The organism is Stenotrophomonas sp. 278 (assembly GCF_003935715.1).
GTDB lineage: Bacteria > Pseudomonadota > Gammaproteobacteria > Xanthomonadales > Xanthomonadaceae > Stenotrophomonas > Stenotrophomonas maltophilia_AH.
This window is the reverse complement of sequence record NZ_RHPP01000017.1, coordinates 1-46,989: the sequence shown is the minus strand read 5'-3', so window position 1 is coordinate 46,989 and position 46,989 is coordinate 1. Positions and strand designations below refer to the sequence as shown.

General features: G+C 66.7%; 23 protein-coding genes and 1 pseudogene. 8 read left to right on the top strand and 16 right to left on the bottom strand.

Annotated elements, in window-relative coordinates:
* Positions 1-413: diguanylate cyclase (locus EGJ34_RS04905; protein WP_125359425.1), on the top strand; the 413-nt coding region annotated here is incomplete at its 5' end.
* Here EGJ34_RS04905 and EGJ34_RS04900 read toward each other — a convergent pair.
* The 5 genes from EGJ34_RS04900 to EGJ34_RS04885 form a co-directional block, all read right to left on the bottom strand.
* Positions 410-1,423, bottom strand: coding sequence for an OmpA family protein (locus EGJ34_RS04900; RefSeq protein ID WP_185750068.1), 1,014 nt, complete (start codon positions 1,421-1,423; stop codon positions 410-412). The two genes, EGJ34_RS04905 and EGJ34_RS04900, sit on opposite strands and share 4 nt — an antisense overlap.
* Before the next feature lie 10 nt (positions 1,424-1,433).
* Complete coding sequence (locus tag EGJ34_RS22110; RefSeq protein ID WP_185750067.1) at positions 1,434-4,787, bottom strand: Ig-like domain-containing protein; 3,354 nt, start codon at positions 4,785-4,787, stop codon at positions 1,434-1,436.
* Positions 4,784-14,329 (bottom strand): SdrD B-like domain-containing protein, encoded by a 9,546-nt coding sequence (locus EGJ34_RS04895; RefSeq protein WP_125359423.1) that lies wholly within the window; start codon positions 14,327-14,329, stop codon positions 4,784-4,786. Before EGJ34_RS04895 ends, EGJ34_RS22110 begins: the two co-directional genes overlap by 4 nt.
* A 262-nt stretch (positions 14,330-14,591) precedes the next feature.
* The gene (locus tag EGJ34_RS04890; protein WP_125359422.1) at positions 14,592-15,341 is read right to left on the bottom strand and encodes a response regulator transcription factor; all 750 of its coding nucleotides are present in this window, start codon (positions 15,339-15,341) and stop codon (positions 14,592-14,594) included.
* Positions 15,342-15,553: 212 nt separating this feature from the next.
* Positions 15,554-17,701 (bottom strand): S46 family peptidase, encoded by a 2,148-nt coding sequence (locus EGJ34_RS04885; protein WP_125359421.1) that lies wholly within the window; start codon positions 17,699-17,701, stop codon positions 15,554-15,556.
* Between the two features lie 123 nt (positions 17,702-17,824).
* Here EGJ34_RS04885 and EGJ34_RS04880 point away from each other — a divergent pair, with 123 nt between their 5' ends.
* The 4 genes from EGJ34_RS04880 (at position 17,825) to EGJ34_RS04865 (ending at position 23,982) form a co-directional block, all read left to right on the top strand.
* Positions 17,825-19,501, top strand: coding sequence for a molecular chaperone HscC (locus tag EGJ34_RS04880; protein WP_125359420.1), 1,677 nt, complete (start codon positions 17,825-17,827; stop codon positions 19,499-19,501).
* Between the two features lie 46 nt (positions 19,502-19,547).
* Positions 19,548-21,116, top strand: a complete 1,569-nt coding sequence (locus EGJ34_RS04875) for a J domain-containing protein (protein WP_125359419.1) — start codon at positions 19,548-19,550, stop codon at positions 21,114-21,116.
* A gap of 4 nt (positions 21,117-21,120) precedes the next feature.
* Complete coding sequence (locus EGJ34_RS04870) at positions 21,121-22,551, top strand: hypothetical protein (protein ID WP_125359418.1); 1,431 nt, start codon at positions 21,121-21,123, stop codon at positions 22,549-22,551.
* Between the two features lie 450 nt (positions 22,552-23,001).
* Positions 23,002-23,982, top strand: coding sequence for a hypothetical protein (locus tag EGJ34_RS04865; protein ID WP_185750066.1), 981 nt, complete (start codon positions 23,002-23,004; stop codon positions 23,980-23,982).
* A gap of 40 nt (positions 23,983-24,022) precedes the next feature.
* Here the strand turns inward: EGJ34_RS04865 and EGJ34_RS04860 are convergent, their stop codons facing one another.
* From EGJ34_RS04860 to glyQ, 7 genes are all read right to left on the bottom strand, one after another.
* Positions 24,023-24,316 (bottom strand): hypothetical protein, encoded by a 294-nt coding sequence (locus tag EGJ34_RS04860; RefSeq protein WP_125359416.1) that lies wholly within the window; start codon positions 24,314-24,316, stop codon positions 24,023-24,025.
* An 880-nt stretch (positions 24,317-25,196) separates the two neighbouring features.
* The gene (locus tag EGJ34_RS04855) at positions 25,197-29,042 is read right to left on the bottom strand and encodes a translocation/assembly module TamB domain-containing protein (protein ID WP_125359415.1); all 3,846 of its coding nucleotides are present in this window, start codon (positions 29,040-29,042) and stop codon (positions 25,197-25,199) included.
* Positions 29,039-30,823, bottom strand: a complete 1,785-nt coding sequence (locus tag EGJ34_RS04850; RefSeq protein ID WP_125359414.1) for an autotransporter assembly complex family protein — start codon at positions 30,821-30,823, stop codon at positions 29,039-29,041. The genes EGJ34_RS04855 and EGJ34_RS04850 overlap by 4 nt, the downstream gene beginning before the upstream one ends.
* A gap of 77 nt (positions 30,824-30,900) precedes the next feature.
* Positions 30,901-31,395: a hypothetical protein gene (locus EGJ34_RS04845; protein WP_125359413.1), complete on the bottom strand. Its 495-nt coding sequence runs from the start codon at positions 31,393-31,395 to the stop codon at positions 30,901-30,903.
* Between the two features lie 106 nt (positions 31,396-31,501).
* Complete coding sequence (locus EGJ34_RS04840) at positions 31,502-38,206, bottom strand: hypothetical protein (protein WP_125359412.1); 6,705 nt, start codon at positions 38,204-38,206, stop codon at positions 31,502-31,504.
* 329 nt (positions 38,207-38,535) lie between these two features.
* Positions 38,536-40,632 carry a glycine--tRNA ligase subunit beta gene (gene glyS / locus EGJ34_RS04835; protein ID WP_125359411.1) on the bottom strand — a complete coding sequence of 699 codons (2,097 nt, stop codon included), beginning with the start codon at positions 40,630-40,632 and terminating at the stop codon, positions 38,536-38,538.
* A complete protein-coding gene (glyQ, locus tag EGJ34_RS04830; RefSeq protein WP_125359410.1) occupies positions 40,629-41,540 on the bottom strand; it encodes a glycine--tRNA ligase subunit alpha in 912 nt (303 codons plus the stop codon). The genes glyS and glyQ overlap by 4 nt, the downstream gene beginning before the upstream one ends.
* A 45-nt stretch (positions 41,541-41,585) precedes the next feature.
* Between glyQ and EGJ34_RS04825 the strand changes: the two genes are divergently transcribed.
* The 3 genes from EGJ34_RS04825 (at position 41,586) to EGJ34_RS04815 (ending at position 45,152) form a co-directional block, all read left to right on the top strand.
* Positions 41,586-43,445 (top strand): GspE/PulE family protein, encoded by a 1,860-nt coding sequence (locus tag EGJ34_RS04825; RefSeq protein ID WP_125359409.1) that lies wholly within the window; start codon positions 41,586-41,588, stop codon positions 43,443-43,445.
* Positions 43,417-44,148 (top strand): glutamine amidotransferase, encoded by a 732-nt coding sequence (locus tag EGJ34_RS04820; RefSeq protein WP_125359408.1) that lies wholly within the window; start codon positions 43,417-43,419, stop codon positions 44,146-44,148. Before EGJ34_RS04825 ends, EGJ34_RS04820 begins: the two co-directional genes overlap by 29 nt.
* A 92-nt stretch (positions 44,149-44,240) precedes the next feature.
* Complete coding sequence (locus tag EGJ34_RS04815; protein ID WP_125359407.1) at positions 44,241-45,152, top strand: BPSS1780 family membrane protein; 912 nt, start codon at positions 44,241-44,243, stop codon at positions 45,150-45,152.
* A 112-nt stretch (positions 45,153-45,264) separates the two neighbouring features.
* Here the strand turns inward: EGJ34_RS04815 and tatC are convergent, their stop codons facing one another.
* The 4 genes and pseudogenes from tatC to EGJ34_RS22665 form a co-directional block, all read right to left on the bottom strand.
* Positions 45,265-46,008: a twin-arginine translocase subunit TatC gene (gene tatC / locus EGJ34_RS04810; protein WP_125359406.1), complete on the bottom strand. Its 744-nt coding sequence runs from the start codon at positions 46,006-46,008 to the stop codon at positions 45,265-45,267.
* Positions 46,005-46,508 carry a Sec-independent protein translocase protein TatB gene (tatB, locus tag EGJ34_RS04805; protein WP_125359405.1) on the bottom strand — a complete coding sequence of 168 codons (504 nt, stop codon included), beginning with the start codon at positions 46,506-46,508 and terminating at the stop codon, positions 46,005-46,007. The genes tatC and tatB overlap by 4 nt, the downstream gene beginning before the upstream one ends.
* A 14-nt stretch (positions 46,509-46,522) precedes the next feature.
* Positions 46,523-46,750: a Sec-independent protein translocase subunit TatA gene (tatA, locus tag EGJ34_RS04800; RefSeq protein WP_125359404.1), complete on the bottom strand. Its 228-nt coding sequence runs from the start codon at positions 46,748-46,750 to the stop codon at positions 46,523-46,525.
* 74 nt (positions 46,751-46,824) lie between these two features.
* Positions 46,825-46,989, bottom strand: a pseudogene (locus EGJ34_RS22665) (ligand-binding protein SH3); the annotation flags it as partial.

Here is a 46,989-nt window from a genome sequence, read left to right as displayed (position 1 = left end):
GCCACGACGTGGTGGCACGCTGGGGTGGCGCGGGTTTCCTGGTCGCCCGCCACGACACCCAGGCACAGGCCGCACAGGCGCTGGCCAGCCACCTGTGCCTGCAGATGGAGCGCCTGGTGATCGAACTGGCCCCTGGCCAGCACCTGACCGTCACGGCCAGCATCGGCCTCGCCCCATTGCCGCTGTTTGCTGATACATCTGCGGCACTGGAGGACAGCCTGCGCGCCGCCGACCGCGCCCTGCAGAGTGCGCGACGCAGTGGCCAGAACGCGTGGGCCAGCCTGTGGGGCGAACGCGCCGGGCAGGACGTGGACCTCTATGCCCTGCTGCACGACCCGGCTGATGCGATGGCGCGCGGCTGGCTGTCGTTGTCCGGCAGCCGGCCGATGCCGTGGACGCCGGCCCGCTACTAGCGGGCCACCTCGAAGCGCACTTCCACCCGGCGGTTGGGCAGCAGGCATTCCAGCAGCGCCGCACGCGGGGTGACGCCCGCGCACTGCTGCACCTGCTGGGTGTCGCCGCGGTACTCGTAACGCACCTTCGCCGGGTCGATGCCGCGACCGATCAGCAGGTCGCGCACGGTCTTCGCACGCCGTTCGGACAGCGCCTGGTTGGCATCGAAGCCGCGTCCCTGCATGCGGTCGGCATGACCGACCAGAGCCACCGATTGCAGTTGCAGCTTTTCACTGGCGATGCTGGCCAGGGCACGGTCGATGCTTTCCAGCGAGTAAGTCCGGATGTCGCGGTAGCCGTCACGATCAAACTCGAACAGCACGTTGGCAACCAGCGGGCCCGGCGCGGCGCTCACGGCCGCCGGTGCTGCGGCGCACTGGCGTGCCGCCGCCTCGGCATCGTTGACCAGTTCCTCGGCAATCTGGATGTACGGCTTGGAATGCCGCCACTGCTGCTGGTTGAACTCGTTGCCGGCATGCACCAGCTCGACTTCACCGCAGGCGACCTGCTGCTGCGCGCACATGAAACCCGGGCTGCCCTGCACAACCCGCAGGCGCTGCCACAGGTCATCACGCAGGTACCTGGCATTGTTCACCAGCGGCGTATCGACAGGCATCGGCTGCACGCCCTGCTCCATGCCGTTGATCAGCTTTTCCGATTCGGTCAGCGCCAGCTGCGGGAAGTCGCTGCGGTCGTTGCGGCTGTACTCGTGGAACGACACATCCAGCCAGCACTGGGCCTTGGCCAGGTGGTAATCGCGGATCGGGCGACCACCATCGTTCAGCGCCTGGATGCGGCCCTGGGTGGCCTCATATGCGGCGTGGTCAGCATGGATCGCCTGGTCGGTGATGCGCTGCTGCTCGGGGGCCAGCTGGGTCTGCTGCGCCGACGCGGAAGCAGCGACGCCGGCCAGCAGGGCGACAGCGAGGGCGGTGTGTGCGCAGCGGGTCATGCGGGTGGAGTCTTTCATCAGGGCATCCTCAGCGGGCCGGGTCGCGGTAGCGGACGGGGTCCGGCCGGAACACGTCTTCGTCGAACTTGAAGCGCAGGCGCAGGAACACGCCCTGCTGGGTGTATTCGTAACCGTTGAGGTCACGGTCGCCGGCAAAGCCGGTCCAGTTGTAGCCGGCTGACAGCCACAGGTTCTGGCGCAGCAGGCGGCCCACTTCCAGGCCATAGGCGTACTGGTTGGCACCGGACTGGCCACGGAAGGTGGAGCCGAGCACGCCGATGTCCCAGTTCTCGGTGATGTCGTACACCACGCGCGCGGAGAACAGCATGGCACGGAAGCGGCTGTTGACGCGTGCGCCGTCGCTGTAGGCGAACTGGTCCTGCTGCCATTTGCCGGCCACGCGCCCGGTCAGCCACCACGCCCGCGAGGGATGCCAGTCGGCATGGGTGGAAACGATGTGCGCGCGCGTGCGTACGTCCTGGCTGCTGCCGTCGACAATGCCGCCGTCCATCAGGGTCAGCCCGCTCTCGTCGCGCTCCAGCTTGTACTCGTAGCGGGCGAGAGCGTTGATCCGGTTGCGGTCGGTATCGCGGTAGGCCACGCCCAGCTGGAAACGATCCTGCAGCACATCGCCACGCGCGTCGTAGCGCGTGCTCAACAGATAGTTGCGGCCGAGCAGGGTCCAGTCGCGGCTGAGCTTTCGCGCCAGCATGAACTGCACCAGGGTGGTATCGAACGCCTCATTGGTCTCCGTTTCGGCCACATCGTCGGAGATCCGGTGCTCGACCCGGAACGCGCCACGCCACAACGGATTGGCGCTGTAGTCCAGGCCCAGCGCCAGACCGGTGCTGTCACCGGTGCTCCCGTCGATCACCTTGACGTGCTCGGCCGAACTGCTCAGGCGCAGGCCCTGGGCAATATCCCAGGTGTTGCGGATGCCGGACGCGGTCTGCACATCACGTCCGCTGATCGCATCACGCAGGCGGTACTCGCTGAAGGTCTGGGTGTCGCGCAGATAGCTGCTGTCGATACCGAACACCAGCGCGTCCGCCTCACGGTCGGTGGTGGTGATGCCATAGGCGCTGGTCAACCCGGTCTGCTTCTCGTAGCGGCCATACAGGCGGCTGCGCTCGAACACCTGGTAGTCCAGGCCGGCCGCCAGGCGGCGACGGTCCTCGCCGCTGACGCTGTTTTCCACCTCGGCACCCGCGCTGAAGCGGTCGGTAAGGCGATAGCCCAGGCCGATACGGGCACTGTCTGATTCGAGTTCGGTGCCCACCGGCAGATCGCTGGTAAGCGGGCTGCCACTGCTGCCCGCGTTGATCACCATCAAGCCCGTGGCCGGATCCAGCGCCTGCTGGCCGTAGCCCAGTGCACCGCCGCCCGAACCGGTGGCGAAGCCACCGGTCAGCCCACTGGCATTGCCAAACGGTACGCCCGAGGACCACGGCGAGGTGACGCCGATGGTTTCGCGGATGCTGCGCACGCCCAGGTCGACGGTCAGGCGCTCGGTGGCGGCCACGCGCACACCGGCACCGCCGGCATCGCGCTCGCCACCATCCGGATTGCGGTCCTCGCTGCGCAGGCCTTCCAGGTACAGCTCCAGGCGCGGACCGACGCGATAGCTCAGCTGCGCGTTGTACTCGCCACGGCCGCCGTACAGCGGTGACGCAGGATTGTTGAAGGCCGGGTCGGTCCGGGCCGCGAACAGGCGTGCGTCGAGGCGGTCCGTGTCATGCGCGAACTCGAGCCGCCAGGCGTTGCCTTCCACTTCACCGGTTACGTCCTTCAGGCCCTGCGAAGTGACCTGGTTGAGGGTGTTGGTGTTGACTTCGCTGCTCGTGCGCGCGAACTCGGCCACCAGCAGGGTGTTGTCGCCGAACCGGTAGCTGGCGTTTGCGCTGCCCATCCGGAAGGCGGCGTAGGGGTTGCGGTCCTCCACTGCCGCTGCACCGACCTCCATGCGCTCGGTCAGCTTGACCTGCGCATCGGCCCCGCCGACCCAGAACTTCTCGGTGTCCTGGTCCAGTTCATAGGTGATGCGCAGCGATACCGGGTTGAGGTCGCTGTCGAACGCCGGCAGGAACTGGTTGAGCAGGATGCGGCCGGAGAACGGCTCGAAGCTGTAATCCACCAGCCGCGCCAGCGCGCGCACTGCGACGATGCGGGTCGGCTGGTTGCGGTCGCGGGTGATCACTTCCACACGCTCGCTGCCTTCCAGCACCGCATTGTTGCGCAGCGCATAGGGGCCGCTGCCCTGGCTGCGGAACTCCTCGATCACCTGGCGCAGCGAGTCCTGCATGGCGAACACATTGCTGCGCACGCGCTCGCTTTCGAAGTGCCAGCCCAGGCCGGTCGCAGTGCGGTTGTAAGTGCCCAGGCTGCGCTGCGGGATCGGGCCGCTGCCACCGATGCCGGTCGCCGTGGCCAGGCTGTCGCCGGTCTGGAAGTCGCCGTACAGGAGGTAGCTGCGTTTGTTGTCGATGCGCACGTACAGCCGCTCGGCCGAGCGCGCATCAAAGCCGCGCAGCGAGCTGTCGCCGTACACCGGGTAGAACTCCTCCGGCTGGATGTCACGCAGCAGGCGGCCCCGGGTGTCCTTGTCCGAATCGTACGCGGCGGTGAGCAGGTACTCACCCTTGATCCGGCCCTTGACGAAGAAGGCGGTACGCGCGGCAGCATTGGCCTTGCCGTTGTTGAACTGGCGTTCCCAGCGTCGGATGTCACGGTCGAAGGCATCGTGGTTTTCCACCGGTGCGATCGCACTGGCGTTGCCACGGCGACGGAAATTGATGATGCCTTCCACCAGGCCGGTGGCCAGCAGCTCGCGCATTTCCGGCAGGAAGCCGATGCTGCCCTGTGCGGTCTGGTCGCCGGCGGTCACCCGCAGCAGCACGTCCTGCGGATCATGCGGCGCGATCAGTTCGAATTCGGCCGCGCCATCGACCACCTGCAGCTGCACGCCCGGGGTGACCTTGTCGGCGTCCAGCGCGCCCGGGCCGAACTCGTCGGTGCGAGATCCCGGCAGACGGATGCGACCGCCGCTGTTCTCGATGGTGATGTAGTGGGTGCCGGACAATGGACGCGCGTTACCATCCAGCAACTGCACGCGCACCTGCACGGCGCTCTGTCCGTCGGCGGGCACGCCGTCGCGGTCCAGTTCGACCACGATGCGGTCGAGCACGTCGCTGCGCGCGGCCAGCGCGCGCGGCGCAGTGTCCACGCTGACCGGGCTGCGCGGGTACAGGGTGCTGGCATCCCCCAGCACCGGGGTGAAGCGACCGGGGGTGCCGGTGCTCTGGGCGAAGGCCGGCATGGCCGCCAGGGCACAGGCAAGCAGGCTCAGGCGCGGCAGGCCGCGCGTCAGGAGTGCGTGGCTCATGGCTGGCCCTCCGTCGCCGCGTCCTTGGCGGGCGGTAGTTCTCGCGGATGCACGATCGGTCTCTGGTTGGCCGTGTCTGTGGCCTGCTGCGGGGCCCGCGCCGGCTTGCTTTCGAAGCGCAGCGCACCCTGGCCGGGTTCGGTTTCCGGCGCGCTCACTTCACCCTGGGTACGGCGTGCCTTGACCTGCTCCAGCACCGGGTTGGCACAGCTGCCTTCAATGAAGTCGGCGCGGTGCAGCTCGCCGTTCTTCAGGTCCAGGAACAGGCTGTCAGCGTCGCCGAGGTTGCGGTTGCTGCTGGTGGTCAGGCGCGCACCACGCGGCAGCGTGCTGGCGTCGACCTTCAGGGTGTGGCTCTGCGCCGGCAGTCCGCAGTAGCTGTACTTGCCCTCCGAGTCGCTGATGACCCAGGTGCCGTCGGAGAAGTACATGCGCACGCCCGGAATGCCCAGTTCTTCGCGGTCCTGCACGTGGTTGTTGTTGCAGTCCACGAACACCTTGCCGAGCACACAGGCCTGGTCGGTGAACACAGCACCGGTGACCCGCACGCGATACTCGGCGCGGTTGGAAGCCAGTGCGCCGGGCAGCGGAGCGATACCAACCGGATCGATGCAGCCGCCGGCGATGGAACAGCCATGGGCCTGCGCGCGGTTGACACCGTCGCCCTGCTGCGCGCCCACGCCGACCCGTACGCGGTAGGTCAGCACGATCTGTCCGCCCACGCTGATCGGACCGACGCCGAAGCCCAGCAGCGGACCCGGCTTGCCGGCCGGATCGGCCACCGCGCGACCGTCAGCGCGTGCGGTGCCGTCGATGTAGGTGAAGCCGCGCGGCAGGCGGTCGATCACGTTCACCGACTGCAGCGCGCTGCCTGCGGTCTGGCGGACGGTGATGGTGTACTGCACGGTGTCACCGATTTCCGCGGTCTGGCGATCACCGCTCTTGCTGATCACCAGACCCGTGGCCACTGCGGTATCCAGCGGCAGATGGTTGTGCACCACCGAGGCCGTGGCCGAACCGGCGAACAGGGTCAGGTAGTACTGCGTCGCCGTACCGACCGCACCGGTCGGGGCGTCGCTGTTGGGCTGCACCACGTGGTTGGCCCCGGCCGAACCGGCCGGCGACAGCGCACCGCTCTGCGGCGGAATCAGCGTCGACACGAACTGGTAGCCACCCGGCGGGGTCACCACCAGCTGGAACTCGCAGCGGGCAGGCGCAGCCGGACCGAAGGCGAACTGATAGAAGCCTTCGCTGCCTACGGTCATGGCGATGCTGCTGCCTTCAATGCGATAGCCACCGCCGCTGCCGTTGAGAATGCTGGTGGCAGGATCGAAGCCGCTGCACAGTCCCACCGGACTCAGCGTCACCACTGCGCCCGGCACCACGTCACGGGTGGTGGCGTCGTACACCACGCCCGACGGGTCGACCGGCAGGCTCTGCTGGGCCAGGTGCTGGCCGGCGGCCAAAACCACTTCCAGCTGGCTCACACCGGTGTCGCTGGTGCGGCAGGCGCTGACGCCACTGCGCGCGATCGCGCCTTCGGTATCGCAGGCGGTCTGAACGCCGTTGGCGGTTTCGCGGGTGACCGGGAACGGCCACAGCACGCTCGAACGGGGGTCGCGGAAGCGGATGTTCCACTTCACCCCCGGCAGCACATCCGCAAAACGGTAGCTGCCGTCGGCCGCGGTGACCGTGCTGGCCGCGAGCTGGCCGCTGGCCGGGTCGACCAGCTCGACGATCCACGCCGGCAGTCGCTGGTCGGCACCGTCGAGCAGCTGGTCGTCGTTGCCGACGTCGTACCACACGGTGCCACCGACCGAGGCGCTGAGCTGCACGGCATTGGGCACGCGGCAGGCGTTCTGGGTGATGGCCACATCACACAGCGGCAGCTCGCTGACCTCGCCTTCAAATGCAGCGCGTTCGGCCGGGGTCGGCGCGCGGAACGGGTTCTCACCACCGCCTTCCACCAGCACCGCGTTGTTGACGGTGCCGGCTTCGGCCGCTGCCGCGCTCACGCGCACCTGCACGGCGATGCTGTCCGGCGAGATCTCACCGGCACCGAGCACGCGCTGACTGACGCAGCTGAAGCGCACCGCGCCCGGCTCACCGGTACAGGTCCATCCGGTGCCGACCGGCACGCTGTCCAGGCTCAGCCCGGCCGGCAGGCGGTCGTGAACGGTGTACTCGCCACGGCTGGGCTGCTGCCCGCTGTTGCGCACCTGCACGGTGTAACCGGCCATGTTGTTGACGGTGAAGCGGGTGACGGTCGAAGCCTTGGTGACCATCAGGTCCGGCGAGTCGCCGATTTCACCGAAGTCGTTGTCGATCGAATCCGCGCCCAGCGGCAGCACGATCTGGCTGATCATCGAGGGCACGGTGGCGCGGTCGGTGACCACGCCCACCGGGGTGCCGTCGATGGTGCCGGCACGGGTGATGCCATTGAGCGTCTGCGGCGGCTGGGTCGGCTCGGTCACCTGATAGGTACCCGGGCGCAGGTCGTCGAAGCGGTAGCGGCCCTCGGCATCGGTGGTCTGGCTGAGCGACACCGGCTGGCCGAGGTCGTCGCTGCCGTCCAGCACCACGCTGACGCCGGCAATGCCACCCTCGCCCGTGTCCACGCGGCCGTTGTCGTTGCTGTCGTTGTAGACGCGACCGCTGATCCGGCTGACCGGAATCTCGCCAAAGTTGTTGTGGATCGACTGCTGGTTCACGCCCAGCGGCACCGCGCTGATCTGCGATACCTGCGTACCGGGTGCGGTCACTGTGCCGCCGGTGCTGCCGGCGACGGTGCGGCCATCCCGGGTGCCGGTGGGCTGGTCGGGCTCGCTGACCACATAGGTACCCGGCGGCAGCTCGGCGAAGCTGTAGCTGCCGTCGGCATCGGTCACGGTGCTGCGGGTGATGGTGTTGCTGGTGACGTCGGTGCCACTCAGCAGTACGCGCACGCCGGCCAGACCGGTTTCGGCCGGATCAACCACGCCATCATTGTTGTGGTCCAGCCACACCCTGCCGCTGATGCCGCTGTTGAGTGGCAGCTCGCCGAACAGGTTGTCGATCGAGACGACACCGGGCACGCGCAGATCGATGTTGCTGATCCGGCTCGGCACGGTGCTGACCGGCGTTGCGGTGCCCTGCGGCGCGCCGTCCACGGTGCCGGCAGTGGTGATGCCATTGCTGGTGCCGGCCGGTTGCTGCGGTTCGGTCAGCGTGTACAGGCCCGGCCGCAATCCCACGAAGGCGAATGCGCCGTCGGCATTGGTGCGGGTCTGCAGGTCGATGCTGGCACCGGTATCGTCGGTTCCGGTGAGCTGGATCAGCACGTCTTCGATGCCGGTTTCAGCTGCACCATTGCGGGCACCGTCATTGTCCACGTCGAAGAACACGCTGCCGCTCACCGAGACCGGCAGGATCTCGGCGAAGTTCATGGCAACGGCGTCCTTGCCGGCCGGCAGCAGGATCGCGCCGATCGCGCTGGGCAGCATTGCCACGGTGGTGGGCGTGCCTGCGGGTGAAGCGTCGATCGTGCCGGCGCGCGTCTCACCGTTGAGGGTGGTCACGCCGTTGACCTGGGGCTGGGTCGCCTGCTCAGTCACGCTGTAGGTGCCGGCCAGCAGGTCGTTAAAGCGGTAGTGGCCGTCAGCGTCGGTGACCGCAGCGGTAACCGCGGCACCCAGAGCGTTCAGCGTGCCCGCCGGCAGCTGCAGCTGCACGCCGGCCAGGCCGGGCTCGCCAGCTTCCTGGGTACCGTTGTTGTTGCGATCCAGGAACACGGTGCCGCCCAGCGAGGCCGCGCGTTCGCCGAAGTTGTTGCCGGCTGAGCCGGCCGCCGGCAGGTTGCTGACATCGATGCGGTTGGTCGGCTGCTCGCGGCCGTCCGCCAGCCCGGTCGGCTGGGTCTCGGTGATGCGGTAGTCCTGACCGGCAATCGCGCCGGGGTAGCTGTACTGTCCGTCGGCGTTTGTGACCAGGTCAACCGTGGTGTCGTCGGGCGTGCCGAAGATTCCATCCGCACCCGTGCCCACGATGCGCACCTGCACATCGGGAATGCCGACGTCGCCGGCGTTGAGGGTGCCGTCGTCGTTGCGGTCCAGGTACACGGTACCGGTGATCGGTGCATTGGCCAGCTCGCCGAACAGATAGCCGGTGGCATCCTGGCCGGCCGCAATGGCGACGCCGGAGAACACGTTGGCGACCGCGTTGCTGCCGCGGGTGTCGGCATTGCCGATCGTGTGCTTGCCGTCGAGGTAACCGGCCGGCTGGGTCTGGGTCAGCGTGTAGGTGGTGCCCGCCTGCGGTGGCAATAGGTCGGTGAAGCGGTAGGTACCGGTCGCGTCGGTGACCACCGCCACATTGAGCGCGTTGCCGAGCAGGTCGATGCCGGTCAGGGTCACGGTCACGTTGGCGATGGGATTTTCACCCGCGTCGCGCAGACCGTTGTTGTTGCCGGCCGCCGTGTTGGAGAAATCCTCGAACACCTGGCCGGCGATCGAGCCCAGCTTTTCGCCGAAGTCATTGCCGCTGGAGCCGGTCAACGCCAGTGCGTTCACCGTAATGGTGTTGCTGGCGTTCTCGGCCGCGTTCGCATAGCCCTGCGGCTGGGCCTCGACGATCCGGTAGTTCTGGCCAACCACCAGTTCGTCGAACTCATAGCGACCCTGTGCGTCGGTCTGCGCGGTAACGGCCGCCAGGTCATCGGCGCTGCCGAACGCGCCATCTGCACCGGCACCGGTCAGGGTGACGGTGACCCCCTGCAGCCCACCGTTGGGCTGCGAGTTGCGGGTACCGGCGTCGCCGGCATCGAAATCGCCGTTGCTGTTGCGGTCCAGGTAGACATGGCCGCTGATCGCGGTAATGGCGTCCTCGCCGAAGTTGAACGCGGTGCCATCCTGGCCGCTGGACAGGTCGATGCCGCTGATCCGGTCGGTGGTCGGCGCGTCGCCGGACGTACCGGTGCTGACCGTGCAGCCAGTGCACGCGACGCCGCCGATCAGGCCCGGATTGATCGCGCTGGGCCGGTTGCGGTAGCTGCCGGCAGGCAGCACTTCGCGCAGCGTGTACACCTGCAGCGGATCCAGGGCGTTGAAGGTGTAGCCGCCACTGCTGTCCGTGGTCGCACTGGCCACCGGTGAGCCGCTGGCGTCGAGAAGTTCGACCGTCGCATTGGCAATGGGCGCATCACCTGCGTTGCGGGTGTTGCTGTAGTTGCTGTCCACGTACACGAAACCGGACAACGCGGGACGGCGCACTTCCGGGAAGTTGTAGCGCACCGCATCCACGCCGGCGGTCAGCCCGATGCCGGTGTAGACCGAATCGGCGGAGGCCACCGGAGTGACGGCGGCAAAGGTGCCGCCCGCGGACGGGGCCTGGCCGCCCGTGGTCGGCGGGGCCACCGGCCCGTTGACGTACGTCGCCGGCTGGGTCTGGGTCAGGGTGTAACCGGCTGCATTGGCCGGGGCCAGGTCCTGGAAGCGGTAGGCACCGTTGGCGTCGGTGGTGGCGGTCAGCGATACGGGGTTGCCGTAGGCGTCCTCGCCGGTCAGGTGCACTTCCACGCCGGAGATCAGCGGTTCGCCGGCCTGCACGGTGCCGCCGTTGGCTCCTGCACGGTCACGGTCCTGGAACACCACGCCGGCCAGCGACGAACGTACGACCGTGTGGGTGGTCGTGCCTTCGTCATTACCGGACACCGGGTCGACCTGGTCGCTGGTGGCACGGGCCGTATTGGTACCGGTAGCGTTGGCCGGCAGCGTGGTCCAGCGCGCGGGAATCAGCACGCGGGTGCGACCGTCCAGGGCGAGATCGCCCATCCGGCAGGTGACGTCGCGACCGCTCAGGGTGCAGTTGCCGGTACCGTTGCTCTGCACACCCGGGTCGGCGGTGCTGCCGGCCTTCTGCCAGGTGATCGCAGCAGCGCCGCCGAGCACTTCCAGCCCGGTCGGCAGGGTGTCGGTGACCACGACGCCATCGCCGCGCATCGGCGCATCACCGGCACGGTCACGCGACAGGCTGTGGCCGGGACCGTTATTGACCACGTCCAGCACGAACCAGAACGGCTGGCGCAGACTGATGGTGGTGGCCGCTGCCGGCAAGGCCTGCGTCGGGTCGGGATTCGGGGCGAGTACCACGCTGTACTTGCTGGTGGCCAGGTCAGCGCGGGTACGGATGCTGGTTTCCTGCACCGCGTTGTTGTTGCTGGTGTCGGTCTCGGTTTCGGCCGAACGTGCACTTACCGCGTTGAGCAGGGTTGCCCCGGTGGCCGGCGGCGAGCTCAGGTACTGGTAGACCAGATACAGATAGCTGATCTGGTTGGCAGCAATCACGCCCTGCTCGGTGGTGGACACGCCGATGCTGGGCATGCTGCAAGACAGCGTCTGCGGCGCGGTGGTGGGATTGGTGCTGCCTGCGGCCACCGTGCAGCGCTCGCCCGGTGCTTCCAGAGCACCCTGCGGCGTGGTCGAGGTGCCGGTGCGGCTGCCGACGAACGCGACGTTCGCGCCAGCGGCCGGGGTGATGGTGTCTTCGATGACGGTACGCGTGGCCAGCGACGGGCCTACATTGCGCACGTTTACCTGATACAGGATGTAGTTGTTGGCTTCTTGCCCGGGACGCGAGTCGAAGCCCAGCGGATCGACGCCACCATCAAAGTTCGTGTCGATCTTGTTGACGATCAGGTCGACTTCACCGGCTTCGAAGACCAGTACTGCATTGCGCACGTCGTCGGTGGTGTTGCTGTTGTAGTTGTAGCTGCGGCCGCTGCTGTCGGTCCCATTGGCGGGAATGGCAGTGCCGGTGTTGTCGGGGTCGAAGTGGAAGGTGCCGACGTTGGTGAACTGGCGGCCGGTATTGCCGCTGTTGACGTTCGGGCGGATCACCACGTTCATGGTCTGGGTGGCGTTGTTGGCCATGTCCAGCGGCGCACAGGTCAGGCGCAGCGTGGCCGGGGCACCGCCGGTGTTGAACCAGGACGTTCCGCCCGGCGCGGTGGCCGAGCTGATGGACGCGTCGAACGACGTCACCGCACAGGCGGTGCTGCCGCCGCCGGTGCGCGATGCCGACACCAGCACGAAGCCGGCATCGTTGGCCGGCAAGGTGAAGGTGTCACTGAACACCACGCCGCGTGCCGTGGACGGACCCCGGTTCTGGTAGGTGATGCGGTAGGTGGTGTTGACGCCGGCGCGGCCCGGGCTGCCAGACGTGATGTCCTTGGCGGTGGTGGCGACGTTTGCGACCGGGTCGATCTGTACCCAGTCCGAGGCCGAGTTGTTGCCCGGGTTGGCCTCGCCAATGGCACCGCTGACGGCCGGGTCCACGCTGACCCCGGCGGTGTTGCAGAAGCGGCCTGCCGGCTGTGCCTGCCCGGCACAGGTGGTGGCACCCTGGCTCTGGCTGTCAAACAGCGCGCGGTTGACCCGGAAGGCAATGGTCGCGGTGGCGTTGTTGGCCAGCGGGGTAGTGCCCGAACGGCAGATCCAGCTGCTGCCGGTAAGACCGCAGCTCCAGTTCGCCGGCGTGGTCACCGCGGTCACGCTGGTGGCACCGCTGACAAAGCCCGGAATCGGATCGTTGACCACCACGCCGGTGGTGGCCGCACCGGTGTTGGTGACCTGCAGGGTGTAGGTCACCGACGCATCGGTGTCGCGCAGGATGTTGTCGGCGTCGCCGACTTCATTGGTGCGCTTGGTGATGGACAGGTCGGCGCGTGCATCCGTGGAGCGGCTGGAGGCCCCCGTGCAGTCGTTGCTGGTGTTCGGGTCGAGATTGATGCCACCGCCGGTGGTCGGCTCGGCCGAACCACCGCTGCCGCCGGTACAGGCGGTATTGGTCAGCGTGCCCTGCAGGCGCGCCAGGGTGCGCAGCGTCAGCGTCTGCGAGTACGCGTTGACCGCCACCGGGTAGTTGGTGGTCTGCGTACAGGTCACCACCTGGGCGGTGCTGCCGTTCCAGGCGCGGTCCACGCTGCAGCTGAAGTTGCCTACGGTGATCGGCGTATTGGCGGCGTAGGGATTGCCGTTGGCATCGACCCACTCCTCGCCCAGCGCCAGCGTATCCACAAGCTGCAGATTGCCGGTGACCGTGCGCGGCCCCATGTTCTGCGCCCGTACCGAGGAGGTCATCACGCTGTCGGTGCGCAGGCCGGTGTTGTTCCACACCGGCACCAGCTGCGGTGTCTTGCTTTTGGTCATGCGCAGGTCGGCACCGTCCGGGATGACCGTCAAGCCCACGCTGCCGGTGTTGTTGGCCGCCACCGGGTCCGGCGTGGCCGCGCTGATCACTGCGGTATTGGTCACAGTGCCGCTGCTGTTGGTGCCGGTGGACGGCACCTGCGCCTGGATGTTGATCTGCGCCTGCGTATTCGCTGCGAAGCTGGCCGAGGTGCAGGTCAGCCGGGTGCGCTCGGCATTGTTGGTGCACGACCAGCCGCCGGGGCCGGATATGCCGTTGATGACGAAACCTTCGGGCAACGGGTCGTCAATGACCACGGTGCTGGCTGCGCTGGGGCCGTCATTGCGCGCGGTCAACGTGTAGGTCACCACCGAGCCGGCGGCCGCTGGAGCCGGTGACACCGACTTGGAAAGCAGCAGGTCGGCACCGGCGGTCACCGCCGTGGTGACACTGGCCGAGTTGTTGTTGGGAACCGCGTCCGGCACCGACCCGGCGTTGACCACCGCCGAGTTGACGATGTTGCCGGTGCCGACGTTGACCTTGCCGCGGAAGGTATAGCTGGTGCTCGCTCCGACCGCCAGGGTGCCGTTGTAGGTGCCGTTCTGCTGGTTGAACGCCCAGTCCGCGCCGCTCGGCGCGCCGACCAGGGTGACGTTCGGCGGCAGCGAGTCGACCACGGTGAAACCGGTGGTGATGCTCGGGCCGTTGTTGGTCACGGTCAGGCGATAGGTTACCTCGCCGCCGCCGATCACCTCGGGCTGCGCGGCGGTCTTGCTCAGCTGCAGGTCCGCAGCGGCCTGGATGGTGGTGTTCTGGCTGGTGCGGTTGTTGGCGACGTTGGTGTCGCTGCCGAAGAAGGGGTCGTTGTTCTGCAGGCTGCTGATCGGGGTGTTTGCCGGCGGCAGCGCCGAGGCAAAGCCAATCGCCGCGCGCAGGGTGATGGTGGCCGGCTGCGATGCCAGGGTGGTCACCGGCAGCTTGAATTCGTAAGGGGTGCCGCTGGCGGCCAGGGTCGGGTTGGTGCAGACCACGCGGGTGGTCCCGTTGGCACCGGCCGAGCTGCTGCAACCCGCCGGAGCAGTGCTGCCCAGGGCGGTGCCGGCCGGCAGGTCGAAAATGGTGACGCTGCCGGTGGCGGTGTCATTGGCACCGTTCTCGACCTTGACGTTGTAGATCACCGTGGTGCCCGCCGGCACCGGGTCGTAGCCGGTGTCGGAGAAGTCGGTGATCTGCAGGTCGATGGCCAGCGCCGGCAGCGGCAACAGCAGCAGGGCGGTCAGCGCGCGTCGCAGCCAGGCGTGACGCACGCGCGATGCGCGCGCGCGCTCGAACAACGACACCGCCGCGCAGGTGACTGCGCGATCGCTCTGGCTGGACATGCGTGTTTTCCCCTGTTGCGGTTGCGGCCTGACAGGGGCTGTCGATCAGCGCGTGGCGTACGCGGCCGGTCCAGACGCTCCCTGTCGGGTGGATTGCCGGCGTACAGGCGACCGGCGTCGCCGGCAGGACCGGGCGGCGCGCATTGTGTTGTGAATAATTCGTGAAGTCAGTGCCGCGGCGCTAACGTTTGCTCACCGAAGCTCACAGCAGCTGGGCCACCAAGAGCAGCCGGGCAAGCCCGGCTCTACGGATCGGCGGCAATCAGGCCGCGCCGTCCGTCCACAAATAACCGGCACCCCGCAGCGCGCGCACCGGAAGTACCAGCCCGGTGGCGTTCTGGACGCGGCCACGCAGGCGGTGGACCAGCACGTCCAGCCGGTGCGGATCGAAGTCCCAGGGGGTATCTGTCAATGCGGCAATCAGCGCTTCGCGCTCGACCGGCGCGCTGGGCACGGCCAGCAAGGCGCGCAGGAAACCGCGCTCGGCCCCGGTCAGGGCCAGATTCTTGCCGTTGGGAGCCTGCAGGTTCCAGCCGTCGCTCTGCAGCTGCCAGCTGGGCACGGCCGGTGCGGACCCTGCCGCCGACGCGGGCCGGTCACGGTGAAGGCGCCGGCGGAGGCTGACCAGTGCAGCCGCCAGCAGGTCGCCGGCCACCGGTTTGACCAGATAGACGTCTGCGCCCAAGGCCAGGCCATGGGTCATGTCGTGGGTGCTGCCGCGTCCGGTGAGCATGACGATGCCGATGTCGGCCATGCCGCGCAGGTGGCGGGCCACCGCGTAGCCGTCTTCGCCCGGCAGGCCGATGTCGAGCACCACGATGTCGCAGCGCTCAACGGCCAGGTGCCGATACAACGCCTCGGCGCTGTCCAGTCCGCGCGCGTGCGCGCCACGCCAGCGCAGCTCGTCCACGCTCAGCGCCAGCAGCTCCGGGTCGTCCTCGACCACCCAGACGTGCAGGCCTTCCAATGTCGTCTGCGGGGCCGCGGGATCACCGCGACCGTCTTCCTTCACTGCCACCCGATACCCGTCACATCTACTTGATTCCGGGCCAGTCTGCCCCGGTTTTGCGTCAAATGCGACCCAGGGGGTCCCCCGACCATGGTCGGGGGGCTTCAAAACACCCGGCGCGGTGGGCCGCCACCCGACCAACGGTCGGGTGCTACCGGGTTTGGGGGTCCGGCAGCGCACGACCGTTGGTCGTGCGGTGGCCGCAGGCCAGGCCGTTATTCGGCGGGCACGCCCATTTCCTTCAACAGCTCGGGAGCCGGATAGACCTTGGCCAGCAACCAGCGCAGGTAGCGCATGTCCACGTGCACGGCACGCTTGAAGCGCGGGTCGAACCACCAGCTGGCGCTGACCGACTCCCAGTTGCTGTCAAAATTCAGCCCGATCAGCTCACCGCGCGCATTCAGCACCGGCGAACCCGAGTTGCCACCGGTGGTATCCAGGTTGGTCAGGAAGTTGACCGTCTGGGTCTTCAGCACCGGGTCGGCGGTACTGCCGAAATCACCCTTGGCAATCGCCGCCAGCAGCGGCTTGGGCGCGTCGAACGGATAAGCGTTGGTGTTCTTCTCGACGATGCCGGCCACGGTGGTGACCGGGTCGAAATGCACCGCGTCACGCGGCGACAGCGCTTCCACCTTGCCGTAGCTGATCCGCAGGGTGCGGTTCGCGTCCGGGTACACCGCCCGGCCCTGCTTGGCACGCCAGGCAAACAGCGCCTGCATGTAGGCCGGACGCAGGCGCAGCTGCTCGCCCTCGCGCTGCTTGCGCTGGTCTTCCAGGCGCAGCTGCGCGGCCACCAGCGGGCCGGCGAGGTCAATCAGCGGGTCCCGGGCCAAGGCCTTGCCTTCCTTCGCGGCGGCGAAGCGGCTCAGGCGCTGGGCTTCGTCGCCCAGCGTGGTCGCGGCGTACAGCGTGTCCAACGCCTTGGCGAGGGCGGCCGGGGTACGGCCGAAGGCAGCATCGAACTCGGGCACGCGCTGCGCGTCGGGCAACTGCTGGTAGCGCGTCAGCAGGTTGGTCAGCAGCGCCTTTTCCACCGCCGGCGCGTAACGGCGCTGGACCTGCTTGAGGGTGCCTTCAATCAGCGCCTGGTCGCGCTGCTGGTAGCCGGTTTCACGTTCGGCATCCGGCTTGGCCGACTCGATGCGCAGGCGTTCCAGCATCAGCGCCGAGCGCAGCAGCTGGCTCTGGCTGGCGGCCAGGTCCAGCAGCAGGTCGCGTTCGCCGACCGACGCACCCTGCGACAGCGAAGCGAACAGGGCCTGGATGTCGCCCTGGTACTTTGCGTCGGTGGCCTGCAGCATGGCCGCTTCATCGCTGGCGCGCTGGGCCTTGGCATCGCTGCGCAGCAGGCCTTCCAGCTCGCCGGCGGCGCGCTTGCGGTTGTTCTTCAGCGACTGCAGCTGCGAGGCGTAGCGGGTGCGCGCCTGCGCGTCCTTGGCCGTTGCCGCTTCGATGGTGTCGATCATCTGCTGGAACACATCCACCCGGCGCGGCAGCACCGCGTCGATCTGGCCGGCAAACTCGGCGGCGGTGCGGTGCCGGTAGGTGATGCCCGGGTAGCCGGCCAGCATCGCGTAGTCGCCGGTCTTCGGGCCATCCAGCGCCATCTTCAGGTGCGCCGGCGGCTGGTACGGCACGTTGTCCGGGCTGTAGGCGGCGGGCTTGCCGTCCTTGCCCACATAGGCGCGCAGCAGGGTGAAGTCGCCGGTGTGGCGCGGCCACATGAAGTTGTCGATCTCATCGCCGTAGTTGCCGATCGCCCGCGGCGGCGCGTACACCAGGCGCACGTCGCTCAGTTCAAGCTGGCGGATGCGGTAGAAATCGGTGCCGTAGTACATGTCGGCGATGCTGCAGCGTACGTTGCCGGCGCTTTCGCACTCGGCCACCAGGCGCTTGCTGGCCTTGTCCACCGCGTCGAAATAGGCACGGCCGGTCTTGCCCCGGGCGTCGCGCAGCACTTCGTCGGTGACCTTGTCGAAGCCGGTGGTGACCAGCACGCGGAAGTCCGGGTTGGCCGGGCGCTCGTCGCTGCGGCCGCTGGCGATGAAGCCGTTGTCGATCAGGTTGTGCTCGGGCGAGCTGTTGTACTGGATCACGCCCATCGCCACGTGGTGGTTGGTCAGCAGCAGGCCATCGCCGGAAACGAACGAGCCGGTGCCACCGCCGGCCCGGACCACGGCGCTCAGCGGTGGCGCGGTCACATTGGCCAGATCGGCCGGATTGCCCTTGAAGCCGGCCGCCTTCAGCGGCTTGGCCAGTTCGGGCAGCTGGGTCGGCATCCACATGCCTTCATCGGCGTGGGCGCTGGCGGCCAGGGTCAGCCCAAGGGCCAGGGCGGTGGAGAGAGCGGTGCGTGCGGACATCGGCATTTCCGGCAGTACAGAACAGCCCGGGACCATAGCCGCTGGGGGGTGCGGGGGCAACGGCCAATGGTCAGGTACGACACCGGATGGCTAGAATCACCTCCTTGGCAAGGGGGATTGCAGATGATCGTAGGGATAGATCTCGGTACCACGCATTCGCTGATCGGCGTGCACCGGGCCCAGGGAGGGGAGCTGTTCCCCAATGCACATGGCGACCTGCTGACCCCGTCGGTGGTCAGCCTGGACGGTGACACCGTGCTGGTTGGCAAGCCGGCACAGGACCGGTTGGTCACCCACCCGGAACTGAGCGTGGCCGCCTTCAAGCGGTTGATGGGGACCTCGCACGAGACGAAGCTGGGTGTGCGTCGTTTCCGCCCCGAAGAATTATCCGCGCTGGTGCTGCGTTCCTTGCTGGCCGACGCGGAAGCCGCGCTGGGCGAACGGGTGACCGAAGCGGTGATCAGCGTGCCGGCCTATTTCACCGATGCGCAGCGCAAGGCGACACGCGCCGCCGGCGAGCTGGCCGGCATCAAAGTGGAGCGGCTGATCAACGAGCCCACCGCAGCCGCCCTCGCCTATGGCCTGCGCGACCGCGCGGGCGAAGGCCGGGTGCTGGTGCTGGACCTGGGCGGCGGCACCTTCGACGTTTCCATCCTGGAGCTGTTTGATGGCGTGGTCGAGGTCAATGCCACGGCTGGCGACAACTACCTGGGCGGCGAGGACTTCCTGGAGCTGTTGATCAAGACCTTCTGCCAGCGCAACCGGATCGACCTGGCCCGGCTCAAGCCGGTGGATCTGGCCGTGCTGCGCCAGCGCATGGAGCAGTTCAAGCGTGGCTTGACCGACGAGCGCAGCATCGACCTGGAGCTGAAGCTGGAAGGCACCACTTACACCTGGTCGCTGGACGAGGCCGGTTTTGCGCAGCTGGCCGAACCCCTGCTGCAGCGGATGCGTGCACCGATCGAGCGCGCCATGCGCGATGCCAAGCTGAAGCCGTCCGACCTGGATGACATCGTGCTGGTGGGCGGCGCGGTGCGCATGCCGATGGTGGCGCGCCTGGTCACCCGCATGTTCGGCCGCCTGCCGCTGCGTCATATCCACCCCGACCAGGCCATTGCGCTGGGCGCGACTGTCGCCGCCGGCCTGAAGAGCCGTGACGAGTCGCTGGAGGAAGTGGTACTCACCGACGTGTGCCCCTACACCCTCGGCACCCAGGTCGCGCATCGCGTCGGCAACCAGGTGCAGACCGGCTACTTCCACCCGATCATTCCGCGCAACAGCGTGGTGCCGGTCAGCCGCGAAGACAGCTTCTATCCCATGCACGACGGGCAGAAGCAGGTCCGCATTGATGTATTCCAGGGCGAAAGCCCGATGGTGGAAAAGAACATCAAGCTGGGCGAGATCAACGTGCCGCTGACCGCTGGCCAGGGCGAGAGCGGCGTGGCGGTGCGATTCACCTATGACATCAACGGGCTGTTGCAGGTCGAGGTCACCGAAACCGGCACCGGCAAGCGGCATGAGCTGTTGATCGAGCAGAACCCGGGCCTGATGGACGCCGATGAGATCCGCGAGCGGCTTGAACGCCTGCAGTCGCTGAAGATCCATCCGCGCGAACAGCAGCAGAACCTGGCGCTGATCACCCGTGCCGAGCGCGTCTACGAAGAGTACGTCGCGATGCGAACCAGCGTGCAGGAATGGATCGCGCATTTCCGCAACACACTGGAAACGCAGGATCTGAACCAGATCGAACAGGATCGGAAGCGCTTCGCCAAGGCATTGGACGAACTGGAAACGCTCTGATGTGGCAACGCTCGCGTTGTTGTCCCGCTGATGCGATGAGGAACAGATGAGCTGGGCAATGGAGTGGTTGGGGCTGGAGCCCGACGCAGACGAGCGCGCGATCAAACGTGCGTATGCGAAGCGCCTGAAGCACACGCGGCCGGACGAGGACGCCGCCGGGTTCCAGCAGCTGCACGAGGCCTACCAGGCCGCGCTGGCGTACGCGCAGTATCGTGCCCAGTGGGGCGACGAGGACGAGTACGAGCCGGAGGAAGACGACCAAGCCACATACGCGGAACCGACCGCGCCTGCCTACCCGGTGCTGGACGTTCACGACCCGGTGGTGGCGGTGAGCAGCGGTATCGCACCACCGCAGGAGCGGCAGGAGCGAACAGAGCCGCCCGCCTCTGCCGACCCGGTGCTGGATGCTCACGACCCGGTGGTGCCGGTGAACAGCGGTATCGCACCGCCGCGCGAGCCAAGGGAGCCAAGGGAGCCAAGGGAGCCGCCGCGACGGTCGGTCGTACCGGTCGAGGTGGAACTGCCCGCACCGCTGGACGTGCCGGCGTTCGCACAACGGCTGGTGACCGCCGCGTCGAAGGGACCGCCGCTGGAGTTCGAGCCGTGGCTGCAGCAGCGCCCGGAACTGTGGTCGCTGCGCGACAAGCCGCTGGTGGGATCCCACGTGCTGGACCTGCTGCTGCACACCGGTGCCCCCATCCGCCAGGAAAACTTCGATGCCTTGAGTCGATACTTCGGCTGGGATGAGATCGACAGCCCGCTGGACCCGGATGTCGCCGCCCAGACCCGGCAGCGCCTGCATCGGCATTGGCTGGTACAACCCGGCCACCACGCGTGGCTGGCGTATTACCTGCAAGGCCCGGACGCGCCGTTCAGTGCGGCGCAGGCACAGGTGAACCAGGCCCGGCTCAGCCGTCCCTGGCACCGCCTGCGTGCCGTGCTGACCGCTGCGGTCCCCGGGCGCGCGGGGCTGATCGGACGCATGCTGGCCGGGCTCGGCATCCACACCGCCGAACAGGCTCCCTCACCGCTGCAGCCGGAACAGGTGCGGTTCTGGATGGCGCTCAACCAGTCCGGCCAGCTCAATGCGGCCAAGTGGCAGGTGGCGGCTGCGCGCACCTTGGTGTTCACGCTGGGCTGGCTGCTGCTGATGGGGCTGATGACCCTCGCGGTACCGCCTGAAGGACCGACCCAGGTCGGACACGTGATGGAAATGGTCGTGTTCGGCACCTTGGCGGTGTTCGTCGGCGGCATGCTGATGCTGCCGTTCGGTCAGCTGCTGCACTGGCAATCGACGGATCCAGCCCCCGCGCAGCGCGGCCGACTGCTGCGCCTGCTGCTGGTGCCGATCCTGGCGATCACCTCGGTGCTGATCATTCATGTGCTCGATCAGCGCGTGGCCGGTACGCTGCTGGCCCTGGCCACCCTGGTGATCGCGCTGGTGCGCTGGTGGCGGCGCGGCGACTATGAGTTCCAGTTCAGCGGTTGGACGCTGTTGGCCTTGGTGCCGATCCTGAAGGTGGGTGGCGTGGCGCTGTTGTTCGGCGAGGTTCCGGCCGCGCTCGCGTTGATGGCGTGGGCGCATGATGCGGTGAAGCACAGGGGACGGCGCTGACAGCATGAACGAAGGACTGGAATGGTTGGGTCTGGAGGCCGACGCGGACGAGCGCGCGGTCAAGCGCGCTTATGCACAGCGCCTGCGGGTGACCCGTCCGGACGAGGATCCGGCCGGGTTCCAGCAGTTGCACGAGGCCTATCAGTCGGCGCTGGCGTGGTTGAAGTTCCGGGACGAGTTCTTGCCCGGGACCGAGACCGACGAGAACGAGGACGCCCCGCCGCCGCCGGAGGCAGATCGCCGTCCTGCAGAGGCTCCGCCGGAGCAGCCACCGCTGCCGTTGACACCAGCCGCTGTAACGGAGCCTTCGCAGCCCGGGCTGGATGAGAACCAGTTCGCGCGTACCGCGATCAGGAAGGCCTCCACGACTTCTCCGGAAGCGATGTCGCGCTGGCTGCTGGAGTGCCCTGAACTCTGGTCGGTGAACGACAAAGCGTGGCTCGGCGACGCCCTCCTGCATCGGCTGTACGCGCTGCGTGCGCCCATCCATGAGGACACCTTCGATGTCCTCGCCACGTTCTTTGGCTGGAACGACATCAGCAGTGGCACCGATGCCTTCGAGCTGGAGCATTGCCGCGCACGGTTGCACGACCTGTGGCTGTTACGCCAGAACGATGTCGAAGATCCCACGGTCTACCGCGAGCCGCTGCGCAATGGTCCGGCACCCACCGAGGATGATCCGCGCGTCGCGCGCCTGCGCCGGCCTTGGAACCGGCTGCGTGCGCTGCTGTCCGCCGCCCTGCCCGGTCGCGCCGACGACATGGGCGACCTGCTCGCACGGCTGCGCCTGAAGGAAGGCAGCCGACCGCTGCAGCCACGGCAGGTGGCGTTCTGGAAGGCGCTCAACGTGCGCTACAAGGTCAATGGACCCAAGGTGCAGCTGGCGGCATTCCGCAGCGTACTGCTGGCGGCCGCCTTCGCCGGCTTGATGCTGGTGCTCGGTTTCGCCGATGGATTTGCAGGCGGTCGCTATGGCTACTGGAAGTACAGCGGAATAGCGCTGGGTGGGGCCGTGAGCATCCTGTTGCTGGGCTCGGTCCCATTGCCGGTGCTCGGCTTCGTGCAGTGGCAGATCGGTGCCGAGCATCCACGTCCACGCGGGTGGGTCGTGCGCCTGCTGGTGATTCCGATGCTGGCCTGCACCGCGCTGTGGCTGATGTGGGGCAGCGACATGCGGATTGCCGGGGTGATCCTGGCCTGGCCAGTCGGCGCCCTGGCGCTGGCCCGGTTACTCGTGCGCGGTCCGTTCCGGATGAAGTTCAGTCCCTGGATGATCGGGGTGATCGTGGTGGCGGTCCCGTGGCTGGGGAAGATCGGCCCGCTGCTGGCCGTGGGCGAAATTGCGGCCATCGGCGCGCTGGTGCTGTGGGCCACCGATGCGGTCGCGCAGGTGCCGTTGTCGAATGCACCGCGCAAGCCGCGTGAATCACGTTGATGCCGGGAACCGCGTGTGCTTTGCTCAGGGGTCATGCGTTACCGAATGTTGATCGTTTCACGGCCGTCGTCTGTCGACCGACGCTACCAGTCCAGCCATTCCGATGATGCCCAGCATCGCGGGCATGCCGGCCGTCTCGATCATGCTGATCGGCGCGGTGATGCCTGCCATTTTGATGCTCCCCGTCGGCGCGGTGTGTCTGCCGCGTAGTGACACGCCATGCGTGTCATCGGCCCTGTCACCGCCAGCCGATTCCCGCCTTCAACGTAAATCCCCGCATGCGTCCACGCAGGGATTCACTTGCGTAAGTTCATCGGACTGCCGTCGTCTGCCGGGCGACGCAACCTGAAGCGCACTGCCGCGTGTGTCGCGCACGAGGTGATCGCGACACTGCGCTGGGGTCGATGTCGGTCGCGTCGCTACACTCCACTCCGACGGATCATCCTGCAATTGCGCACGCCGCAACGGAGCACCCCTGACGTGACGGACATGACTCAACACGCTCGCTTTCACCTGGTCTATGACGGCCCCGCCCTGCTACAGCACCAGATGGAGGTGCGCGCCCTCGCGCCTGCCCTGCTCGCCATGGGTGAACTCGTCGAGCGCGCCAATGAACTGGTCAATGGCAGTCAGGCCAGGATCACGCTGAATGTACATGCCTCGTTCAAGTCGGGCTCGTTCGGCATCGACCTGGAGCTGGCACAGTCGCTCTGGCAGAAGGCGCTGGATTTTGCCAATGGCAGCTCGGCCACGGGCGTACTGAATCTCGTTGGCCTGTTGGGTATCGGAACATCCGCATGCGTGGGCCTGGTGCAGGTCATCTCATGGCTGCGCGGTCGCGGTGTAGATCGTATTGAACCCCTTGGCGAGGGCAAAGCGCGTCTACACGTTGAGGGCGAGTACCTGGACATTGAAGAGGCGGTCCTTTTGCTGCTGCAGGACTACCGGGTGCGTAGGGCGCTTGAGGGCGTCATCTCCGAACCGCTGCGCAACGAAGGCATCGACTGCGTTGCTGTAGTCGATCACCAGGTCCATCATGTGCTGCTGTCCATCGACCGCGCTGAGGCACCGTACTTCACCGCACCCAGCCCGGAAGACGAGACCCTGCAGAGCGATGAGTACATCGGTACCTTGCAGGTGCTGACCCTGGCGTTCCAGGATGGCAACAAGTGGCGCTTCACCGAAGGCGGTGGCAATACCTACTATGCCGTCGTGCAGGATGAGAGCTTCCTCAGCCGGATTCACCTGAACCAGGCGAAGTTCGCCAAGGACGACATCATCAAGGCGCGTATCCGTCGTACGCAGCGAATTACCAAAGACGGGTTGAAGGCCGATTACGAGGTGTTGGAGATTCTGGAGCACCGCAGTGCCGCACCCAAGGTGCAGTTGCGCATGAACTTTGCTGGAAACAGCCGCACCCCATCAGTGTGAATCCCCGCATGCGTCCATGCAGGGATTCACTGGCGTAAGTTCATCGGCAGATCATCGCAATGCTGCCCGCCGGGCCCTGCCGGTCGCGCACGTACGTAACCGCCACCGTCGGCTCGGGGGTTGAAAGCAGGATGTAGCCTGGACCGGCTTCCACCTTGACTCGGGTGCCCGGTTCAATTCCCGCACGTGACATCCACATGCCGCGCAGCTTGATGCAGGGAATCAACGGATCGCCGGGTTGGCGCTCCACTCCTTCGTGATGCAGCGTGTGGACCTGCACGCTGCGCGGGGTGTGCCAGTGGTAGGTAATGCGCGACTTATCTTTCTTTTGCATGGAGAGCCTCGAGTAGAAAACCTCCCCGCCGGAATGGCGGGGAGCCGGGAGGCTGAAAGCCGTCTGCGTACGCACGGCGTGACGTATTTCCGCGAGGGTGTTGTATTGCGCCACCCTCCCGGCATTGTCTTGCTTACATACGCAGATAGAGCTTTCAGACTCTTGGGCCAACCATGCAACAGAAGCAACGATAGCGGATGTAGGAATTTTTGCGTGATGTTGGTGCAGCGCGCTGTGGTGTTTGGCGGCGTGACGTGATTGGTTTGTGTGACCCGTTCGTGCGTTGGTGCGTGGGCTTATGCGGATTTTTCACGCGTGTCGCAACCGAAATCGGTTGGACTGGCGCATGCGGATTTCTGCATTTTCGTGGTGGCGCGAATGGCATTTTTCCCGTGCGAAGAGCGCGTTTCGATCGGGGGTCATGCGTTACCGGATGTGGGGTGTTTCAGGGCCGTCGTCTGTCGACCGACGCTACCCGTCCAACATTTCGAACGAACCCATCAATGTGATATCCGCGTAGTGACACGCCATGCGTGTCATCGATGGCACGTCCGCGAAACAGGCATTGTCGCCGTTGATTTCCCGTGGCCACCGACCATTTGTCGTGGCGGGTCGGGGTGGGTTGGAGGGGGCACGAGCCGCATGGGTCGGGCGCATGCGCCCGACGGGTTGGGCAGGACGCCCAACCCCGGTCTTGCCGTGTGCGCAGGATTGCGCACACGTGCAAGCGGCGATGAGCTTACAGGGATGTATTCACAGCGTCCCCCGGAACGCCCATCCCGAGCCGCCAAGCCGGGAGCGCCGTCAGCCGAGGGTTGTTCGCGTGAATCCAGCAGCAGCCACGCAGGGCGTGGCTCTACGGATTACATGCCAAATGCATTTACTTCTCGCGCCGCCAGTTGAGGGAGCCTCGGTTTTCAACGGTGCTCGATTCGAGTTCGAGGTCGAAGCCGCGGCGTAGCAGGTACTTCAGGGTCAGTACCGAACCGCTGCCGACCATCGACACGCCGTAGCCGATGTACAGCTTGGGCGAGATGTACTTGCCGAAGCCGATCACCGAACCACCCAGCGCGCGCGACTGGCTTACACCCGCATCGTCCAGGCCCAGCTTCGCGCCCAGCTGCGAGGCCAGCAGTCCACTGCCTGCCGACAACGCCGCAGAAGCCGCCGTCACCTGCTGGGTCTGGTCGCTGCTCGCGTTGGTCAGGCTGCGGCCCAGCACCAGGTAGGCCAGCGCTTCGGATTGCGACATCGCCGGTTCCGACCACACGTCCACCCGTGGCGACTGCGCACGCCCGGTCACGTCGATGCCCGCCGTCACATCACCGATCCGGCGCTCGGCACGGATGTTGATGCGCGGATCGCTCACCGCGTTGTAGTTCCAGTTGAGGTTGCCACGCGTGATCGTGAGGTCCTGCCCGTACGCCTTGTAGCGTCCGCGCACTTCCAGCGCACCGTTCGCGGTCATCTCGCGGCCCGGCCGCGCCCAGACCTGCATCTTGCCGCCCAGCCCGCCCTTCAAGCCGAAGCCGGCCATGTTGACCTTGTCGCCCAGGCTCACCGTCAGGTCCATGTCCAGCGGCGAGGTCGGCGTTTCCTCCGGGTCCGCCGGGTCCAGGATCACCACGTCCTCGGACACCGAGGTGCCGCGATCCAGGCGCTCCAGATCAATGTCCGCCTCCGGCACATGCACCGTGCCGCGCAGCTCCATCGCCGTCTGCGCCAGGGTGAAGTCCAGGTCCGGGTTGGCCACGATCCGCAGCTCCGGCGTGTTCGACAGCAGCACGTTCTCACCGTGGATGTGCAGCTGCAGCGGCTGCGCATCACCGAACCACGACAACCCGCCGTCCACGAACAACGTGCCCTTGCCCGAGTTCGCCTGCGCCTGGATCTTCGCCGAGCCATCCGGCTGCGCGGTGAAGCTGCCCGAACCCTGGTCGAAGCTCAGCCCCAGTGCCGGGAACTCGCCCTTGAAGTTGCTCAGCTTGGCCTCGCCGCCCAGCGACGGCTGCCCGCGCGTGCCGCGCAGGCTGACGTGACCTTCAATCAGGCCGGTCGGGCGCACGATGTCCGGCGAGAACAGCTCCAGCCAGTACAGCCGCGACATGTTGAGGTACAGCTCGCCGTTAAGCGGTGCGCTCGGCTCCCAGCCGGTCTGGAACTTCGCGTCAACGAAGCCGTTGCCCTGGAAACCCACACCCAGCTTGCCCACGATCTGCGCCGGGCTCATGTCCACGCTGGCCGAGAACTGGTCGTAGCGCACCAGTTCGCCACGCGCGTTGTCGCCCAGGCGGATGCCGCCTTCCAGCGAGGCGATCCGTACGTTGCCTTCCCACGCATTGCCACGCGGACGAATGCGGCCGTCCAAGGTGATTTCGCCGCGCAGGTAGATGCGCCGGCCCGACTGCGGCGGCAGCCACGGCTGCACCAGCGCCAGCGGCAACGCGTCACCACGTACCACCAACCCATCGCGCGGCCAGTTTGCGCTGGCGCACAGCGCGCCGCCGGTGGCCGCACCCAGGCAGGTGTCGCTCAGGGTGAAGTTGCTGCCCTGCACCGCGAAGGTGGCCGGGCCGCGCAGGTTCCAGGCATCGCCCTTGACCGGCGCGATGTTCAACTGCGAAACATCGCCGCGCCACGTGTTGCCTTGCTGGCGCACCCCGCCCTGCAATGCCACCGCACCCAGTTCATTGCGCGCCTGCGCGTCCAGCCGCAGGTTCGACACACTGCCGCGTGCGTTTACGCTCAGCGTGTCCAGCAGCATGCCCACCTGCACCGCGGTGCCTTGGAGCGCCAGCGTGCCGTTGTCGCCCTGCCACGGCAGGCGGCCCTGCAGGCTGATCGACTCCGCGCTGTAGTCGCCGTAGCGCAGGCCGTTGCCGACCAGATCGGCGGTGATGTCCGGCGCGGTACGCGGCCCACGCACCTGCACGGAACCGCGCAGCGTGCCGCTGTTGCCGGGCAGGAGGTCATCCAGCTGCACCGGATCCAGCTGCGCCTGCACGTCGAGGCGGTCGCCTACGCTGCCCTTGGCGGTCAGGCGGCTGTTGCCCACGGCCAGCCGCACATTCCCCTCGCCCTGCGTGCCACGGATCGCGAAACGGCCCTGCGCATCGACCGAACGGTTGCGCAGCGTGCCCTTGATGCCCGGCACGTCCACGGTGGCCTCGTAGGTCGGCGCGGTTCCCGGTGCACTACCGGGCGTCGGCGGGACCTGCCGGCCCTTGGAGGCCAGCGAACCCGACAGACGCCCGTCCCAGCCCGGCACGAAATACCCGGGATCAAACCCGGCCAGCCTGGCGGCCACGTCCCAGTCCAGCTGCGGAGCCCAGGCCACCTGGCCGGTGGCCTCCAGCGTGCCGCCGGGGGTCTTGGCCTGCAGCTGCTTGATCTGCGCGGCCTGGTCGCTGCCGCGGATGTCGAACTGCAGGTCGGCGCTCTGCTGTTCGCGCTCGACCGATGCCTCACCCACCGCTGCCCACTGCTTCAGTGTGCCGGCCAGGCCCATGCGGGCCTCCTTGAGGGTTACTGGCACCGGCGCAGCCGCGCCCGGCGTGGCCGGATCGGCCGCCGGCACGTAGGTCAGGTCGTTGGCCACAATCGAGAAGCGAAGGCTGGCGTTCTCGCGGTCGCTGAAATCGGCCTTGCCCTGCAGTCGCGCCTGCCCGCCGAAGCCCTTCACCACCAGCGGCGACACCGTCAGGACCTGGTCAGCCAGGCCGACGTTGGAGGGGGCCAGTTCCACCACCAGATCGCCCTGCTGCACGCGGCCCTGCAGATGCGCCTGCCCGCCCTTGCCATTGGCCTGGAAGTCCAGCGACAGAGGTGTGCTGGTGCTGGCGTCCATGCCCGGTACCAGCAGCGCCAGATCGAGTGCGTCGCTCTTCGCGCTGGCCTTCCAAACCGGGTCGTCGCGCCCTTCAAAAATCAGACTGGCCTGCAACGGCTCCGGCGCGTAGCCGGCCAGCGCCACTTCCATGCGGCCGAGATCGCCGCGCGCCACCAACCCCAGCCGCGCCGGTGTGCGGCCACGCGGGGCCGGCATCAGCGCGCTGATCGTGATGTCAGTCGAGTAGTCGTTGCGCGGGACATAGCGCCCATCAACACGGAAATCACCGTAGTCGCTGTCCACCACCAGCTGCTTGGCGCGGAATTCGCCGTTGGCGATCTCCAGCCCGCCGCGCACCTTGTCGATGTCGATCAGCGGTTCGCCGGCCTGGGTGACGCGGAACCCGTCGATGGTGATGGTATCGACCTGGATCGCCAGCGGCATTTCGATCTGCGGCAGCGACTCCGGCCACGAGGGCATTTCAAACGGTTCGTCACTCTTGGCCAGATTCAAGCTGGCATCGGTCAGCTGCAGCGCGTCCAGCTGCAGCTTGCGCCCCAGCAGCGGACGCAGGTCGGGATCGAGGTAGGCGCGCTTGGCGGTGAAGTGGATGTCGTTGTAACGGAAATCCAGGTCGTGCAGCACCAGCGGCCCGGCCAGCGGACCGTCGACCTTGCTCCACTGCAGGGTGGCACCCACCGGCAAGCGTGCCATCACCTGGGCGAGCAGCACGTCGCGGCCGGCGACGGTCTGCAGCAGCCAGTACAGCAGCAGCAATGCCAGCAGGCCCAGGCCCAGCGCGGTGAAGCCGGACCACGCCCAGAAGCGGCGCCTGCGGTAGAAGCGCACGCGCGGTGGGGCGATCTTGTTCTGCGGGGCGGGCGTCGGCGTGCTCACAGGTCCGCTCCGATGTTCAGGTACAGCTGGAACTGCGAATCCGGGTCATTCAAGCCATGCGCGATATCCACCCGCACCGGGCCGACCGGCGACTTCCAGCGCACGCCGAAGCCGACACCAGTGTGCAGGTCGATGGTGTTGTCGAAGGCGCTACCGGTGTCCACGAACACCGCCGCACCCCACGGACCCCCATTGAAGTAGTGCTCGTACTCGGCCGACCCGACCACCAGGTTCTTCGCGCCCAGCGCGTACTTGTCCGGTTCCGGGGTGCGCGGACCCACTTCGCGGAAGGCGTAGCCGCGGATGCTGCGGTCACCGCCGGCGAAGAAGCGCAGGCTGGGAGGCATGGCGACCAGGTCGCTGGTCCAGGTGGTGCCGCCTTCACCGCGCAGGATGAGACGGTTGCTGTCACCGATCGGGATGTACCAGCGCAGCAGCACATTGGCCTGCACGAAGCTGGTGTCCGAGCCTGCACCTTCCACGCCGCCGCGCACCGTGGCGCTGCCGCTCACGCCCTTGCGCGGAAACAGGTTGTCGTCGACGTTTACGTAATCGGCGACCAGCTGCGGATACACCAGCGTGGAGGTGTTGTAGATGGCGTTGGTGAACTCGGTGCCCGAGGCATAGCGCCAGCGCTCGCGCAGGGCGTTGACCGAGGCGATCAGGGTCCAGTTCTCGTTGAGCTGGCCGCTGCGACTGCCGATCAGCTTGAAGTTGCGCAGGTCGATGTAGTCGGTCTGCTCGTCGTACGCGCTGGCGGTAAGCCCATACCAGCCATCCAGCCAGCGGAACGCCGGCACCCGGTAGCTGACCACCAGACTCTTGCGGTTCTGCGCATAGTCCAGCTGGGTGTTCATCTTGTGACCGCGGTTGTTCAGGAAGCGACGCTCGATGCCGCCACGCACACCGGCCCCGCTCTCGCTGCCGTAGCTGACACCGGCGGTGTAGATGGTGCGCTTGGCGCGTGTCAGGTTGACGTCCACCGGCACGTTGCCGTTGTCGTCGGCCTGGTCCGGACGCGGCTGGATGTCGATGGTGCTGAAATAGTCCAGCTTGGTCAGCGACTCGCGCAGGCGGTCCAGCTTGCCTTCGTGGTAGTAGCTGCCGGTGTCCCAGTAGACGAGCGGGTCGAACAGCCTGTCGACGAAGTAGTCCTGGTTGAAGCGGATCTCACCCATGTTGTAGCGGCGGCCGCTGTCCCAGGTCAGGTCGATGTCGGCGGCGTTCTCGGCACGGGTGATCTCGACCCGGCGCTCGGTGTAGTCGGCATCGAAGTAGCCGCGCTCGGCCAGCCGGCGGGTGATGACGATCTTGCTGGCTTCGTAGGTGGTGTGCTCAAAGCGCTGGCCCTTGCGCGGGCGGAAATTCTCCAGGTCATCCTGCAGGTACTGGTCCAGCTGGGCCGGGCCGGTGATGTCGATGTGCTCCCGACGCACCAGCGTGGGTGGGCCCTTCTCGACATGGATGACCACGCGCAGCGTGTCGCCTTCACGCGGGCTCTCCACGGTGATCTTCGGGTTATAGAACCCGAACGGCTCCAGCGCCTGGCGGGTCTGGCGTTCGGCCTGCGACAGCAGGTACTCCAGGCGCGACTCGCCCTGGACCTGGCCGATGGTGTCGTACAGCGACAGCGAGACCTCGATGTTCTCGATCATCTCGGCGTCGTCGCCCTTGTCCAATCCCTTGATGTCCACCTTCTCGATGGTGCCGCGCGCGTGCGCCGCCGAGGCGGCGAACAGGGCCAGCACCATCAGGGGGAGGGCGTATTTCTTTGGCTGCATCGGGACAGGATAGCGGGAACGGGCTGAAAACGAAGCCCGCCGAGCAGCGTTATCGTACGGGGGACATCACGCCGTATTCACGATTGCTCAAGATGTGACAGGAATGTGGCCCAGTCCCGGGCTGGTGAGACGTAGATTTCATAGCGGGAGGTATCCTGACCCGATTCGATGCAGAGCACATGGAACGCCCCTTCAAGCTGGACAAAAAAGCTGTCCGCGCCCCCGTGGGAATGGCGCTTGCCCAAGACGATGCTCGCCGGATCGAGGGCAAGGTTGCACTCGCCGAACACAACGCCATCCGGCGAGCGCGCCGCTTCCCGGAGCATGACAACCGGGCCCGACTGTCGACCACCCTCGGGCGGCAGACTGTCGCCCGGCAACCACCCGGTATCGAGACACGCGACCAGCTCCTCCCGGTAGCGGACACGTTGAAAAGTGGAGAAGTCCAGGTCCGCATGAACCGCCTGAACGCCGTCAAGTGCCTGATCCACCGCCGCCGGTGATGGCAGGGAATCGCCCGCGCCGCACACGGGTGCATTGGGCCGATCACCGTCAATTCTGTTGATGCTCATTGTGTCTCCGCTGTCATGGGGGCTGCCGATGAACGCCTCCGTTTCGCTCATTGGCATGCTTGCCGTAAAAGCCACCCGGGCCGGAGAGCCCGGGTGGTGCGGGAAATCAGAACCCTTCGATGAGGTCTTCTTCCGGCGTCCACAGTCGTGGAACCGGCATTTCACTGGCTGTCGGTGGGTGGTCCATCAGATCCCTCTCTGCTCGTTCGCGCGGTCCTGGATTGGCCTTGTCAGAGAGGAGGGCATGTACCTGCGCACGCGCCTGTTCCATGTCGGTTCCGTTGCTCGCCCACTCTGATTCAGTCCGCGTGACCCATCTGTTGACCATGATCTGAAACCGGTGCTGGGTGCGTTCCGCATTGTCGATGTAATGATAGTAGACACGGACATTGAGATTTGGCAGAACCTTCATCAGTGCAGTCAGTCGGCGATTGCAGGTCGTTTCGCAGGGATGCATGTCCGATACCAACGTTACCTCGCCCGTTACTTCGGGCACGGGCACATTCACCGGAGCCAGCAGTCGTGGTGCGGTGCCGGGATCCGTGTCGATCAGGCCATCGGACAGCAGCTGCAGGAACTTTCCTTCGCTGCACGATCGGATCTCGAAAACGCGGTAGGGGCCAGGACGCAGTGAGCGCAGGTTTGAAGCCAGTGGCTCGGTGTCGCCCAGTACCGAGCGCATGGCCGGACTCAGCTGACCCTTCTGAAGCGATGCAAACTGCGCGTCATCCATCGCCTGGAACGTCACCCAGTGCGTGCTGCCGCCACTTCCATCACGCGGCAGTTCAGCACCCAGGTCCTGTTCCGTCAGTTCAACCATTCCCGTCGCCCGCGTCCGCTCACTGCTGACCGTCATCAGGTCCGCTCCCATGGGATAGTCAGAGCGGAAGCGATCACTCGGCGGAATCGCGATGGCGACCCGCTGCTTTCCCTTTCCTTTGTACTGCTTTTCCACCTCGTCGTCGCGCAGGAACACCCTGCGCATGGGCACATTTCCCACATACTCTCCGGGTGTCAGCCAGCTGACGGGCGGGCCGCTGTAAGCAGACCCCGTTTCCGGGAAACTTTCGGACGGAGGTACCCGCTTGCCGCCAACCATCAATGATCCCACGCGGTAGGCCACGAAGTTCTTCATCCGGAAGTTCTTCTCATGCATGAGCGTCATCTCCGACAGCTCGACCATGCGTGCCTTCTGCGCCGGGGTGATCCCGGCCGGCTGTTTGGAATCCAACCGAAGCTGGGTGAGCTCCTCCCGCAGCGCGCGGATCCTGGCGTACTCCTGCTCTGCGTGGTCGTGGGAGACCTGCAGGGCCTGCGTCACTTCGTCACGCGCGTCTACCTCGTTCCGGGTGAGGTCCACGGAGATCGCAGGATCACAGTCCGCGCTTCGCTTGACTATTCTTCTGACAGCTTTCGGAAGGGTGCAGGTATTTCGCACCAACGGGGTCTGCTTCATGTGCTCGACCACGACTCTGCGCAGTGCTGCCGCGTCCCCCAATGCCTGCTGCTCGCGTGGTGTCAGCGCTTCGAATATGGCCTGCTCCCAGCTGGGCGGTGCTGCTCCGCCATCTTCAGTCGCACGGCGCACGTTACCGTCGGTGGCAAATGTGACACTGCGGAGATTCTCTTTACCGTCGGCATCGCTGAAACTGAGCACGAAGCCTTCGCCGTTGGGATCGTCAGTGATCTTCCAGTTGAGCTTCGGGACGGTTTCCTGCAGATGATTACGTAACTCCTGCACCTGCGACATGGAGCGCAGACGGCCGCTCAGGACCGACTGACGCTGCTCCCGGCGCGAGCGACGGGCCAGCACCTCGGCGACCTTGGCCGACGTTTCGGTCGGAAAGAGCCACGACAGCGCGAGTTTCTCCAGTTTCATATCGCTGGCAGTCAACGATTCTGCTTCGCTTTTGGTCAACTCCGGGTAGTGCTTGTTCAGATTATCGGCAGCCGTTGGAAGACGGTGCTGGACGATCAGCCAGCGCTTCCAGGAGAGCAGGCTCTGCTCCTGGTTGAGCAGAATCGTGCGGGCAAGCTCCTCACGTACGGCATTTATCAGAGCCAGACCGTCGCTGTCCGGAGAAAGCTTCAGCCGATGACGCAGCGCGACTTCATCGGCGGCATCGATCAACATTTCCAGGGTCGGCAACTGACGCGGACTGGAAACCTCCACCATCATCCCTACCGCTCCCTTTCCGAAGCGGACACCACGCGTCCATTCGCCTATTTCCTGGATGAACGTCTCAACGCTCCTGCCGTTGCCGAGCAACGGGCTGTCAGCCCAGGCACGCATCATGATGGCTTCGTCGCCAGGCTGGCCGAGCGACTGCGGATCGTCCCGGATCGCCTTGATGCGTTCCTGCATGTTCAAGTCGCGGATGAAGTCCTTCATGTCTGGCGATGGCGTCATGCCGGGCGCGCGCGCACCGAACATCGCTTCCACCTCGTCCAGCTTGTCTGCTGGCAGATGGGCGGCCTCGGGCATCTTCCTGAGCCACTCAGGCTTGTCGACCGTGCGTGGCGTCGACGTCTTCAGGCTGTTCGGCTGCCGGTCCAGACGCTGCCACTGACCATTTTCCAGGTGGACAGGGGGTCCGGTCTCGTCAACGGCATTGTCCAGCTTGAGCCGCAATACGTTGTCGCTTTCGTCCTCGTAAATCGGAAGGTAGCGGTCGCCCTGTTTCACATAGGTAGCCTCTCCTTGTGCGAAGAGCGTCGTACCGCCTACCTCCTTCCTCAGGACAGGCAGCCCCGCGATGCTCAGCGATTCGCTGGACAGGGAGAAGACCGGATTGACCTGGCCATCAGGGGTGAACGCCTCGGCCTGCCGGCGCCACTGGGCCAGCGCATCGACGGCCTCGGTGACCGACGACAGCCCTCTCCGGCTCAGCTGGAACAAGGTGCTGGGAAGTGAGAAGACGCCGAGCACGTCCAGCGCATCACCCAGACTGCCTCCGACGGCACCGACCGCACCGTCCACATCACCACGTTCCAGCGCGTTCATGCCGCTGTGGATGCCCTCGGCCACCAGCGCCAGCGTGCTGCTGACGCACAGCGCGGCCAGGGTGCCGCCACTGCCCAGCGTGCAGGTCAGTCCCGACAGAACCGAACCGAACAGGGTCAGTGCCTGGGTCACCCGCTCCAGCTGGCTGGTGGTCATCTCGTCCACGTCCGAGGTGCGCATGTCGATGAATGCCTTGGCGGCCTGCAACGGGCCACTGGTCCTGCCGAACGTCACCGGGATCCCCTTGCGGGTGCGCTTGCCGTGGAAGGCCCGGGTCAGGTCCTCGTGGTGGCGCAGCGGCGCGCGCGACATCACGTAGTCCTGTGCTTCAGGCAGCAGCAGCCAGTTGCCGAATGCGGCTTCGTCCAGCAGCTGGTCGCCAGCGCTGGTGCCCGGTACGAACACGTAGTGTTTTCCGTTTGCATCCAGCGACCAGAGGCCGTGGATGTCATGCCCCCTGATCTGCACGATCTGCAGCGCTGACCGATACTTTCTGCTGCCGTCCATTCGACCGTGCGCGTGTTTCAGCGCTGTGTAGTCGGCCGTGTCCAGACGCCCGTGCAGGTAGGCATTCTCGATCATCCACAAGGTGTGCACGCGGATGTGATTGGCCATGGAGGCATGCAGGCCATTGCTGGCGTCGCTGGCAACGGCCTTCAGGTGCGCGACGTAGCTGTCGGCCAGGCGGTTGCTCTGGGCCATGTCGTCGAGCACGCCGCAGATTGCGCGGCGCGCTGCTTCATCCATCAGCTGGGCGGTGCGCTGCCGGTCGGTGACCTTCATGCCGCGGCCGTCATCCTTCTGCACGGTCAGGTCCATGTCGAACAGATCGATCGGGCTGGGCCAGGGTTCCAGCGACTGCCGCTGGTTCGGCAGGCCGCCTTCCCAGTCCGGCAGGTCCGGCAGGTTCGACGGCAGGATCGGGCGCAGCAGGCCATGCTTCTGCCAGCCACTCACTGCCCAATCGGTCAGGTGCATGCGCGTGCCCTGCACGGTCAGCAGAATGTGATCCGGATCGAGATCCTGGAAGTCGATGCCTGCCAGCCTCAGGACGTTCACCAGTTCGGTGGTCAGCCCCGGCCGGGCGTGGTCCTGCAGCGTCTGCACGTCGTTGCGCAGATGCTCGGTGTGATCTGCATCGGTTGCCACATTGGCGATGCCCAGCGTGGTCCAGTGCAGGCGATTGGCCGTAATCTGCTGCTCGGCGTATTGCTGGGCGAAGCGGATGCGCTGGGAGGCCCAGTCATCCAGCGTATGGCCTGGCTCGGTCGCCGGTTTGAACTCGAACACAAAGCTGTCGCCCGCATTCCAGGTGTCAGTGCCGAGCTTGCCGGACTGGAAGGCGGCCTGGCGTTCCTGCCAGCGCTGCACCTGCTCCTGCACACGCGGGCGCAGCGCAGGTGGGGCGGCGGCAATGATGTCATCGACCAGGGTCCGGTCGATTCCGCCGTCCACCACGTGCACGCCGCCCTTGGCACGGCGTTCGTCCAGGAACTGGCGGAATGCGTTCTCGTTGTCAAAGGCATGGAACTGCTGCAGGTCAGCGCGGTACAGCACGACCTGGCCGTGCAGGTCGGCGTCGGCGCTGGTACTGCGCAGGACGAGGTAGTGCGGTACGCTGAATTCGACGGTTCGTCCGTCGGACAGCACGTCGCGATAGGTCAGCAGGGCGCTCTCCACGTGCGCCGCACCCTGCAGGAAGCCCAGCACGATGTCCGCGCCGCGGCGCAGGGCGTGCGGACCACTGCCGAGCGTCCCGCGCGACTTGGCCCTGACCGCGTCGATCACCAGCCGTGCGCGCAGCGCCTTCACCAGGGCCGGCTGCAGGACCTCGCTGCGCGTCTCCACCTCCTGCTGCAGCGTCTGGCAGTCCTGGCTGGCCAGGAAGCCCTGCAGCAGTTCCTGCGGCCCTGCACTGAGCGGCGTGCCGTTGTGGATGATGCGTATCGGCGAGGGTGTGCTTCCGGCGCGCAGCAGGCAGTACTCCAGCAGCGGCATCTTCTCGTCCACCGTGACCCCGGCGACCTTGGCCCGGCCCAGATCCACCTGCAGACCGTCATGCCCGGCCTTGAAGCCATGGCGTGCCAACGCTTCGTCCAGTGTCTGCTGCGGCAGCGCCGCCAGCGACTGCAGCGCCGGCTCCAGGTGGTGCAGCACGTGCAGCTGGGTGACCACCAGTTCCTGTTCCGACCCGACCAGACCGGCCACCCACTGCCAGCCGTCCTGCTGGGCGATGTCCTGGGCCAGCGCCAATGCCCAGGCCTGCATCGAGCGCAGGGTTCCGGTCAGCGCTGCGTTGCCCAGCAGCAGGTCGCGCTGGACGTCGGTCAAACCCTGTACGCTGCCGGTTTTCGGGGATGCGTCGGTTGAATTCGTGTGCCCGGACACACTGCGGCGGCGACGCGAGTGGCCTGAACCGTCCAGAGGTCCCAGCAGCTGGTCCAGCCCGGTGCCCCAGGCACCGTCGAGCGAAACCACTTCCTGCGTCAGCAGCGCGGCCAGCTGCTCGGGAGTCGGTGGCTTGGCACCGGTGGGCCACCATGCGTCCCTGAACCAGGCGGCGGCACCGGCCAGGATGGCGAAGGTTCCTGTCGCTGTCGCCTTCACCGGGTTGCGCCTGATCACGTCGCCCACGCCGGCCAGGAGGGACGTGGTGGCGGCTCTCGGTGCGCCATCCAGCAGCGCGGAACCGGCAGGGTCGGCAGCGCTCGCAGCGGTCGAGGACGCTCCGGTTTCCGCCATTTCGATCCAGATCTCGTTCTGCGCCACTTTCTGGAAGCCACCCACGATGCCAACGCCGGTACCCAGCCAGCTGAGCCAACCCGTCACACCGCCGGCCACACCGCTTGCCGGCGAACGTGCGGGGTAAAGCTCGTCGAGCGGCGGCACCGCGATGGGCCCCGGCGTGGCCAGCCGGTTCGGTGCAGACGCACTCTGCAGATCGAAGCGGGGGCGGCGGGGTGGGGGCGACGCCGGCGTGACCAGGCGGCGGGGCGTGGGCACCGGCGTGTTGTCGTCCTGCAGGTGACGGCGATCCTCCGCGCGTTTGAACGCCACCATCTCCTTGCGGTCGATGCTCGACAGCCGGCCCGGCCCCTCGGGCACCGGGGCGAACAAAGCGCCGCCAAGTCCATTCGCACTGGCCAGCCTGCGCCAGTAGATCGGCAGGTTGGCAATGAAGTCTGCGACCCCCTGCAGTTGCCCCGAGGCCTTTGGCAGCCGGTTGTGCAGCTGCCACAGCAGCACGGCGGCCGCGAGCGCTCCGCCCGCCTCTTCGATTCCCAGGTCCAGCGTGGTGGCGTCATCGGTGTTGCGTACCCAGTCGTGCAACGACTGCAGCGCTTCCGTCAGCGCCGGTGGCAGTCCGCGGATCACGGTTTCGACGGCCTCACAGCTGCGCAGCGCCGGCAGCAGCGGGAGCAGGCTCGGCAGTGCGGTGCTGATCGCGTGCCAGTCGCCCTGGTACAGCGCGCGCGCCACCTGGGCAGCACCGGCCACCCCGGTGACACCCGGAAGTGCATGCGAGGCCGAGCGCCATGCCTGTCGGTAGACCGCGTCGTTGACGATGTTGAAACACATGTCCTTGAGCGGGGTCAGGATGTCGGCCTGGTCGGCCAGCGCCTGCTCGAAACGCGCGACGATGGCCCCGCGGACGGCGGCGTCCGAGGCTGCAAGGATTTTCGTTGTGAGCATCGTGACCAGCTGCGGTGCGCGCGGGTCGCTGCTCTGGATGAGCTGTTCGAGGACCGCATGTTCCCGTGGCGTCAGCTCAACGTCTGGCCGCGCGCGTGCGGCGGGCAACGCCAAGGCGTGGTTCCTGATCGTGAGTGGCGGAGCGGACGGAAGCGGGCCGGTGGGCGTTAAACCGTCGACGTCGACGGATAACGACGGCAGCGCAGGCGAGGAGGAAGAGGGGGTGGCAGCGACGGTGTTCGGCATGGCGGAGTCATTCGCGGAGTGGGGGGAGGCGGACCACCTTCGGAGCACTTGCATTGCGCTCGGTGGTCGACTCGATACTCGGAAATGCAACGCCGTTTTCGAATACAACTTTCTATCGTTTTCCAGGATTGTTCTGATAGCAAAATGCCCGGCTCTCGCCGGGCACTTCGGGTTTCCAGAACGTTCCGCGCCGCGGATCAGCTGGACAGATGCTCGATCGCCGCCACGCTGCCCAAGCGGTCACCGAGGCGCTTGAGCAGCGCCAGGCGGTTGCCGCGCAACGCGGGGTCCTCGGCATTGACCATCACGCCGTCGAAGAACGCATCCACCTGGGCGCGCAGGCGGGCCAGACGCGCCAGAACGCTGACGTAATCCTTCTGGTGGAGGCTGGCGTTGCTGTCGTCAATGGCCGCTTCCACGGCCTCAGCCAGTTCGCTTTCGGCCGGTTCGGCCAGCAGCGAGGGATCGACCATGCCCGGAATATCGCCTTCGGCCTTGCGCAGGATGTTGCGGATGCGCTTGTTGGCGGCGGCCAGCGCTTCGGCCTCCGGCAATGCGGCGAAGGTGCCGATGGCGTCAATACGGCGGTCGAAGTCGTACAGCGAAGCCGGCTTCAGTTCGGCCACGGCATTGAAGTGCGTGGCCGGCACGCCCTTGTCGGCGTAGTAGCCGCGCAGGCGCTCAAGAATGAACTCGTAGACATCCTGCGGCAGCGACTCGGTCTTGCGCTCGGCATTGGGCTGGACGGCGGCGGGCAGATGGCCGAACGCGGTCTCCAGCAGCGCGCGCAGATCCAGGTCGAACCCCGACTCGATGATCGTCCGCGCCAGGCCCAGGGCATTGCGGCGCAGGGCGAAGGGGTCCTTGTTGCCGGTCGGCTTCAGCCCGGCTGCAAAGCCACCGGCCAGGGTATCCAGCCGTTCGGCAATGGCCAGCACCTTGCCCAGCGGCGACAGTGCGATGTCGTCGCCGCCAAAGCGCGGCTGGTAGGCCTCGTCGATGGCCAGCGCCACCTCCGGCGAGTCGCCACCGGCCACGGCGTAGTGGCGGCCGGCGATGCCCTGCAGTTCCGGGAACTCGTTGACCATGCGCGACTGCAGGTCGTTCTTGGCCAGCAGCGCGGCGCGCTTGGCCAGCACCGCATCGGCACCGACCTGCGGGGCGATCAGTTCGGCCAGCGCCACCACGCGCTGCACCTTGTCGGCCACCGAACCCAGCTTGGCCTGGTAGGTCACGGTCTTGAGACCTTCGCCCATCGACTCCAGCCCCTGCTTGAGGTCTTCGTCGAAGAAGAACTTGGCGTCGGAGAAACGCGGGCGGATCACGCGCTCGTAGCCCTTGGCCACTTCGGCCACGTCCCTGGACTCGATGTTGGCAATGCCGATGAACTTCTCGGTGAGCTTGCCGCTGGCATCCAGCACCGGGAAGAACTTCTGGTTGATCTCCATGGTTTCGATCAGCGCTTCCTGCGGCACGGCCAGGAACTCGCGTTCGAAGCTGCACAGCACCGGTGCCGGCCATTCCACCAGGTTGACCACCTGTTCCAGGTTGTCGTCGGTGATCCGGGCCTGGCCGCCGGCCTTGGCCGCTTCGGCGTGGGCGCTGGCGACGATGCGCTCGCGGCGCACGTCGGCGTCGACCAGCACGCAGGCCGATTCCAGCGAGCTCACATAGTCTTCCGGGGTGCTCAGCCACACGGTCTTGTCGTGCATGAAGCGGTGACCGCGGCTCATGCGGTCGGCCTTCAGGCCGAGCAGCTCGGCGTCCACCACGTCCTTGCCGTGCAGCAGCACCAGCCAGTGCACCGGGCGCGCGAAGCCATAGGCATGGCTGCCCCAGCGCATTGGCTTGGGAATCGGCATGGCGGCAATCGTTTCGGCCAGGATCTCCGGAAGCAGCGCGGCGGTGCGCGCGCCCGGGGTCACCGAACGGTGGACGAAGCGCTCGCCCTTGCCGTCGGTGGTGCGCTCCAGCGCGTTCCATTCGATGCCGGCTTTGGCGGCGAAACCCTGCAGGGCCTTGGTCGGCTGACCGTCGGCGTCCAGCGCGATGTTGAGGTACGGCCCCAGCACTTCGGCGCGCTGTTCCGGCTGCTCCATGGCCACACCGGGCAGCAGCACGGCCAGGCGGCGGGGGGTCGACAGCGGCTTGGCGTCGCCGCGTTCCACGGCCACGCCACGCCTGGTCAGGCCATCAATGACGCCATCGAAGAACGCCTGGGCCAGGCCCGGCAGGGCCTTCACCGGCAGTTCCTCGGTCCCCAATTCAATCAGCAGCGGCTGCATCGTGCTCATGCCTGCACCTCCTTGGCGGCCACCGCTTCAAGGCGCTTGGCTTCATACAGTTTTGCCACCGCCTGGGCCAGCGCGCGTACACGCAGGATGTAGCGCTGACGCTCGGTGACACTGATCGCGCGGCGCGCGTCCAGCAGGTTGAACGAATGGCTGGCCTTGCACACCTGCTCGTAGGCCGGCAGCGGCAGGCCCGCCTCGACCAGCATCTGGGCTTCCTTTTCGCACGCGTCGAAGCGGTGGAACAGCTCTTCCACGTTGGCGTACTCGAAGTTGTAGGTGCTCTGCTCGACTTCGTTCTGGTGGTAGACGTCGCCGTAGGTCACCGGCGTGCCGTCCGGGCCGTAGGTCCAGACCAGGTCATACACGTTGTCGCAGTTCTGCAGGTACATGCACAGGCGTTCCAGACCGTAGGTGATCTCGCCCAGCACCGGCTTGCACTCCAGGCCACCGGCCTGCTGGAAGTAGGTGAACTGGGTCACCTCCATGCCGTTGAGCCAGACTTCCCAGCCCAGGCCCCAGGCACCCAGGGTCGGCGATTCCCAGTTGTCCTCGACGAAGCGCAGGTCATGGACCAGCGGGTCGATGCCCAGTGCCTTGAGCGAATCCAGGTACAGCTGCTGGATGTTGTCCGGGCTCGGCTTCATCGCGACCTGGTACTGGTAGTAACGCTGCAGGCGGTTGGGGTTTTCACCGTAGCGGCCGTCGGTGGGACGGCGCGAAGGCTGCACATAGGCGGCATTCCAGCTTTCCGGACCGATCGAGCGCAGGAAGGTGGCCGGGTGGAAGGTGCCGGCCCCGACCTCCAGGTCCAGCGGCTGGATCAGCACGCAGCCCTGCTGCGCCCAGTACTGGTTGAGGGTCTGGATGAGGCCCTGGAACGTGATCGGAACGGTCTTCGTGGCGGACATGCGGCGGATTCTTGCCTGCAAAGGGGGTGCGCTAGTATAGCGATCATGGATCATCGCCCATCGGTACCGCCCCTTCCCGCCGGCCAGACCGGGTCTGCGTCCACCCCGGAGCCGGTACCGTTGCCGCCCGGCCGGCTGAGTTTTGACCAGGTCGCGGCGGCGCTGGTGGCCGATGGACTGGTCGCGCCCCAGGAACAGGAGCGGATCCGCTTTTCCGCCCACGGGGCGCGCAATGCCAGTGAGGTTCATCCGCTGGTGCTGCTGGCCAATCTCAAGCTCGCCTGTGCCAGCGGCGGCGAGCTGGGCCTGGAACGGCTGACCGAATGGCTGGCCCAGCGCACCGGTACCCGCTACCTGCGCATCGACCCGACCCGGGTGGACGTTGCGGCGGTCACGGCCCTGGTGTCCCATGCCTACGCCAAGCGCCACCGTTTCCTGCCGCTGGCAGTGAACAGCGAGCGCGTGCTGGTGGCGACCAGCGAGCCCCTGGCCAGTGAATGGCTGCGCGACCTGCAGCATCTCACCCGCCGCCAGATCGAGTTGACCACGGTCAATCCGCTCGATCTGCACCGCTACACCATGGAGTTCTACGGGGTCACCCGCTCGGTGCGCGGCGCGCGCAGCGACAGCCGTGGCGAGCCCAGCGGCACCCTGCCCAGCTTCGAGCAGCTGGTCGAGCTGGGCCGCGCCGGCGACGTCAACGCCGACGACCACCACATCGTCCACATCGTTGACTGGCTGCTGCAGTACGCCTATGAACAACGCGCCTCGGACATTCACCTGGAGCCGCGCCGCGACATGGGGCGCATGCGCTTCCGCATCGACGGGGTGCTGCACAAGGTGTTCGAGGTGCCCCCGGCGGTGATGACCGCCGTGGTCAGCCGGATCAAGGTACTTGGCCGCATGGATCTGGCCGAGCGCCGCCGCCCGCAGGATGGCCGCATCAAAACCCGCTCGCCGGGTGGGCGCGAAGTGGAAATGCGTCTGTCGACCATGCCCACCGCGTTCGGCGAGAAGTGCGTGATGCGCATTTTCGACCCGGATGCGGCGTTCAAGAGCATCGACCAGCTGGGTTTCAGCCCGGAAGAAGCGGCCGGCTGGACCGCGCTGGTGGAACGGCCGCACGGCATCGTGCTGGTCACCGGCCCGACCGGCTCGGGCAAGACCACCACCCTCTATTCCACCCTGAAGCGGCTGGCCACCCCGGACGTGAACGTGTGCACGGTGGAAGACCCGATCGAAATGATCGCGCCGGAGTTCAACCAGATGCAGGTGCAGACCAACATCGACCTGGACTTCGCTGCCGGGGTGCGGACCCTGCTGCGCCAGGACCCGGACATCATCATGATCGGCGAGATCCGCGACCTGGAAACCGCGCAGATGGCGGTGCAGGCTTCGCTGACCGGTCACCTCGTGCTGTCCACCCTGCACACCAACGACGCGCCTTCGGCGATCACCCGTCTGCTCGATCTGGGCGTGCCGCACTACCTGATCGCCTCCACCGTGAACGGCATCCTGGCGCAGCGCCTGGTGCGCACCCTGTGCCCCCACTGCAAGGTGCCCAAACCGCTCAGCGCGGCGCAATGGGCGGCTCTGGCTGATGCCGATGAAGCATTACCAGAGTCGCCCACGCCATATGCGCCGGCCGGCTGCATCGACTGCCGGCGCACCGGTTACCTGGGGCGGGTCGGCCTGTATGAGCTGCTGCCATTGGGTTCGCGCCTGCGCGGGCTGATCCGGTCGGACATGGATCTGGCCGGTTTCAGCCGTGCGGCGCGTGCTGAAGGGTTGCGAACCCTGCGCCGCGCGGGGCTTGAAAAGGTGGCGGCAGGGCTGACTACAATCGAGGAAGTCCTGTCTGTACTACCGCCCCCGGATGAACCGCGCGCCCTTCCTGATTCTTGAAACCGGCCAGCCGGTCGCCTCGTTGCGCCGCTACGGGCGTTTTCCGCACTGGATCCGGGTGGCGGCCGGGCTGGAGGCCGACGACACCGTGGTGGTGGATGTCGAGCACGGCGAAGCCCTCCCCGAGCCGTCTGGTTTCGCCGGAGTGATCGTCACCGGCTCGGCTGCTTACGTCACTGACCGTGCCGACTGGAGCGAGCGCAGTGCACAGTGGCTGCGCGACGTCGCCCACGACGGCCGCCCGGTGTTTGGCATCTGCTATGGGCACCAGCTGCTGGCGCATGCGCTCGGCGGTGAGGTGGCCTACAACCCGGCCGGGCGCGAGTCGGGCACGATCGAACTGGCGCTGGACCCCTCCGCAGTCGACGACCCGCTGTTCGCCGGCCTTCCCGCGCGTTTCCCCGCGCACGCCACCCACCTGCAGACCGTGCTGCGTGCCCCGGAAGGGGCCGCCATCCTGGCCCGCTCGGCACAGGACAACTGCCATGCCTTCCGCTGGGGGCAGCAGGCCTGGGGGGTGCAGTTCCATCCCGAATTTGCCACTCACCACATGCGCGGTTACGTGCGTGCACGTGCGGACTGCATCCGCAGCCACGGCGGCTGCGCCCGCACCGTGGCGCGTGGGGTCAGCGCGGCCCCGCTGGCCCGCCAGCTGCTGCGCCGGTTCGTGCGCCAGGCGCGCAACATCGAACGCGGACACTGAACCGCCACATCTTCAGGTGCCGCGCCCGCAAAACAGGGATAATCGAGTCAGCACGGGGCCTGCGGCCCCTACTCCCCCTGTTCCGGATTGGTATGAGAGACATTCGCAAGCTGCCCGCCTCGGCGGGTGCCCAATGGCTGCTGGACACTTTTTCGTTGTACCGCCGTGCGCCGCTGCAACTGGCTGTGCTGGGTGTGATCGGCATGCTGGTCAGTTCGTTGATGTTCGCCCTTTCGCAGGCGCTTCCCAGCTGGATCGGCACGGCGGTGCAGATGCTCTGGCTGGCCACCGGCCCGATCGTGTTCGGCGGCATGTTGTGGGCAGTGAGCGAGATCGACCAGGGTCACCGTGCCCGGCCCACGCATCTGCTGCAGCCGATCCGCGACCGTCGTGTGTTCCACCTGCTGGTGCCGTTGCTGATCTACTTCGCCGCCATGGTCCTTCTCGGCAGCCTGCTGCTTGCCATGATTGGAAAAGAAGGACTGGCGTCCATTGCCCAGGCCACGCTTGATCTTCAGGCACTGCAGCTGGCCGACACGCCCGCCACCAGTGAACAGATGCAGGCGGTGTTCGACCCGGTTCCGGTCAAGCGCATCCTGCTCTGGATGGCACTGACGTTTGTCGTGTTCGTGGCGCTGAGCATGGCGATGTTCACTCAGCCGGCACTGGTCATGTTTGATCGCCAGAGCGGCATGCACGCGCTGCGCATGAGTCTGCAGGGCTGCATCGAGAACTTCACCGCGATGGTCGTGTTCATGCTGTTGTGGCTGATCGCCTCGGTGTGCATCAACTTCCTGATTTTCATCGTGGCCAATATCGCGACGCTCTTTGCCGGACCAAATGTCGGGATGGCCGTGCTGAACCTGGGTGTGATCACCGTGATGATGCCGCTGTACGTCGGCGCGGTATACGCCGCCTGGAAGCAGATGTTCGCTCACCGCACCCGTGGTAACCCGCCGCCGGTGCCGGCGTCGAACGGCCCGAAGAACATCCTCGCCGCCTGATCGGACGTAGAGCCACGCCCTGCGTGGCTTCACGATGCCAGACCGATCCGTAGAGCCACGCCCTGCGTGGCTGCGCGGTGCCGGCTTGGTCGAAGCCACGCAGGGCGTGGCTCTACGCGGTTTCCGCCTTGCTTTTGGGCACCAGCCATCGCGCCGCGTGAATGCCCAGCTCATAGAGCAGGCACATCGGAATGGCCAGCATCAGTTGTGACACCACATCCGGCGGCGTCAGGATCGCGGCCAGCACGAAGATGCCCACGATCGCGTAGCCGCGGCCTTCCTTGAACTGCTGCGGGCTGATCCAGCCCAGCAGGGTCAGGATCACCATCGCCACCGGCAGTTCGAAACTGCTGCCGAAGGCGAAGAAGATCGCGAGCACGAAATCCAGGTACGCATTGGCGTCCGGGGTGATCGCGATGACATCCGGGCGGAACGTCGTCAGGAAGTGGAACACCGCCGGCAGCACAAGGAAGTAGGCGAACGCGCAGCCGATATAGAACAGCAGCACCGACGACACCAGCAATGGCACTGCCAGACGCTTTTCACGCGCATACAGGCCCGGGGCCACGAACGACCACAGCTGGAACAGCAACCACGGCACCGCGATGAACAGCGCCACGAAGAAGGTCAGCTTCAACGGTGCGAAGAACGCGCCGGCGGGGTTGGTGGCGATCATGGACTGCCCGTTGGGCAGCTGCGACACCAGCGGCTCAGCCAGCCAGGTGTAGATCTGCCGCGAAAACGGCATCAGCCCCAGCAGGATCACGCCCAGCCCGATCAGCCCGCGCATCAGGCGCGCGCGCAGCTCGATGAGATGCTCTATCAACCCGCTTTCGGGTGCGTCCTGGCCGCTCATGGCTTGGCCTCCGGCGGAATGTCGGCGGTCGGCAGCGGGGCGGGCGCGCGCGGCGATCCCCCGTCGATACCCGGCGGCGACATCGCATCGCGCGGCGGTTCCGCTTCCAGAGTTTCAGACCCGGCCGGTACCACGTGCTGGGCCACGCTGGCCGGTGAATCCGGCACCGGCCCGGTCATCAGCGGTTCTTCCGCGTGGCCCGCTTCGGTGCGCGCCACATCGCGCTGCAGCTCCTCGGCCTGCCGCCGCGCGGCTTCGCCACTGGCGCGCAGCTGCGCCTCGGTGTCCTGCACCGATTGCTGCGCCTCGCGGAACTGACGCTTGATCTCATCGGCGTGCAGTTCGCGTTCGAGCTCCTGCTTCACCGAGTCCCACTGGTTGCGCGCACGGCGCACCCACAGCCCGGCGAACCGCGCCGCCTTGGGCAGGCGTTCCGGGCCAAGCACTACCAGAGCGACCACTGCAATGAGCAGCAGTTCGCTGAAGCCGATATCGAACACGCCAGATCGTCCGGTCAGCGACGGTCGCGGTCGTGCTCGTTCTGCGAGGACGTCGTCGAATCGGTGTTGCGCGACTGGTCATTCAGCTGCGCGGGCGGCGCATCTTCGTCGCGCATGCCCTTCTTGAATTCCTTGACGGCGCTGCCAAGGTCCTTGGCACCGCTGGTCAGCTTCTTGGTGCCGAACACCAGAAGCACGATGACCAGCACCACCACCCAATGCCACAAGCTCATACTGCCCATGTGCTGCTCGCGTACCTAGTAAACAGGAGGTTGAGCATAACGCAACGCCGCCATGACGGCGCGCGTGACGAAAGTCAGTTGCCGTCCAGCGACTCGGTGCGGATCTCGCCCTCGCCCACTGGCTGGAAGCCCTGCTGGGCCGCCGGCTGGGCCGGAACCGCCTGCAGTGGGGCGGTAGTGGCTTCGGTCGTGCCCTGTTCAGCCGGCGGCAGCGCCGGGGCCGGCGCGGTGCCCGGTGC

Bases quoted from the DNA above. Each gene is read 5' to 3' on its own strand.
- EGJ34_RS04900 (WP_185750068.1), bottom strand. From the start codon at position 1,423: ATGAAAGACTCCACCCGCATGACCCGCTGCGCACACACCGCCCTCGCT.
- EGJ34_RS22110 (WP_185750067.1), bottom strand. From the start codon at position 4,787: ATGAGCCACGCACTCCTGACGCGCGGCCTGCCGCGCCTGAGCCTGCTT.
- EGJ34_RS04895 (WP_125359423.1), bottom strand. From the start codon at position 14,329: ATGTCCAGCCAGAGCGATCGCGCAGTCACCTGCGCGGCGGTGTCGTTG.
- EGJ34_RS04885 (WP_125359421.1), bottom strand. From the start codon at position 17,701: ATGTCCGCACGCACCGCTCTCTCCACCGCCCTGGCCCTTGGGCTGACC.
- EGJ34_RS04880 (WP_125359420.1), top strand. From the start codon at position 17,825: ATGATCGTAGGGATAGATCTCGGTACCACGCATTCGCTGATCGGCGTG.
- EGJ34_RS04875 (WP_125359419.1), top strand. From the start codon at position 19,548: ATGAGCTGGGCAATGGAGTGGTTGGGGCTGGAGCCCGACGCAGACGAG.
- EGJ34_RS04870 (WP_125359418.1), top strand. From the start codon at position 21,121: ATGAACGAAGGACTGGAATGGTTGGGTCTGGAGGCCGACGCGGACGAG.
- EGJ34_RS04860 (WP_125359416.1), bottom strand. From the start codon at position 24,316: ATGCAAAAGAAAGATAAGTCGCGCATTACCTACCACTGGCACACCCCG.
- EGJ34_RS04850 (WP_125359414.1), bottom strand. From the start codon at position 30,823: ATGCAGCCAAAGAAATACGCCCTCCCCCTGATGGTGCTGGCCCTGTTC.
- EGJ34_RS04845 (WP_125359413.1), bottom strand. From the start codon at position 31,395: ATGAGCATCAACAGAATTGACGGTGATCGGCCCAATGCACCCGTGTGC.
- glyS (WP_125359411.1), bottom strand. From the start codon at position 40,632: ATGAGCACGATGCAGCCGCTGCTGATTGAATTGGGGACCGAGGAACTG.
- glyQ (WP_125359410.1), bottom strand. From the start codon at position 41,540: ATGTCCGCCACGAAGACCGTTCCGATCACGTTCCAGGGCCTCATCCAG.
- EGJ34_RS04825 (WP_125359409.1), top strand. From the start codon at position 41,586: ATGGATCATCGCCCATCGGTACCGCCCCTTCCCGCCGGCCAGACCGGG.
- EGJ34_RS04820 (WP_125359408.1), top strand. From the start codon at position 43,417: ATGAACCGCGCGCCCTTCCTGATTCTTGAAACCGGCCAGCCGGTCGCC.
- EGJ34_RS04815 (WP_125359407.1), top strand. From the start codon at position 44,241: ATGAGAGACATTCGCAAGCTGCCCGCCTCGGCGGGTGCCCAATGGCTG.
- tatC (WP_125359406.1), bottom strand. From the start codon at position 46,008: ATGAGCGGCCAGGACGCACCCGAAAGCGGGTTGATAGAGCATCTCATC.
- tatA (WP_125359404.1), bottom strand. From the start codon at position 46,750: ATGGGCAGTATGAGCTTGTGGCATTGGGTGGTGGTGCTGGTCATCGTG.